Origin of the sequence: Mycolicibacterium sp. 624 (genome assembly GCF_040548615.1) — a bacterium.
Lineage (GTDB): Bacteria > Actinomycetota > Actinomycetes > Mycobacteriales > Mycobacteriaceae > Mycobacterium.
The window spans coordinates 113730-170933 of sequence record NZ_JBEPRZ010000003.1 but is presented as its reverse complement, the minus strand read 5'-3'; the positions used below and the strand labels follow the sequence as shown (position 1 = coordinate 170933).

Below are 57204 nucleotides of genomic sequence, written 5' to 3'. Positions count from 1 at the left end.
CCGGGGCCGCCCACGCCACAACTGGTGGGAGGCCTTGTGCCCCACCGCGGCCTGCCCCTCCGACCCGAACGGCGGATCCAGGGACTGCACCACCGCCTCGAATCTGGAGAAGTCGATGTAGTCGCCACGGCCGTATCGCAACCGGTGCTGATAGGCGACCAGAACCGCCCACGTGGCCTGCACCGCCGCCGTCGCCGACGCGATGCCCGACGGTGGCAGCACTGGCCGACCGAGGGTGGGTCCCGACCGCGACAGCGCTGTCGACATCGCGTACAGCACGGCGTCGGTCGCCACCCAGGACGAGTACGGGCCTGTCGCACCGAAATCCGTCACCAACAGCGTGACGAGATGATCGAAACGGTCGGCGAGGTCGGCGCAGCTCGTCCCGAACGCCTCCGCCCCGCCGGGCCGGCCGCTGTCCACGACGACGTCGGCGCCTGCCACGAGCTCGAAGAAGCGGACACAGTCCGCGGCGTCTGCGCCGTCGAGCACCGCGCATCGCTTGTTGGCGTTGTCCAGGGCGAACGGCACGCTCACCCCGTCGACGGACGGTAACGCCTGGCGAGCGACGGAACCGCCGCTCGGCTCGATCTTCAGCACGTCGGCGCCGAGGTCGGCGAGCAGCCGGCCCACCCCGTCCGATGCAGCCCCGCCAACGTCCAGAACCCGCAACGAGGCCAAAAGCTGACACGTGTCAAGCATGGGCAACAGTATCGTCCAGAGATCCACGGCCAGCGGCCGCGGGTCGTCCCGGAGTGGATCTGCCCACATTGACCTGGGTTTTCGCCGACCGCGCATACAATTATTCGGACATGTCCGAGATCAGCGCCGTGGCAGCGCCACCCCACCCCAGCATCGGGCACCTCTCCGCGCTGCACCATTACCGCATCTACGTCGACATCGGCGTGGTCGTGGTCGTGCTGGCCCTGACCAATCTCATCGCCCACTTCACCACCCCGTGGGCCAATATCGTCACCGTGCCCGTGGCGGCCGTCCTCCTCGTCGCGCTCGTGCGTTCCCGCGGCCTGGGTTGGGCCGAGCTGGGACTGGGTCGTGAGCACTGGAAGTCGGGTGCGGGCTACGCATTGGCCGCCGTCGCGCTAGTCGGGACGGTCATCGCGATCGGCGCGGCGCTGCCGTGGACCCGCCCGATGTTCATGAATGACCACTACGCCACGATCTCGGGCGCCCTGGTCGCGTCCATGATCATCATCCCGCTTCAGACGGTGATCCCCGAGGAACTCGCATTTCGCGGAGTACTGCACGGCGCCATGAACCGGGCCTGGGGGTTTCGCGGCGTCGCCGCGGTGGGGTCGCTGTTGTTCGGCATGTGGCACATCGCCACCTCGATGGGGTTGACCAGTAGCAACGTCGGTTTCACTCGCCTGTTCGGCGGCGGCATCGGCGGACTGATCGCGGGCGTTGTACTCGCCGTCGTCGCCACGGGCGCTGCGGGCTTCGTATTCACCTGGCTGCGCGGGCGCAGCGGAAGCCTGATCGCCCCGATCGCCCTGCACTGGTCACTGAACGGTCTCGGCGCACTGGCCGCAGCCACGGTCTGGCATCTGTCGACCTGATGTTCACGTGCCGCGTCGGCGGGCACGAAAGTCCCGGTTCTTGAGCTTGTTTCCACAGGTCGCCATGTCACACCACGTGCCTCCGTGGTTGCGCGAGCGGTCATAGAACGCCCACTGGCAGTCGTCGTTCGCGCAGGCCTTGAGGTACGACCACGTGCCGTCGCGTTGCGCGTCGGACACGATCAGCAACAGCGCACCGAGCCTGTCGCGGACCGTGTGGCCCACCGGAGCCAGCGTGACCAGGCCCGCGTCGTCGAGATCAGCCCGGAACGCGACATCCGCTGCGATATCGCGCAACGGCGCGATGGCCGCGGGGTCGGGATCTGGGGCGCCGGTGTTGTGCACGACCATGGCGCGCAGCGCCTCCCGGACCGTGACGACGAGTTCGACATCGGCCGCGTCGAGCGCGGCACCGTCGGCCGCCAGCAGGCCGTTGTCGAGTAACCACGGAGCGGCGTCGGCAACGGCGGCCAGTCGGTCGATCCCGGACTCCCGGTCGACGGTGTTGATCAGGGCCTGCACACGACGCAGCGGCCCGGGCGCGGGTTTCGCCTCCTGGTCACCGAGCCAGTCACCGGTCATGGTCGTCACACGTCGAGTGTAACCCCGCATGACCGGTAAAACGTCTTGACTGGTCATCAATGACCGGTATAGCCTGAACGAAGGTCACGACCATTCAGGAGGTCATCATGGCCGATCGGACAATTCGAGACGATCTCCGCGCCGGTTCGCCCGCCCGACGAGGCCCGAGTTCGCCGGACATGAGGCCCACCTGGTGGGCACGGTTACGCGCTGCGCTCCTCGCCGATCGCCTAGACCGCGAACTGGAGGCCGGCGTGACCCCAACGCCCGGCAGCCTGATCGCCGTCCATGGTGCCCGCCTGGCGTCCGCGCGCGAGCGCGAACTTCTGCGTGCCGCGCTGCACTTGGTCATGCACGATGCGCTCGTCGGCCACCCTCAGCTCTCCGCCCGCGTACCCGTGCAGACCGCTGAGGTACGCCGTGCCGCAGACGTCATCTCGGACATCCTGGACCGCCTGGACTCACCCGACCCCGCTCGCGTGCGCGGGATGGCCCGCCTGCGGATACTGCTGTCCGACGGGCGGGGCCCGCTGTATCGCGCGGGCAGCGGCAGCCTGGTCGCCGCACTCCGCGGTGTGCTCGCCGCGCTATGAGCCGCTAGGTCTTGCGCACCGCGCCGACGATCGACAGCAGGATCACGGATCCGAGAATCGCGGTGAACAGCGTGAACCACCAGCCCCCGCCCGCGGTATCCAGGAAGAAGCTCAGCAGGAAGCCGCCGACAAGGGCACCGATGATCCCGATGACGATGTTCATCAGGATGCCGGAACCGCCGCCCTTGACGATCTTGCCTGCGATCCAGCCGGCGAGCGCGCCGATGATGATGTAGCCGATCCACCCGACGCTGGTGAGCGTGCTCGAACGGGCGAGAAACTCGGTAGCCGCGATCATGTCCATGACCAAATCCTGCCTGTCGCTGGCCAGCGAACTACTGGCTCACCCTTGGGTATACCTGGTGCCGGTAACGATTGGGCGAGAAAACCGGCACGATAATGCGCACCGTCGGCTGGGTATGTCAGGCGGGCGGCAGCATCTCCGGCGGCGCGTTGGTCACCGGCACGGGCACGCCCACACCGGGCCGCGCGTTCGGATCCGCAGGAGGCGGCGGAGGCACGTTGGGGTCCGGCGGCGGGGGCGTCCACGGCCGGATCGACTGTGCAAGCGCCACGGCAGCACCCTTGTCGATCGGGCTGTTCGCGGTGCCGAGCCACACGACGAACCAGCGCTCGGGTGAGCGTTGGCCGCGCGGGGTTCCGGCGGGCGGGGTCGAGCCCACGACGCCGGCCCAGATCTGGCCGGTCGGCTTGGACTCGTCGGTGAACTTCACCTCATAGGAGGAGAAGGCGCCCGGCATACCTGCCGCGTCGAGCGTGCCGGACTCCTGGTTGAGACGCGTCCCGGCGAAGGGCATGAAGAACTCGCCCATGTCGGAGGCCAGACGCGCGGCCGCCTTCGTGTTGTCGGCCTCAGCGCCGGCGAACAGCTTGAGGTCCAGACGTCCCAGCAGAACGCTGGTGTCACTCGGCGACTGCTCCGAACCCTCAGGCGGAAGCTTGGTCAACAACGCCTGACCGTAGGAGAGCTGGGTCTGGTCGGAGACCTTCCAGCCCCCGGGCAGGACGTAGCTGAACTCGCCCGCCGCGTTGTCGATACGCCCGGGCTCGGGTGCAGGCGGCGGGGCGGGTGCGTTCGGATCCACGGGTGCGTTCGGATCCGCTGGTGCAGGCGGCGCATTCGGATCCGCTGGCGGTGGCGGCGGGGCGTTTGGATCCGCAGGCGGCGCGGGTGCTGCCGGTGCCGGTGCCGCAGGCGCGGGCGCAGCCGGGGCTGGTGCCGCAGGCGCGGGTGCCGCCGGGGCGGGCGCAGGCGCTGCCGGCGCGGGCGGGGGTGGCGGAGCCGGGGGTGCCGGTTCTGCCGAGGCAGCGCCCGGCATTACGAGGGTCACTGCGGTCATGCTCGTGACCGCTGCGGTCGCCAACAGCCTGGTGAGGCTGGGGCGTCGTCGACTACTGGCATCCGGGTGCTGCATGGGGAAGAAACTACCGTGTTACGGCCGTGACGCAAGTGTGAGTTGCTCTTAGAGTGTCGAGCTTAGAAGTTGCTGTGCGACAAAAGGGTAATGCCCGGAACCCACTCGAGGGATTGCTGACGCACGTCGGGACCCGGGACCGCGCGGCGGCGGGTTCCCGGGACTCTGTACTGCTTGATCGCGCGGCCCGTCCGGGTCGTTACGGGCGGGCGTGCAGGGTGATCGCCTGGGACTTCACCGCGAAGTACACCCGCTCCCCCGGCGCGAGCCGGAGCTCGGTGGCCGCCTCGGCGGTGATGTCGGCGGCCAACCCCGGCCCGCCGTCCGGTTGGTGGTCGGCACGCACCCTGATGGCCGGTCCGCGACTGTCGAGTTCGGACACCACGACCTCAACGGTGTTGCGGGGGCTGCCGTGCGGTTCGTCGCGGAAGACGGCGACCGCGGCTGGGGCGAAGACCGCCACCGCCCGGCCACCGGAGTTGGCGGCGTCAATGGCGGACGGCCCCGCCTCGCCGTGCCACGTACTCCCCCATTCCGTACGGAGCGTGTCAGGTCCGGTCAGCGTGCCCGCCACCAGGTTGACGCCGGCGAATCGCGCACCGAAGAAACTGCGCGGTGCGGCCAGAACCTCTGTGGCCGTGCCAGATTCGACGATACGACCCGATTCGAGGACGACGACACGGTCGGCCAGCGTGACCACGTCGAGCAGGTCATGGGTGACCAGCACCGCCGACCGGCCATCGCGTGCCAACACCTGTCGCAGCACCTTGCGCATCGCGGCGGCGACCCCGACGTCGAGACCCGCGAGCGGCTCGTCGAGAAGCAGGACGTCCGGCTCTGCCGCGAGCGCGCGAGCCAGGGCAACGCGTTGGGCCTGTCCGCCGGAGAGTTGGCGTGGCGAGCGGTCGACCAGGTCCCCGGCGTCGACCTCGCCTAGCCAACGTTGTGCGGCGGACCGCGAGTCCCGACGGCTCAGCCGTCGCCCGCTGCGCGGCCCGAAGGCCACGTTCGCGGCGACGGTGAGGTGCGGAAACAGCAGAGGATCCTGAAGCAGCAGGCCGACGCGCCGGTCATAGGTGTCGACCCGCACGCCGGAGGCGGTGTCGGTCAACGTCCGCGTGCCAAGCCGCACCAGGCCCTCGTCGGGATGCACCACGCCAGCGATGACGTGCAGCAACGTCGACTTACCCGCGCCGTTGGGTCCGAGCACCGCCAGCACCTCGCCGGGCGCGACCGCGATCTCCACGTCGAGTGCGCGGCTGCGCACAACGGCGCGCAATTGGATCCCGCTCACACCCGATCACCAGGCATGAACCCACCCGCCTTGAGCCGACGGCTACCCAAGCCGAGAACGACGACGGCGGCGACCACGACGAGCAGAACGGACAACGCCACCGCAGCGTCGGCGTCACTCTCCCGCTGCAGGTAGATCTCCAGCGGCAGTGTGCGCGTGACGCCCTCGCGGGAGCCCGCGAACGTCAATGTGGCGCCGAACTCGCCGAGCGAGCGCGCGAAGGCCAGTACCGCACCTGACACCAGGCCCGGCGCCAGGAGCGGCAGTGACACTCGCCACCACACCGTCGTCGGTCGCGCGCCCAGCGTCGCGGCCACCACCTCGTAATCGGTGCCTGCGGTGCGCGCCGCGCCCTCAAGCGCAATGACGAGAAACGGCAGCGAGACGAACGTCTGCGCGAGAACCACCGCGGATGTGGTGAACGCGATGTGGATGCCGCCCGCCTCGAGGTATCGACCGAGTAGACCGAGCCGGCCGAAGGCGTACAAAAGGGCGATTCCACCGACCACAGGCGGCAGCACCAGGGGCAGCAGAATCAGCGGCCTGGTCCATCGGACCAGTCGAGAGTCGTTGCGCGCCAGAACCAGTGCCATCGGCACACCGAGCACGATGCACAGCACAGTGCTGGCCGAGGAGGTCTTCACACTCAGCTTCAAGGCGGCCAGCGACTCACGGCTGGTCACCAGCGACACGAACTGTGACCAGTCCACTCTGGCAGCCATCGCGACCAACGGCAGTACGACGAACATCGCCCCGATTGCCGCGGGCACATAGATCCAGCGCGGCAAACCCGCCGAACCGGTCATGCGCCACACCCTAGGACACCCCGCGAGGGTTCGGCGAACCGCCGCGTGGCGGGTTTCGCCGACTAGCTACTGTCCAGTAACATGGTGGCCGACTCGCTGGGTTCAGCGCCGAACACGAGGAGGTCGTGATGGATGTGCTGCTGACCGGTGGCGACACCGAACTTGGCCGCGCGATCGCGCAGGGGTTCCGGGATGAGGGCCACAAGGTAGTCATCGCCGGGGCGCGCCGCGATGATCTCGAGGTCGCCGCCAAGGAACTCGACGTCGACTACCTCGTCTTCGACAACACCGACGCCGCCGCGCTGGAAGAGGCGCGCAACGGTTTCCCACACCACATCGACACGATCATCAACGTGCCCGCACCGACCTGGGGCGGTGCCGATCCCCGCACATACACCCTCACCGAGCGGGCGGCCGCGTGGCGTAGCGCACTCGACGCCACGATGCTGTCCGCGGTGCTGACGGTGCAGATCCTCGGCGATCACCTGAGGTCCGGCGGATCGATCGTCAACGTTGTCGCAGACAGCCCCGACGAGGGCAGCCCAGAGGCCGCGATCAAGGCCGCCGTGTCCAACTGGACGGCCGGTCAGGCCACGCACTTCGGCATCCGCGGTATCACCGTGAACGCCGTGGCACCCGGTAAGGGCGCCGACCCCGGCTACGACGGTATCGGTGGCACCTCGCCGACGGTGGCCGCCGAAATCACCCGCCTCGCACTGTTTCTGACCACGCCGTCGGCACGGCACATCACCGGCCAGACACTGCATGTGAGCCACGGAGCGCTGGCTCACTTCGGCTGAGCGCGCCTACTCAGTCTGAGCACAGCGGCGATTTATTCCCCGCTTCGCGTCGAGCGAAACGGACGACGCCACACCGGCCGTGGTGGCACTGTCGAGGACGTGACGATTCGACTCGGACTCCAGATCCCCAACTTCTCCTACGGCACCGGCGTCGAGGAGCTCTTCCCCACGGTCATCGCGCAGGCCCAGGAAGCAGAGGCCGCCGGATATGACTCGGTGTTCGTGATGGACCACCTCTACCAGCTGCCCGGCCTCGGAACACCCGACCAGCCCATGCTCGAGGCGTACACCGCCCTTGGCGCGCTGGCCGCGGCCACCGAGAAGGTCCAGCTCGGCACGCTGGTGACCGGTAACACCTACCGCAACCCCACACTGTTGGCGAAGGCCATCACCACGCTGGACGTGATCAGTCAGGGCCGCGCCATCCTCGGCATCGGCACCGGCTGGTACGAACTCGAGCACGACTCGCTGGGGTTCGAGTTCGGCACCTTCACCGACCGGTTCAACAAGCTCGGCGAGGCGCTGGAGATCATCCTGCCGATGCTCAAGGGCGAGCGGCCCACGTTTTCGGGCAAGTACTACCGCACACAGGAGGCCATGGCCGAGCCACGCTTCCGCGACCATATCCCGCTCATGATCGGCGGCAGCGGTGAGAAGAAGACAATCCCGTTGGCCGTCAAGCACTTTGACCACCTCAACGTCATCGCGGGATTCGACGAGCTGCCACGCAAGATTCAGGTGATCAAGGACCGCTGCGAGGAGATCGAACGCGATCCCGCCACCCTGGAGACCAGCATGCTGGTGATTGCGATCATCGACGAGAACGTGACCGCCGACCTGATCCCGGAGGACTTCCGTCAGCAGGCGGTGTTCGGCAGCCCGGAGGCGGTCGCCGAGCAGATCCAGACCAAGGTGCTCAACGCCGGCATCGACGGTGTGATCATCAGCCCTGTGACGAACCTGAACGGCTATCACCCGGGCGGCGCGACCGCGGTCGCAGAGCTGCTGAAACCGTTGCTCGCAGGGTGAATCCCCCGGTGGGACCCCGGATTGAGATGAATTTCCGGTGCGGTGTGCCATCTCACCGAGCTGTCGGGAAGGGCGAAGACTAACCTGTTCGTTGTATTTATTGTCAAGAACGGGTTGTCCGTCAAGGAGCTGCAATGAGCCACCCCGGAGCTACGGCGTCGGATCGGCACAAGGTCGTCATCATTGGATCGGGTTTCGGGGGTCTCAACTCCGCGCAGACCCTCAAGCGCTCCGACGTCGACATCAAGCTGATCGCCCGGACCACGCACCACCTTTTCCAGCCGCTGCTGTACCAGGTGGCGACGGGAATCATCTCCGAGGGCGAGATCGCCCCACCCACCCGGCTGATCCTGCGCAAGCAGAAGAACGCCCAGGTGCTCCTCGGTGATGTCACGCATATCGACCTCGAGCACAAGATGGTCGACTCGGTGCTGCTGGGCCACACCTACCGGACGCCCTACGACACCCTGATCATCGCTGCAGGGGCCGGTCAGTCCTACTTCGGCAACGATCACTTCGCCGAGTGGGCGCCGGGCATGAAGACGATCGACGACGCGCTGGAGCTGCGCGGCCGGATTCTCGGTGCGTTCGAGCAGGCCGAGCGGTCCAGCGACCCCGAGCGACGCAAGAAGCTGCTGACGTTCGTGGTCGTCGGCGCTGGTCCCACCGGCGTCGAGATGGCGGGCCAGATTCAGGAGCTGTCGGATCAGACCCTCAAGGGCAGCTTCCGGCTCATCGACCCGACCGAGGCGCACGTCATCCTGCTGGACGCCGCGCCCGCGGTGCTTCCGCCGATGGGCGAGAAGCTCGGCCTGAAGGCGAAGGCGCGGCTCGAGAAGATGGGCGTCGAGGTCCAACTCAACGCCATGGTCACCGACGTTGACCGCAATGGCCTGACGGTGAAGGACGGCGACGGCACCATTCGCCGTATCGAGTCAGCGTGCAAGGTGTGGTCGGCAGGCGTGGCCGCCAGCCCGCTCGGGCGCGATCTGGCCGCCCAGTCCGACACCGAGATCGACCGGGCCGGACGCGTCAAGGTCAACCCCGACCTGTCGATCCCCGGACACCCCAATGTGTTCGTCGTCGGCGACATGGCCTTCGTCGATGGTGTGCCCGGTATGGCTCAGGGCGCCATCCAGGGCGGCAAGTACGTCGCCAAGATCATCCAGAACGAGGTCAAGGCGCGCGAGCACGGTACCCGCCCCAAACCACGCGAGCCGTTCAAGTACTTCGACAAGGGCTCGATGGCCACGGTGTCGAAGTACAACGCGGTGGCTCAGGTCGGCAAGCTGGAGTTCGGCGGCTTCCTCGCCTGGCTCGCGTGGCTGGGCCTGCACCTGATCTACCTCGTCGGCTTCAAGACCAAGATCGCGACACTGCTGTCGTGGTCGGTGACGTTCTTCGGCAGGCAGCGCGGTCAGCTGACGATCACCGAGCAGCAGGCGTACGCGCGCACCCGAATCGAGGAACTCGAGGAGATCGCCGCGTCGGTGCAGGAGACGGAGAAGGCCGCCAGCTAGCGCTGGCCGGTTGCGCGCAGACGGTCGCCCTGCCAGGTGGCCAGCCCGCCGCCGGCCGCCAGCTCCAACAGGGTGCCCTGGGCGTCGAAGGACGTCTCGGGGTAGCGCAGCTCGCTGACGCACGCCATCGGTGTGCCCAGGACGTCATCGGTCACCGACCCGGTACCCATGTCGACGCGGTGTCGCAGCAGTGGCGCACCGTCGACGTCGGCGTACATGGCTCCCGACCAGAAGCCTTGCCGCTCATAGAATCTGCCGATCTGGATCCGCTCACGCACTCGTGCCTGGCCTTCGGCGCTCAGGCTCAGCCGGGTGGTGCTGATATGCCGGGCCGGGCCGGCGACGATGGTGGGCTGTGGATCCAGGTCGAGCAGTCCGGCGACCTCGAGGTCCCAACTGGATCGTGACTCCATGCTGAGGTTGCCCGGCATCGCCATCGTCGCCGCGGCACTGCGGAGCCACAGCCGCGCACCCGGTTCGACCACGACCCGGATCCTCACGGTGTCCCCACCCAGCGGGGTCGCCGCAGCCGACACCAGGTGCACCGTGTCAGCGCCGGTGCGGCGGGCGGTCACCCCGCCGGTGCACTCGATGCCAGGCGCGCGGCCGGGCCGCGCGACGATCAGGACATCGGAGAGCATGTGGGCGCGTGTCCCTACACCGGAACGCGGAGCTGCTGACGGACCCAGGACAGGACGGGTGCCGCGGTTGGATCCGCGGTCAGCGAGATCAGCTCCGTGGGGCGGCCCGCCCGGACGGCCGCCGCATCGCGACGCATCACGTCCAGATCGGCGCCCACGAGCGGCGCCAGGTCGGTCTTGTTGACGACCAACAGATCCGAGAACGTCACGCCGGGTCCGCCCTTGCGAGGCACCTTGTCACCACCGGCCACGTCGACCACGAAGATCTGCACGTCCACCAACCCGGACGAGAAGGTTGCGGTCAGGTTGTCGCCTCCGGATTCGACCAGGATGAGGTCGAGCGCCTCGTTGCCCGCGATGAGGTCGTCGATGGCATCGAGGTTGGCCGTGATGTCATCCCGAATGGCGGTGTGTGGGCAGCCGCCGGTCTGCACGGCCGCGATGCGCTCGTCGGGCAGCACCGCGTGCCTGCGCAGGAAGTCGGCATCCTCGGTCGTGTAGATGTCATTGGTCAGCACAGCCAGCGACAGTTCATCACGCAACTGTCGGCAGAGCGCGGCCACCAGGGCCGTCTTGCCCGAACCGACGGGACCTCCGATGCCGATGCGCAGCGGCTCGCCGGCCTGACGGATACGGCGCGGACGGTCGGTGTGCGCGTGGGGCTCACCGTCGAGCAGATGTGGTGGCATGATGCGCCTTTCGGTCCTGATGTGAGATGTGGTGTTTCACGACACGAACAGTGGTCGGTCGCGTTCAACGTGCTGCTGGGCCAGCATGTCGAGCAGCGGATCGGACAGGTCGGCGAGTTCCTTGGCCGCCTGCGCGGCGACCTCGTCGCACAGCGACGCCAGCTCGAACGTCACCGCGGCGACGTCACCGGGATCGAGTGCCAGCAGACGCTGCGCCGCCATGGCCGAGCCCGTCATGGTCGTGTAGACCAACGACAACGCGGTCTGCTCGGGCGCCAGGCCGCTGGCGGCGCCCACCACACCCGCGGCGACGGCGAGGTGGGGTTTGACGCCGATATCGTTCCAGTCCACCTCCTGCCACACGCGACGAGCCAACCGGGCCAGACCCCTCCCCTGTGCCCGTGATGCGCTGCGCGCCGCGGGTGACGGTGTGCGCGCATCAGTTTCGCGGTCGGCGTCGACGACGCTCAACGTCCCCGCGTGCACCGCGGCCGCCACTGACGCCGTGACCAGGCCGCTGGTGCGGATGCGGCGCCGCAGGAAGGCCCGCAGCGTCGCGAGGTCGGACACCAGGCCGCTCGTCACGGCCTCCTCGACTCCGCCGGAGTGGACATGTCCACCGGTCGGAAGTCGCGAGTCCGACAGCGTCAGCAGCGTCGAGAGTTCGAGGCCCGACATCAGAAGAGGAAATATCGCTGAGCCATCGGGAGTTCCGCGGCCGGCTGCTCGGCCCAGACCTCGCCGTCGATGCGCACGGTGAAGGAGTCGGGATCGACCTCGATCCGCGGCAGTGCGTCATTGCACGGCATGTCGGCCTTGCCGATGTGGCGAACGGTGTCGACCGCGACCAGACGGCGGTTGACCGCGAGCCGATCGGCCAGGCCGTCCTCGATCGCCTGCGGGGCAACGAAGTGCACCGACGTCGCGGCCGCAGCCGCAGGCGAGGCTCCGAACATCGGTCGGGGCAACACCGGCTGCGGGGTGGGGATGGATGCGTTGGCGTCGCCCATCGCCGCCCACGCGATCATGCCGCCCTTGATCACCGCGTGCGGGCGCACACCGAAGAAGGCGGGCTCCCACAACACGAGGTCCGCGAGCTTGCCGACCTCGACCGAACCGACCTCGCGGTCCAGGCCGTGCGCCACCGCGGGGCAGATCGTGTACTTGGCGATGTAGCGGCGGACCCGGTTGTTGTCCGAGTCCTTCCCGCTGGCGCCGTCGCCCTCGAGTGCGCCACGGCGCCGCTTCATGACGTGTGCGGTCTGCCAGGTGCGCAGCACCACCTCGCCGATGCGCCCCATGGCCTGCGCGTCGCTGCCGATCATCGATATCGCGCCGATGTCATGCAGCAGATCCTCGGCGGCGATCGTCGAGGGACGGATCCTGCTCTCCGCGAACGCCAGATCCTCGGGAAGGCTCGGGTTGAGGTGGTGGCACACCATCAGCATGTCGAGGTGTTCGTCGAGGGTGTTGACGGTGTGCGGGCGCGTCGGATTCGTCGAGCTGGGCAGCACATTGGGGTGGCTGACCACCGTGATGATGTCGGGCGCGTGCCCGCCGCCCGCGCCCTCGGTGTGGTACGCGTGGATGGAGCGGCCCTTGATCGCGGCCAGGGTGTCCTCGACGAAACCGGTCTCGTTGAGCGTGTCGGTGTGGATGTTGACCTGCACCCCGGCCGCGTCGGCGACCGAAAGGCAGGCATCGATCGCGGCTGGGGTAGTCCCCCAGTCCTCGTGCAGCTTGAATCCCGCAGCGCCGCCGCGCAACTGCTCCCACATCGACTCCGACGACACGGTGTTGCCCTTGCCCAGCAGCGCGATGTTCAGCGGCCAGGTGTCGAGGGCCTCCAGCATGCGGGCCAGATGCCAGGACCCGGGTGTGACGGTGGTGGCCTTGCTGCCCTCGGCCGGCCCGGTGCCCCCCGCGACGATCGTCGTGATGCCGCCGCCCAGCGCCTCCTCCATGATCTGCGGACAGATCAGGTGGACGTGACAGTCGATGGCGCCCGCGGTGAGGATGCGACCGTTCCCGGCGATGATCTCGGTGGACGGGCCGACGACCAGGTCAGGGTGGACCCCCGACATGACGTCGGGGTTGCCGGCCTTTCCGATCGCCACGATACGACCGTCACGAATGCCGATGTCGGCCTTGATGATCCCCCAGTAGTCGATGATGACCGCACCGGTGATGACGGTGTCGGGTGCGCCTTCGGCGCGCGTGACCCGAGACTGCCCCATCGACTCGCGCAGCACCTTGCCGCCGCCGAAGACGGCCTCGTCACCGGCCAGCCCGGGCCCACCGCTGCGGTCCTCGGTGATCTCGACGAACAGGTCGGTGTCGGCGAGGCGAATGCGGTCGCCTGTGGTCGGGCCGAAGAGTGCGGCGTAACGCGCGCGGGAGAGTTCGGTCACGCATCCAACCTTCCCGGCGGAGTCAGCGACAGTCCGTGAACCTCCCGGGCACCTCCGAGCGGGACCAGTGAGACGTACTGGGCCACACCGGGTTCGAAGCGCACCGCGGTGCCCGCGGGGATGTCGAGGCGATACCCGTGTGCGGCCACGCGGTCGAATTCGACTGCGGCGTTGGCTTGCGGCAGGTGTACGTGGCTGCCGACCTGGACCGGTCGGTCCGCGGTGTTGACGACCTCGAGTTCAAGCCTCGGCGCGCCCTCGTTGATCACGATGTCACCGTCGCCGAAGACGATCTCACCCGGAATCATTGCCACCTCAGGCGATCGGGTGGTGGACGGTGACGAGCTTGGTGCCGTCGGGGAAGGTGGCCTCGACCTGGACGTCATGCAGCATCTCGGGGATCCCGTCCATGACGTCGTCGCGGCTCAGCACGTCGCGACCACTGACCATGAGTTCGGCGACGGTGCGCCCGTCACGGGCGCCCTCGAGGAGGTGGTCGGTGATGACGGCGACGGCCTCGGGGTGATTGAGCCGAAGCCCACGCGCCTGACGGCGTCGAGCCAGCTCAGCGGCGTAGGAGATGAGCAGTCGTTCCTGCTCGTGGGGGGTCAAACGCATAGTGCGCTGATCCTGCCACGACACGCCGCAGTCGGCAGCGCACGCGGGATCGCCCCGCGGCGTTGCGGTTAGGCGTGCGGGTGCTTAGGCGTCCGGGGCGTCGGCGGGCAGGTTCTGCAGACGCACCTGGCCACGGGCGACCATCTTGCCGTTCGTGTCGGTGATCTCGATGAGCCAGATCTGTTGACGCCGGCCGCGGTGGATGGGCGTGGAGACCGCTGTGACCGCACCCGCCTTGATGGCCCGCAGGAAGTCGGTGTTGTTGTTGACGCCGACCACGTTGCGTCCGAGCCCCTTGGACTCGAGCCACATCCCGGCCGACACGCTGGCCACGCTCTCCACGATCGAGCAGTACACGCCACCGTGCACGATGCCGTGCGGCTGAAGGAGCTTCTCGTTGATCGTGAGCTGCGCCCTTGCGCCGTCTGGGGTCGCATCCAGGTACGTGAGGCCGAGTTCGTCGTCGAAGCCTCCGCCGAAGTTCGGCGCTACGGAAGTCGTCACGTGACCTGTCTACATGGCCGGAGCGGGCAAGGGGAATTCGGGTCTGGAAACGAAAAACGGATGGGCCCCGCACAACGTGTGCGGGGCCCATCCTCGAGTGGACCGGGGGTCTCTGCAGCCCTCAGGACTCCGGCTCGGTCCGGTGGTTCTTTGACGTGTTGCTCATGCATAGCGCGGTGTGTTCGTCTGCGCTAAGAATAGGCAAGGCTGCCCTAATTTAGCAAGACCTTCCCCGCGCAGACTCTCGTCGCGCCGCGAACCGGTGCGCCGAAGCCCATCAGCGCGTCGAGCACGGCCTGCCCGCGGCGCATGCTCGTCAGCTCGCTCGACCCGGCCAGCAACGGCACCTGGGTGGATGCGCTGACCACGGCACCGCCGACGATGTGCCACATCGCCGCCACGGACAGCGCACCGTCGCTCACGTCGTGCAGCTTGTCGAACAGTGGTTCCAGCGCGCGGTGACTGCGGTGGGCGACCCACGTCGTCAGCGCGGCCTCGCTCGGCAGGGCGACGATGCGATCCTGCGCGGAGTGCCTGCGCCGCATGCCCGGGCGGCCCCCGAAGTAGGAGTCGTCCGGCAGGGCACGCAATGTCGGGTCGACGACCCCGACCCAGTCGATAGCGCCCTCCGAGTCCACGTGCACCCACAGATTCTCGAGGCCGCTGTCCCAGGCTCGCCCCTCGAGGACCAGCAGTGGAACCACCCGACCGAGCACGACGTGCGCGAGTGTCGCGGCCAACTGCTGCGAGACGGCCACCTTGCTATCGGTCTCGGCGGCCGCCGTGTCGAACATCGTCTGCAGACGGTCGGTCGTCAGCACCTCCGACAACGGCCACCAACGACGACGAGAGAGGTCGCCCATCACCGCGACGCCATAGACGCGGGGGCACTCCGGATAGAGCTCGCGCAGTCGTCGGCTGGAGTCGTGCAGGGGCAGTGGCCGGGTGATGGCCATGCCGGCGATCAGGGGATCGTCGACCAGGATCGTCATGGGGTCTCCCTCAGTTAGGTAAGCCTTACTATAGTGAAGTGAGGCTTACCTACAAGCAAACCCCTTGTGATTGGACTCACAGGCCCAGGTGAGCGAGGTGCTGGCCGATGACTCGCGGAGGCGGGGAACTCATAGCGCCTGTCGCGCCGTTGGATACGACACGCGGTAGTACGCCCGTAGTACGCTGATTTGACTGCTCAGGAGAGTGAACGGAACATGGCGAAGTTGACACGACTCGGGGAACTCGAGCGCGAGGTGATGGATCACCTGTGGTCCTCGCGCGAACCCCAGACCGTGCGCCAGGTGCACGAGGCACTCGCCGCACGGCGTGACCTGGCGTACACCACAATCATGACGGTCTTGCAGCGGCTCGCGAAGAAGAACCTCGTCGTCCAGCACCGCGACGACAGGGCCCATCGCTACGCACCCACGCACGGCCGCGACGAGCTGGTTGCCGGTCTGATGGTGGACGCACTTGACCAGGTCTCGGACTCGGGAAGCCGCGAAGCCGCGCTGGTCCACTTCGTGGAGCGCGTCGGCGCGGGCGAGGCAGCGGCGCTGCGCCGCGCGCTGACCGAACTCGAGGCGAAGCATCGCAGCGATCCGGCTGGCAATCTAGGCACCGGCTGAGGGACACTGTCAGCGTGTCCGCGCTGGCCTTCTCCATCGTCGCGTTGGTCCTCGTTGGACCGGTGCCCGCTGTGCTCGCGCGGGCCGCGTGGCCGCATCGTGCTCCGCGCGCGGCAGTGGTGCTCTGGCAGTCGATAGCGCTGGCCGGCGTGCTGTCCGCGTTCAGCGCGGGTATCGCGATCGCCAGCAGATTGTTCGTACCCGGCCCTGACGGCCGCCCGACCGCCACGTTCACCAGCGAGATCGCGGTACTGGGCTGGCCGCTGTGGGTTCTCTACGTGGTCGTCTTCGCGCTCACCCTGATCGTCGGCGCGCGCCTGATTGTGGCCGTCCTGCAGGTCGCCATCGGCACCCGCAGGCGTCGCGCCCACCACCGGATGCTGGTCGACCTGCTCGGCGCATCTCACGCCGCGGCACCGGAGGTCTGTACCAAGGCCAGCGGGCTCCGGATCCTGGACGTCGATCAGCCCCTGGCCTACTGCCTGCCCGGCGTCCGTAGCCGCGTTGTCGTGAGCCAGGGCACCCTGACCAGCCTGGCGGACGCCGAGATCTCGGCGATCCTCAGCCACGAGAACGCCCATCTCCGTGCTCGACACGACCTGGTGCTGGAGATGTTCACCGCGGTACACGCCGCATTCCCGCGCCTCGTCCGAAGCGGCAGCGCGCTGGACGCCGTGCGCCTGCTCATCGAACTCCTCGCCGACGACGCCGCCGTGCGCGACTCGGGGCCGACTCCCCTGGCCCGCGCCCTGGTCGCCTGCGCCTCGGGTCGCACCCCGTCCGGCGCCATGGCCGCGGGCGGACCCACCACAGTCCTCCGGGTGCGCCGGCTCGGCGGCAAGCCCAACAGCATGCCGCTGTCAGTGGCCGCGTACGTGACCGCCGCCGCGGTCCTGATAATCCCCACCATCGCGCTCGCGGTGCCGTGGCTGACCGAACTCCAGAAGCTCTTCGCCGCATAACCGCTTCACGAAACACCTTGTTTTGTTAAAACCGCACTGCCACAACCAAACATCGAAAGGCTGCCCGTGACTTCGTCCGACACCTCCGCCACCGCACAGATTGGGGTCACCGGACTCGCGGTGATGGGCTCGAACATCGCCCGCAACTTCGCCCGACACGGTTACACCGTTGCCCTGCACAACCGCTCGGTGGCCAAGACCGACGCACTGCTTGAGGCGCACGGTTCGGAGGGCTCGTTCGTTCGCAGCGAGACCATCGGCGAGTTCCTGGCCGCGCTCGAGAAGCCGCGTCGCGTCCTGATCATGGTCAAGGCAGGCGACCCGACCGACGCCGTCATCAACGAGCTCGCCGATGCGATGGAGCCCGGCGACATCATCATCGACGGCGGCAACGCGCTCTACACCGACACCATCCGCCGCGAGAAGGCCATCCGCGAACGCGGTCTGCACTTCGTCGGCGCGGGCATCTCCGGTGGTGAGGAGGGCGCACTGAACGGCCCCTCGATCATGCCCGGCGGGCCTGCCGAGTCCTACAAGAGCCTGGGCCCACTGCTCGAGGAGATCTCCGCGCACGTCGACGGCGTGCCGTGCTGCACCCACATCGGCCCCGACGGCGCAGGGCACTTCGTCAAGATGGTGCACAACGGCATCGAGTACTCCGATATGCAGCTCATCGGCGAGGCCTACCAGCTGCTGCGCGACGGGCTGGGCAAGTCCGCGCCCGAGATCGCGGACGTTTTCGCCGAGTGGAACAAGGGCGACCTCGACAGCTACCTCATCGAGATCACCGCCGAGGTGCTCCGGCAGGTCGACGCGAAGACCGGCACACCGCTGGTGGACCTCATCCTCGATGAGGCCGAGCAGAAGGGCACCGGGCGGTGGACGGTGAAGTCCGCCCTTGACCTCGGTGTGCCCGTGACGGGTATCGCCGAGGCGGTGTTCGCGCGTGCACTGTCGGGCTCGGTGGCCCAGCGCAGAGCCACCACCGGCCTGGCCTCTGGCACTCTCGGCGAGAAGCCCGGTGACGCAGAGCGCTTCATCGAGGACGTCCGCCAGGCGCTGTACGCGTCGAAGATCGTGGCCTACGCGCAGGGGTTCAACCAGATCCAGGCCGGAAGCAACGAGTACGACTGGAACATCACGCCCGGCGACATGGCCACCATCTGGCGCGGCGGCTGCATCATTCGGGCCAAGTTCCTCAACCGCATCAAGGACGCCTTCGACACCGACGCCGACCTGCCGACGCTGATTGTCGACCCCTACTTCCGCGCGGCCATCGAGGCGGCCCTGGACAGCTGGCGCAGGGTCGTCATCACCGCGACGCAGCTGGGCATCCCGGTGCCCGGCTTCGCCTCGGCGCTGTCCTACTACGACGCGCTGCGCACCGAGCGGCTGCCCGCCGCGCTGACCCAGGGACTGCGCGACTTCTTCGGAGCCCACACCTACGGTCGCATCGACACCGACCATGCCCGGCGCTTTCACACGCTGTGGAGCGGCGACCGCACCGAGATCGAGGCCTGAGTTCCTCTCGCGAGCAGACACAAACCTGCCCTTTTCTGGGCGCAAATGGGCAGGTTTGTGTCTGCTCGGCGGAAATGCCGGGCAACTAGGCTTGAGGAATGCGTTTCCTCGATGGACACCGTCCGCCGTACGACCTGACCTACAACGATGTCTTCGTCGTGCCGGGACGGTCCGACGTCGCCTCACGGTTCGACGTCGACCTGTCCACGGTCGACGGCTCGGGCACCACGATCCCGGTCGTCGTGGCCAACATGACAGCCGTCGCGGGCCGCCGCATGGCCGAGACCGTGGCCCGCAGGGGCGGCATCGTCGTACTGCCCCAGGACCTCCCGATTCCCGCGGTAGCCGAGACCGTCGACTTCGTGAAGAGCCGCGACCTGGTGGTCGACACGCCGGTCCTGCTGTCCCCCGACAACTCCGTCTCCGACGCGACCGCCCTGATCCACAAGCGCGCGCACGGTGCCGCGGTGGTCGCATTCGAGGACCGGCCGGTGGGCCTGGTCACCGAGTCCTCCTGTGTCGGGGTGGACCGCTTCGCCCGCGTGCGGGATATCGCTCTGACCGACTTCGTCACCGCGCCCGTCGGCACACCGCCGCGTGAGGTGTTCGACCTCCTCGAACACGCGCACGTCGGGGTCGCGGTGATGACCGCCCCCGACGGCACCGTCGCAGGCGTGCTGACCAGGACCGGTGCCATCCGCGCGGGTATCTACACGCCCGCCGTCGACGCGGCCGGACGACTGCGGATCGCCGCCGCGGTGGGCATCAACGGCGACGTGGGCGCAAGGGCCCGCGCGCTCGCCGAGGCCGGTGCGGACGTGCTGGTCGTCGACACCGCGCACGGGCACCAGGTGAAGATGCTCGACGCCATCAAGGCGATCGCCTCGCTCGACCTCGGCCTGCCCCTGGTGGCCGGCAACGTGGTCTCGGCGGAGGGCACGCGCGACCTCATCGACGCGGGCGCGTCCATCGTCAAGGTCGGCGTGGGGCCCGGCGCCATGTGCACCACCCGGATGATGACGGGTGTCGGCCGCCCGCAGTTCTCGGCGGTGGTCGAATGTGCCTCCGCGGCAAGGGAACTCGGCGCACACGTGTGGGCCGACGGCGGCGTGCGGCATCCGCGCGACGTGGCGTTGGCGCTGGCCGCGGGCGCGTCGAACGTGATGATCGGATCCTGGTTCGCCGGCACCTACGAGTCCCCCGGCGACCTGATGTATGACCGCGACGGCCTGGTCTACAAGGAGAGCTACGGCATGGCCTCCAAACGTGCCGTGGCCGCCAGGACGGCCGCTGACAGCCCGTTCGATCGCGCCAGGAAGGCGCTTTTCGAGGAGGGCATCTCGTCGTCGCGGATGGGTCTGGACAGCGCCCGCGGCGGTGTCGAGGACCTGCTCGACCACATCACCTCGGGCGTGCGCAGCACCTGCACCTACGTCGGCGCCGAGACGCTGCCCGAGCTGCACGACAAGGTGGTGCTCGGCGTCCAGTCCGCGGCGGGCTTCGCCGAGGGCCACCCGCTGCCGACCGGCTGGTGAGACGGCGTCCGTCGGTGCGTTTTCATCACGGCTGCCTCCGCTAACATGAGATTCACCAATTCCGACCGAGAGGGAACACGTGCCGCAGGCACCCGCCGATGCTCCCGGTTCTGAGGCGGCCGCCGAAGCAGCGCGGCCGACCCCGGGACCGTCTGACGCCGAGCCCTCTAGTAGTGAGCCGGGCCCCGCGCCCGGCGTCCGAGGGTCAGTTATCCGATGAGTCTGACCTTCACCCTGTTGAGCCTGCTGGCGATCGTGCTGCTGACCGCGGGCACGGCGGTGTTCGTCGCCGCCGAGTTCTCGTTGACCGCACTGGAACGCAGCACCGTCGACTCCAATGCGAAGACGGGCGGCTGGCGCGACGCCATCGTCCAGAAAGCCCACCGCACCCTGTCGTTTCAGCTCTCCGGAGCGCAGTTGGGCATCTCCATCACGACACTGGCCACCGGTTACCTGGCTGAGCCGGTGGTCGCGCGGCTGCTTCGGCCGCCGCTGTCAGCGATCGGACTACCCGACCGGATGCTCGACGGCGTGGCCCTGGCGCTGGCCCTGTTGATCGCCACCTCGCTGTCGATGGTGTTCGGCGAACTGGTCCCCAAGAATCTCGCCGTCGCGAAACCCACTGCCACCGCGCGGTGGGCGGCGCCCCCGCAGTGGTGGTTCTCCTGGCTGCTCACGCCGGCGATCAACGTCACCAACGGCACCGCCAACTGGGTTCTGCGCCGCATGGGTATCGAACCCGCCGAGGAACTGCGGTCGGCGCGCTCCCCGCAGGAGTTGGTGTCGCTGGTGCGCAACTCCAAGCAGCGCGGATCGCTGGACGCCGAGACCGCCGACCTGGTCGACCGTTCGTTGAAGTTCGGTGAGCGCACGGCCGAGGAACTGATGACGCCCCGCCCCAAGATCGAGGCGCTGGACGCCGACGACACCGTCGCCGACCTGCTGATCAAGGCCATGGAGACCGGTTACTCGCGGTTCCCCATCATCGAGGGCGATCTCGACGAGACCATCGGCATCGTGCACGTCAAGCAGGTGTTCGCGGTGCCTGTCGACGACCGGCCACGAATGCGTGTCGCAACTCTGGCTCAGCCCGTGATGACCGTGCCGTCCACCCTTGACGGCGACGCCGTCATGACCCAGATCCGCGCCAACGGACTGCAGACGGCCCTGGTGGTTGACGAGTACGGCGGCACCGCGGGCATGGTCACCGTCGAGGACCTCATCGAGGAGATCGTCGGTGACGTCCGCGACGAGCACGACGACGCGACGCCCGACGTGGTCGAGGTGCGCGATGGCTGGCAGGTGTCCGGACTGCTGCGCATCGACGAGGTCGACACCGAGACGCCGTTTCGTCCGCACGACGGTGAGTACGAGACGATCGGCGGCCTGGTGCTCGAGGAGCTCGGCCACATACCCGAACCCGGTGAGACCGTCGAACTCAACGCCTTCGACCCCGACAGGCCGATCGACGACCCGGTGCGCTGGCAGGCCAAGGTGATTCGAATGGACGGACGCAGGATCGACCTGCTTGAGCTGACCCGGCTCGGTAGACGCGGCGAGGACGAGGAGCACTGATGGGTTCCGACTTCTTCGGTGTCTTCCTGACCGTCGTCCTGCTGGCGGCGAACGCGTTCTTCGTCGGTTCGGAGTTCGCGCTGATCTCGGCGCGTCGCGACCGGTTGGAGGCGCTGGCCGAACAGGGCAAGAAGAGTGCCGTCACGGTGATGCGGGCAGCCGAGCAGTTGTCGCTGATGCTCGCCGGTGCCCAGCTCGGCATCACCGTGTGCTCCATCCTGCTGGGCCGCGTCGGCGAACCCGCCATCGCCCACTTGCTGGAGAAACCGTTCGGCGCGTTGGGGATTCCCGACACGGTGCTGCACACGGTGTCGTTCGTCATCGCGCTCGCGCTGGTGGTGACACTGCACGTGCTGCTCGGCGAGATGGTGCCGAAGAACATCGCCATCGCCGGACCCGAGTCGGCGGCGATGCTGCTGATCCCGGTGTATCTGGTCTACATCAAGCTCGCCAAACCGTTCATCGCCTTCTACAACTGGTGCGCGAACACCACACTGCGCGCGTTGGGAGTCGAACCGAAGGACGAACTCGACGTCACCGTGTCGACCGTCGAACTGTCCGCGATGATCGCCGAGTCACGGTCGGAGGGTCTGCTCGATCCCGAGGAGCACACCCGGCTCACGCGTGCCCTGGCGATCCGCACGCGCAGCGTCAACGACGTGGCGATACCGCTCGAGCAGATCCGCACGGTCCCCGTGGCCTCCCCCGGTCGGGGGCCCACTGTCGAGGCCGTCGAACGCGCGCTCGCCGACACCGGATACTCACGCTTCCCGGTGACCGACGACTCCGGTGTGTACATCGGCTACCTGCACATCAAGGATGTGTTGCCGCTGATCAACGACCCGGCCGCAGTGATCGACCGGTCGATTGTGCGGCCGTTGCCGCGCCTGGCGGTGTCCTTGCCGGTGCCCGACGCATTGTCACGGCTGCGTCGTGACAACAGCCACCTGGCGCTCGTCACCACCGATGATGACGTGGTGACCGCGATGGTCGCGCTGGAGGATCTGGTCGAGGACCTGGTGGGGACGGTGCGTGACGGAACGCACCGTGTCTGATCACACGGCGGCTGAACAAACAACGGCTCATCACACGGCGACCCTGACCGAGGCCGACTGGACCCACCGTGAGAGATGTCACGCGGAGCGCGTCGACCTTTTCGTCGAACCGCACCAGCGCCGGGCCCGGCGCGGTGAGGCCCACCCGGTGTGGGACTTCCTGTTCACCTACTACAGCCTGCGTCCCAAACACCTTCGGCGCTGGCACCCGGGTTTCGGCACCCACCTGACGGGACGTTCGGCCGAGCGTTACCTGGAGCGGGCGGGGTACGGCCGAACGGGTGCCACCGTCGGCGTCACCCCTGACTACCTGGCCACCCGGATCGACACTGTCGAGTTCATCGCCGATCTGCTGCGCGCCACATCGCATCGGCCGGCCCGGCTCAACTGCTTCGGACTGCACGAGTGGGCGATGGTCTATCGCGCGCCGCAAGTCCGCCATGATCAGGTGCCGCTGCGGCTCGGGAGCGCTGGGACTGACGCCGTCGTCGAATCGATGCCATTGCGGTGCAGCCACTTCGACGCCTATCGCTTCTTCACACCTGCTGCCGTACCGCGCAACGCCGAACCGCTCACCCGAGCGGATCAGGTCGCACACGAGCAGCCGGGATGTCTGCACGTCGCCATGGATCTCTACAAGTGGTCCTTCAAACTCGGGCCGCTCGTCGACTCCGAACTCGTGCAGGACTGCCTCGAGTTGGCCGCCGACGCTCGCGAACTCGACATGCGCGCGAGCCCGTATGACCTGACTGACTACGGTTTCGAGCCGATTCCCATCGAAACACCGGCAGGCCGAGTCGAATACGTCCGCGCACAGCAGGACGTCGCCGAGCGTGCGGCGCCCCTTCGGGCCGCCCTCGCCGACCGATGTGACCTGCTACTCACCGCGGGAGCGCATCGGTTGACCGCATTTACCGGCGGCTAAGCTAGATCGACGCTCGAGGAGGAGACATGACCGATCGCGTGAACGTTGGCGCCCTGCGGGTGGCGCGCGTGCTCTATGACTTCGTCAATAACGAGGCCCTGCCCGGCACCGGGCTGGACCCCGATAGCTTCTGGGCGGGCGTGGACAAGGTCGTGACCGATCTGTCCCCGAAGAACCAGGACCTGCTGGCTCGCCGCGACGAACTGCAGGCGCAGATCGACAAGTGGCATCGCCAACGTGCCATCGGCCCGCACGATGCCGACGAGTACAAGCAGTTCCTCACCGATATCGGCTACCTCCTGCCCGAGCCCGCCGACTTCAGCATCACCACCTCGGGTGTGGACGATGAGATCACCAGCACTGCGGGTCCGCAGCTCGTGGTCCCGATCCTCAACGCCCGCTTCGCGCTCAACGCCGCCAACGCGCGGTGGGGCTCGCTGTATGACGCGCTGTACGGCACCGACGTCATCAGTGAAGAGGACGGCGCCGAGAAGGGCACCAGCTACAACCAGATCCGCGGCGACAAGGTGATCGCCTACGCGCGCAACTTCCTGGATGAGGCCGTGCCGCTGGCCGCAGGCTCCTGGAGCGACGCCACCGGCCTCAAGATCGACGACGGCCAGTTGCTGGTCACCTATGGCGATGACCTTTCGGTCGGCCTGGCAGCCCCAGAGCAGTTCGTCGGCTACACCGGCAAGCCGGACAAGCCGCAGTGGTCGGTGCTGCTGGTCAACCACGGTCTCCACGTCGAGATCCTTGTCGACCCCGACTCCCCCGTCGGCGCGACCGACAAGGCAGGTATCAAGGACGTCGTCCTGGAGTCCGCGATCACCACGATCATGGACTTCGAGGACTCCGTGGCAGCGGTCGACGCCGATGACAAGGTGCTGGGCTACCGCAACTGGCTCGGCCTGAACCGCGGCGACCTGAGCGAAGAGGTCGCCAAGGGCGGCAAGACGTTCACCCGCGTGCTCAACGCTGACCGTGTCTTCACCACCCCCGACGGGGAGGGTGAGCTCACGCTGCCGGGACGCAGCCTGCTTTTCGTCCGCAACGTCGGACACCTGATGACCAATGACGCCATCACCGATGGCGAGGGCAACGAGGTGCCCGAGGGCATCCAGGACGCGCTGTTCACCGGGCTCATCGCCATGCACGGCCTGCGAGACGGCTCCGAGAACGACGGCGCCAATGGTCCGTACGCCAACAGCCGCACCGGGTCGGTCTACATCGTCAAGCCCAAGATGCACGGACCCGACGAGGTCGCGTTCACCTGTGAGCTGTTCAGCCGCGTCGAGGATGTGCTCGGTCTGCCGCAGGCCACCCTCAAGGTCGGCATCATGGACGAGGAACGCCGCACCACGCTGAACCTCAAGGCGTGCATCAAGGCAGCCGCCGACCGTGTGGTCTTCATCAACACCGGCTTCCTGGACCGCACCGGCGACGAGATCCACACCTCGTTGGAGGCCGGCCCGATGGTCCGCAAGGGCGCGATGAAGAGCCAGCCGTGGATCAAGGCGTACGAGGACGCGAACGTCGACACCGGCTTGGCCGCGGGGCTGTCCGGCAAGGCCCAGATCGGCAAGGGCATGTGGGCCATGACCGACCTGATGGCCGATATGGTCGAGCAGAAGATCAGTCAGCCCAAGGCCGGCGCCACCACTGCCTGGGTGCCCTCCCCGACGGGCGCGACGCTCCACGCGATGCACTATCACCTGGTCGACGTGTTCGAGGTGCAGAAGGAACTCGCGGGCAAGAAGCGTGCCACCATCGACGAACTCCTCACCATTCCGCTCTCCAAGGAGTTGGCGTGGGCACCCGAGGAGATCCGCGAGGAGGTCGACAACAACTGCCAGTCGATCCTGGGCTACGTGGTGCGTTGGATCGACGCGGGTGTCGGCTGCTCGAAGGTTCCCGACATCCACAATGTCGCCCTGATGGAGGATCGCGCGACACTGCGCATCTCGAGCCAGTTGCTGGCCAACTGGCTGCGCCACGGCGTGATCACCGCGGAGGACATCAACGCCAGCCTGCGCCGGATGGCGGCCGTCGTCGACGAGCAGAACGGGAAGGATCCCGACTACCTGCCGACGGCACCCGATCCCGATGCGAGCATCGCGTTTGCGGCCGCTCAGGAGTTGATCCTGTCCGGTGCCGATCAGCCCAACGGGTACACCGAGCCGATCCTGCATCGCCGCCGCCGCGAGTTCAAGGCCCGTCACACCGGCTAGTGACTAGACTTCGGCGGGGCCACGCGATGTGTCGCTTCGAGCCGAACAATTGGTGAAGCGGCGGAGCCGAACGAATGGTGACGCGTCGGGCCTAAGACCAGCCAACAACACGAGCGCAGAGGATGGGGATGGGTAGGCACAGCGTTCCCGATCCCGAGGATTCGGCGGATGAGCCGCAGGATTTCGATGCGGACCAACCGCATGTTCACGGATCCGACGAGCCCACCACCGGACCCGGGTACGACGACGAACCGCGGCGCGAGCCGGGTTACGGCGAAAGCCCTTATCGGGAAACGGGTTTCGGCGAGGGCAACGATGTTGGCTCGACCTACGGCAAGCCCGAGCCCGACTACCGCGATGACGCGTACTGGCAATCGCAACGCACCGCGCGGTATGACGAGGACTTCGAATACCTCGGCAGCCCGACGGGCGACGATCTCACCGACGACGGATATGCCGACGATGGTTTCGCCGATGACGAATACGACGCCGACGGCTACGACAGCGACGGCCTAGAGGACGACGAGTCGCCGACGCGAGCGTTCGCGTCGAACCCGCCGCCTCCGCGTCCACCGCTCGATGGACCTCAGCATGGCAGCGACTGGGACGGGGAATGGACCGGTAGCCACCGCGCCATCACCACGAAACGGCGCGGTGTCAGCGTCAGCGTGATCGTCGCGCTCGTCACCGTCGTGGTCGTGGTCGGCGCGATCATCCTGTGGCGCTTCTTCGGTGACGTGCTGTCCAACCGCTCGCAGGTGTCGGCGGCCCGCTGTGTCGAGGGCGAGGTCGCCGTCGCGGTGGTCGTCGATCCGTCGATCGCCGACCAGGTCGGCCCGCTCGCCGAGCAGTACAGCCAGTCCGCGGCCCCGGTCGGCGACAAGTGCGTCAAGGTCGGCGTCCGCTCCGCCGACTCTGACGATGTGATCAACGGTCTCTCCGGATCCTGGCCCGCCGAGCTCGGCGAACGTCCCGCACTGTGGATTCCCGGCAGTACGGTGTCCGTGGCCAGGCTGGAGGCCGCCGCAGGCGGCGCGATCACCAGCGACAGTCGGTCGCTGGTCACATCGCCCGTGCTGTTGGCGGTCCGCCCGCAACTGAAGACGGCGCTAGCGCAACGGAGTTGGTCTGATCTGCCGCCACTGCAGACCAACCAGACCGCGCTCGACGCGCTCAACCTCCCCGGCTGGGGTGGGCTTCGACTGGCACTGCCGCTCTCCGGTGACGCCGACGCGACCTTCGTCGCGGCCGAGGCAGTCGCCACAGCCAGCGCCCCCGCTGGCGCGCCCGCCACGGCAGGCGCGTCGGCGATCAACACACTGGTGGCGGGTCAGCCGAAACTGGCCGACACCAAGGCGTCCACGGCAATGGAGGCACTGTTGGCGGGCAGCGACCCCGCCGCCTCCTCCGTGCACGCGGTGGTGAGCACCGAGCAGCAGCTGTATCAACGGGCCGCCTCGCTGCCCGACGCCTCGAACAAGCTCGCGGGGTGGCTGCCCTCGGGCCCCGCCGCGATCGCCGACTACCCGACCGTGCTGCTGGCCGGCGACTGGCTGGCCCAGGAGCAGGTCAGCGCGGCCAGCGAGTTCGCCCGTTTCCTCCGCAAGCCAGAGGCGCTGGCCGAGTTCGGCAAGGCGGGCTTCCGGACCGACGGCGGCGAAACCCCTGACAGTGATGTCACCGACTTCGGACCGCTCGCGGACCCGGTGTCGGTGGGCGACAACGCGTTGCGTGCCACGCTCGCCGAGACCGTCAGCGCACCCGCGGCGAATCCGGCCGTCACCATCATGCTGGAGCAGTCGATGGACGCCGATGAGGGTGGCCGTAGTCGGGTCGCCAACGTGACCGCGGCACTCGACGAACGAATCAAGACACTGTCACCGACCGCGGACGTCGGGCTGTGGACGTTCGACGGCGTCGCCGGACGCCCCGAGGTGCCGTTCGGTCCGCTGGGTGATCCGGTCGGTGGGCAGCCCCGCTCGGAGGTGTTGTCCAGCAACCTGAGAGATCAGGTCGCGTCCGGCGGTGGCGCGGTGTCCTTCACCACGCTGCGGTTGATCTACAACGAGGCCGTGGCGAATTATCGTGACGGCCAGGCGAACTCGGTCCTGGTCATCACCACCGGCCCCCACACCGACCAGTCGCTTGACGGTGCCGGGCTGCAGGAGTTCATCCGCCAGACCTTCCAGCCGGGCAAGCCGGTCGCCGTCAACGTCATTGACTTCGGCACCGACCCGGACCGGGCGACCTGGGAAGCGGTGTCCCAGATCAGTGGCGGCACCTACCAGAACCTGAACAGCGCCGTGGGACCGGAACTGACCGCAGCGCTGTCCAGCGTGCTGCCCTGACCCCACGTCACGTTCGCCGCTGAACGTCGGTTACCGCCCCGCCCTTCTCCATTGGGGCGTGACGGTAACCGACGTTCGCGGACTAGGTCAGGCGAACGCCTCGACCGGCGGACAAGAGCACACCAGATTCCGATCGCCGTACGCGCTGTCGATGCGGCGCACCGGCGGCCAGACCTTGGGCCGGAATCCCTTGCCCAGCGGATACGCGGCCTGCTCCCTGGTGTAGGGATGGTCCCAGTTCTCGACCAACAGGCTCTCGGCGGTGTGCGGCGCGCCGCGCAGCGGATTGTCATCGACCGGCCAGGCACCCGATCCGACCTGATCGATCTCGGCTCGGATGGCGATCATCGCGTCGCAGAAGGCGTTCACCTCGGCGAGGCTCTCGCTCTCGGTCGGTTCCACCATCAACGTGCCCGCCACCGGGAAGCTCATGGTCGGGGCGTGAAAACCGTAGTCCGCCAGCCGCTTGGCCACATCATCGACGGTGACGCCGGTGCTCTTGGTGATCTGGCGCAGGTCCAGGATGCACTCGTGGGCGACCATGCCTTTCTCGCCGGTGTAGAGCACGGGGTAGTACTCGTCGAGGCGCCGGGCGACGTAGTTCGCCGATGCAATCGCGGTCAGCGTCGCCGCACGCAGCCCCGGTGCACCCATCATCCTGATGTAGGCCCAGGTGATCGGCAGGATCGACGCCGACCCGTACGGGGCGGCCGACACCGTGTAGGTGTCGGTGAGCTCGTCGGCGAGCGGATGGCCCGGCAGGTACGGGATCAGGTGCGAGCGGACCGCGACGGGCCCGACACCGGGACCGCCGCCACCGTGCGGGATGCAGAACGTCTTGTGCAGGTTCAGGTGGCTAACATCGCCGCCGAACTTACCGGGCCGTGCCAGGCCAACCAGCGCGTTGAGGTTGGCGCCGTCGACGTACACCTGGCCGCCGACGTCGTGCACCGCGGCGCAGATCTCGGAGACGTCGTGCTCGTACACGCCGTGCGTCGACGGGTAGGTGATCATCAGCGCCGCAACCGTATCGGCGTGCTCGGCGATCTTGACCCGCAGATCGTCGAGGTCGACGTCACCATTGTCGCGGCACGCGATGACCACGACACGCATTCCGGCCAGGGCCGCCGACGCCGCATTCGTGCCATGCGCGCTGGACGGGATCAGGCAGATGTCGCGACGGTGATCGCCGCGGCTCTGGTGATAGGCGCGAATCGCCAGAAGTCCCGCGTACTCCCCCTGCGAACCGGCGTTGGGTTGCAGTGAGACCGCGTCGTACCCGGTGAGCTGGGTCAGCCAGGTCTCCAGGTTCGCGATCAGCGTGCGCAGGCCCGGTGTGTCGGACGCGGGCGCGAACGGATGCTGGCGCGCGAACTCCGGCCAGGTGATCGGCTCCATCTCGGCGGCCGCATTGAGCTTCATCGTGCACGAGCCCAGCGGGATCATGCTGCGGTCCAGCGCGATGTCCTTATCCGACAGCGCGCGCAGGTAGCGCATCATCTCGGTCTCGGTGCGGTACCGCGTGAACGCCGGGTGCGCCAGGAAGGTCGATGTGCGGGTGTGGATCTCGGGACCCTCCCAGTGGTGCCCACCGCGGGTGCCGCCGAACGCCTCCAGAACCTGCTCGACATGCTCGGCGGACGTCGCCTCGTCACACGACACCGAGATGTGGTCGGCGTCCACCAGCCACACGTTGATGCCACGGTCCTTGGCCTGCGCACGGATCTCCTCGGCCCGCCCGGGCACGTGGGCCAGCACGGTGTCGAAGAATGTGTCGTGCACCACGGTCACCCCTGCGGACAATAGGCCCGCGGCCACCGCGAGCGCATGACCGTGAACCTTGTGCGCGATCGAGGTGAGGCCGTCGGCGCCGTGGTAACTGGCGTACATCGCCGCCGTCACCGCGAGAAGTACCTGTGCGGTACAGATATTGCTGGTCGCCTTGTCGCGACGAATGTGCTGCTCGCGGGTCTGCAGCGCGAGGCGGTACGCCGGGGATCCGTCGGCGTCGACCGACACACCGACCAGGCGGCCGGGCAGCTGGCGGGCGTGCTTGGTGTGCACGGCGAGGTATCCGGCGTGGGGTCCACCGAAACCCATTGGCACACCGAAGCGTTGAGTGGTGCCGAAGGCCACGTCCGCGCCGATGTCTCCGGGCGGCGTGATGAGGGTCAGCGCGAGCAGGTCGGCGCCCACGGCCACCAGCGCGCCGCGGTCGTGAGCGGACGCGATCAGGTCGCTCCAGTCGTTGACAATGCCGCTCGCACCGGGAAGCGACACGATGACACCGAAGAAGTCGCCCTCGGGCAGTCCGTTGCGCAGGTCGGCGGTAACGATCTCAATGCCGAGTGGCTCGGCCCGAGTCGCCAGGATTGCCGCGGTCTGGCGGTAGAGGTCCGCATCGACGGCGAGACGGTTGGCGGAACCCTTCACCGCGCGGTGCATCAACGTCATCGCCTCGGCGGCGGCGGTGCCCTCGTCGAGCATCGACGCGTTGGCCACTTCGAGCCCCGTCAGATCCTCGACCATGGTCTGGAAGTTGAGCAGCGCCTCCAGTCGGCCTTGGCTGATCTCCGGCTGGTACGGGGTGTACGCGGTGTACCAGGCCGGGTTCTCGAGGATGTTGCGGCGCAGCACCGGTGGGGTGAGGGTGTCGAAGTAACCCTGTCCGATCATCGACACCGCGACGGTGTTGGCATCGGCCATGGCGCGCAGATCGGCCAGGGCGTGCTCCTCGGTGGCCGGCGGTGGCAGCTGATCGAGGCCGGGGGCCAGACCGTCCGCGGTCAGCGCGTCGAGAATCCCCGCGGGCAGGGCCTTCTCGGCGAGGCTGGCAAGCGAATCGACGCCGATGACCTGGAGCATCGTCGCCACGGCATCCGAATCCGGTCCGATATGGCGGTCGGCGAAGCGGGGCTGGTGATGATCGGCCGAGAAATGGGGATGACTACCGGACACGTGGACCTCTCGGGTTCAGAACGCACGATTCGTTGCGGTCCTCCCCCTCTGTCGTCGACCCGTACCGGGCGCCTGAGAGATTCGGCTACCCCCGGGGCGATGCGCGGAGGTGGCCTTTCCCCATGGGCGGGCAGGATCACCTGCCACTTTCCAGAGGCATCGGGGCCCGGCGCGGTCCTGGGTGCCTGAGAGGTTGACGGAGAGGTGTTGCTCCTTCGGCGTCCGTGACTGGCAGTCACGAAGCTCTCCCGCGCGAGGGCGATGCGCTGCTGATTCTACCGGCAGCGGCAGGGTTGGTGAGACGTCAGCCGATCTTGCGGTCGCGACTCTTGCGACGCGATGCCAGTTCATCCTCGGGTGCGGCGATCGACTCGCCGCCGTCAGCGCGCTCACCTGGGAAATCGGCGATCGCACCGGTCAGCTCGCGCATGGCGCCCGACACCGCGATGCCGAACACACCCTGACCGCCCTGGAGGAGGTCGACGACCTCTTCCGCGGACGTGCACTCATAGACGGTGGTGCCGTCGGAGAACAGCGTGATGTTGGCCAGATCCTGCACACCGCGCTGGCGCAGGTGATCGACCGCCACCCGGATGTTGTGCAGTGAGATGCCGGTGTCCAGCAGTCTTTTGACGATCTTGAGGACCAGGATGTCCTTGAACGAGTACAACCGCTGACTACCCGAGCCGGCCGCACTGCGGATCGACGGCACGACCAGTGATGTACGCGCCCAGTAGTCGAGCTGGCGGTACGTGATCCCCGCGATCTGGCAGGCGCTCGGACCCCTGTAACCGACGAGTTCGTCGGGTACCGAGTCATCGGGGAACAGTCGACCCTGAACTGGCTCGGCGGCTACGGTCGGCCCAGGCTGGACGGACGTACCCCCCGACGACAGATCTAACTGCTCCTGACGTGGCGTGTCGCCCACTGTCCATCCTCTCGCCGAATCGAACTCGCTTCGTGCGTCACAGTCGAGACCACGGTCAGCGCGTTTGCTCCAAGCTCGAACTTGTCGAGCATACGCTCCCGGCAAGGCCCGTGACCGCCTGAAGTTAGATCAAATTATGGCTGTCCAGATCGCGGTTACCGCAAACCTCGCGGCGTGTCGACATTCGTGAGACGGATCCGTGACCAACCGGCTACCTGCGCTCAAGTCGCCTTGAAGTCATCGGGCGACACGCTGTCGAGGAACTCCTTGAACTTCTCGACCTCGTCCTCGCGCACCGCGCCGGTGCCCTCCTCGTCGCCCTCGTCCGGGATCAACAGACCCGCCTCGGCGAGCACTGCCTCCTCGACATAGATCGGCACACCGACGCGCAAGGCGATCGCCACCGAGTCCGACGGCCTGGCCGACACCGTGATGTCCCGGTCGAAGATCAGGTCGGCGTAGAAGGTGCCCTCCTGTAACGCGACGATCCGGACTTCCTTGAGTGAATGGCCAAGGGCGGCAATCAGATCTCGGATCAAGTCGTGAGTCAGCGGGCGCGCCGGCTCAACGCCCTGCTGCTCCAGCGCGATCGCAGTGGCCTCCGTCTGCCCTATCCAGATGGGCAGATAACGATCGCCATTGGACTCGCGCAGCAGCAAGACCGGCTGGTTCTGCGGCTGCTCGATGCGTATGCCGACCACACGAACCTCACCCATCTGTGTACGCCCTCCGCACCGTCAAATCCGTCGAGCCGAGTCTAGTCCTCAGCGATCCAGAACGTCGCGCACCGCGGACTTGATCAACGACGTGTGCAATGTGATCGCCAGCGCCGCCACCTCACGGGCCAGGTCGTCCGCCCGATCGCGGGCGCCGGCTTTTCGGGTCTTGTCCACGGGTCCCGCGATCTGAGCGATCAGGTCGGACTGGCGGTCCGCGGCAGACCTGAACGCGCGCAGGTGGCGCGGTTCGATGCCGTAGTCGGCCAACGCCCGTGCGCACTGCAGGGTGATGACCGTGTACTCGTCGAAGAACCCGGCCGTCCCCGGCTTTACGACGCCCGCCCTGACCAGGGTTGAGAGCAGCTCTTCGTCGACTCCCGACTTGGCCAGAACATCCTCGCGGCTCAACCGGACCTGCTGCCGCGCTACCGATCTACCTGCGGCAGCGTCGGACGCGTCGGGATCAGTGGGATCGTCGGATACCGGCACCAGGCGCGGCGCCGCGTAGGCCGAACCGATCGCCGGGATCTCGCCATCGGGCTGATCGTCGAGCGCAGCCTTGATGACCTTCAACGGCAGATAGTGGTCGCGCTGCGCGGTCAGGATGAACCGCAGCCTCGCACAGTCATAAGCGGTGAAGCGCCGATACCCCGAAGGTGTGCGTTCCGGCGTGACCAGCCCTTCGGCCTCCAAGAACCGGATCTTGGAGATGGTCACATCCGGGAAGTCGGGTCGCAGCAGGTCGAGGACCGCCCCGATCGACATCCCGGCGAGCGCAGGGGTGTCGGGGGCGGTCACTAGCTGCCCGGGCTGCCGTCGTCGGTCTTGGGGCCCGTCAGGAACACCAGACGGAACTTCCCGATCTGAACCTCGTCGCCGTTGGCGAGCACCGCGGAGTCCACCGGCTCACGGTTGACGTAGGTGCCGTTGAGGCTGCCGACGTCGACGACCTGGAACTCGCCGGACTCCAGGCGGAACTCAGCGTGCCGCCGGCTAACCGTGACGTCGTCGAGGAAGATGTCGCTGTCGGGATGCCGTCCGGCCGATGTGGTGGCCTGATCGAGCAGGAACCGGGAGCCGGCGTTGGGGCCACGCTTGACGACCAGCAATGCCGAACCCGTCGGAAGTCCCTCGACCCCCGAAACGGAACTCTCGGAGCCCGCCGAGGCCGGCGCGTCCAACTCGTTGAGGAAGTCGGCACGAAAGACCGATGTGGTCTCGACCGTGACTTCATCCGAGGACTGGTCGGCTCCCGAACTGGTGTCGTTTTCCGTCACCCGCTGCTCCTAACTGGCTGCTGTGGCGATGTCTGGCACAAAGCTCGGCGCTGCGCGGCCGACCGTTGTGGGGTCACCACGACCGTACCGCGCGGGGTTGTCCGATGTGTCCACCACCGCCGGAATCGTTCATTCGTCGAGAGTGGCACGATACCCGTCCGCGTCGAGAAGCCCGGCCAGACCCTCCGCAAGCGCGGCGGCGTCGACCTGCAGGTCGATCAGCCAACCGGCGCCATATGGGTCGGAGTTGACCAGTTCGGGCGAGTCGGCCAGATCTTCGTTCACCGCAATCACTTTCGCGGTCAGCGGCGAGTACAGCTCGGATTGGGACTTCGTGGACTCCACGTTGCCGAACTCGGCGCCCGCCGTGACGTCGGCGTCCGCCGACGGCAGATCGACGAACACCACATCGCCCAGCGCCGCTTGTGCGTAGTCGGTGATACCGACCCGCACGGTGTCGTCGCCGGTGCGCCGCACCCACTCGTGCTCGGGGGTGTAGAACAGGTCGGACGGGGTCTCGCTCACGGCGCTCCTAGGTTCTGCGTGGTGGCTACGGCTGTCACTTGCCCGGCTGAGCGTATTGGCGAGGTTTCGGTTGCCGCAAGGCGGTCACGTTCACCGTGTCGGCCTGTTGCACGGTCATTGTGCCGCCGACACGTTCGACACTGTCCATCGCCCCGCCGGGAATGTTCATCGCGGCAGCAAGAGTCGCCGGATCACCAATCGCCAGAATCGAATACGGCGGGCTCATGGTGACGCCGTCGATGATCAGGCTGCCCGCGGTGCCCACCACCCAAGTATCCACTCCCACCCGGATCGTGGGGCCCCCGGATTCACTGCTCGCATCGCGGATCTCCATCGCCTCAGCCCCTGCGGCACGCAGTTCGTTGATCACGTCGAGCATCGTCTCGGGCGACACGCCGGGGGCGGTGTCGCCGATGGTCAGAGTCACACCGGGCCCCGTCGCGGCCACCGTGCCGATCAGGATGGACAGCGCGGCCAGGCGGGCCCGGGCATTCTCGATGGCGGCCTGATCGTTGCTGCCGGAGGCCTGCAGCGCGGCGAGCGTGCGCTGAAGGTCGGTGACCTCTGTGTTGAGCGCGGCCTCGCGTTGCTGCAGCGAGTCGAGCAGCACCAGGAGGTCGGCCGGTCGGGCGGTGTCCAGGGAGTCCCCCGACTCGGTCTGGCGGACCTGCGTGACGATCGCGATACCCAGTACCAGACACAGCAGGATGGCCAACGTGCCGAATCCGAGCTGTGCCCGGCCGCGGCGCAGGATTCCGGCCACACCGCTGGGCTGCAGTTCACCGATGGACCGGATGGGCTCGTCGGGCGGAAGCTCGTGTCTGCCGTGATGCTTTTCCGGGTCATGCTCGTTCATCGTCACGCTCCGAACAGCCTGCGCCGCAACGCGGCGGCGTTACCGAAGATGCGGATGCCCAGGACGACGATGATCGCGGTGGACAGTTGTGTGCCCACCCCGAGCTGATCACCGACGTAGACGATGATCGAGGCGACCAGGACGTTGAACACGAAGGACACGACGAAAACCTTCGAGTCGAAGATCCGCTCGAGGTACGCCCGCAGGCCGCCGAACACCGCGTCGAGCGCGGCGACGACCGCGATCGGCAGATAGGGCTGGATGAAATCGGGAACATCGGGGTGAAACACCAACCCGAGCACGATTCCGGCGATGAGCGCGACGATTCCGATCATGTACTTCCGATCATCAGGGGCCAAGCGGCTTAGCGAATGTCAGGTCGCGCACCGATCCGGCGGCGACGGCGAGGTCGTCGGCGGCGCTGACCTCGACCCCCACGCCGTAGGAGGCCTCCAGCAACCGCAACCGGTGCAGTCCGGGGCTGCGGTCGAACACATCTGCCATGGCGCGCGGCGGCCCTATGGCCACGACGGCGTACGGGCTGCCGATCGGCTGGTTGTCCACCAGGATCCCCCCTCCCGCCTGCCGGATCGTCACGTTGGGACCGATCCGCACACCCCCCACGGCGATGGCCTCGGCGCCGCTGACCCACAACGAGTTCACCACCAACTGCAGGTCGCGGTCGAGCACCACCTGCGGACTGCCCTGGATCCGTTGTTTGGACACGTCGGACAGGTCGCGGGCGGCGCCGGGCTCGGTGGCTGTCACGCGCAACCCCGGCCCGTGTACCTCGGTGGCCGCGGCGGCGAAATCCGCGGTGTCGAGCCGCTCGAGTAGGCCGCGGCCCTCCTCGTCACCCTCGAGACGGCTGCGCCGCTCCATCTCGACCTCTGCCGAGAGTTTGTCGCGGCGCTCGGTGGCCGCGCCCGTCGTGGTCTCCGCGGCCCGGACACTGTCGACGAGGACGTGCTGTGTCTCGCGGGTCGCAGGAGCCACGGACTGCGCCTGCGCGGCCGCCGTGGCGAACACGATGGTCACGGCAAGGCCCGCCGCCAGCTGCCAACCCCAGTCGAACCGCCCGCGGCCGGTCTCGCCGCGGGCCGCACGCCGCTCGGCGGCGGCCGCGTACCCCGGATCGAGGTGATCGGTCAGCAGCGACCTCAACAGCGACGGAACCGGGATCAGCTTGGGCGCGTCGGCGTCATGAGCATTGCGGCCCGCCTCGCGGCTGTAGCCGCCGAGTGCGCGGTCGTCTGCGGACACCGGTCAGGCTTTCCCTGCGGGCACCCGCGGCAGGGTGCGCAGCACCATCCCGACCTGGAGCAGATACAGCACGGCCGACCACAGGTACATCACCGCGCCCCAGATCACGAACGCCCACCCGCAGGCCAGGATGACCCGGCTCCACAACGCGTCCCACTGACCAAGCAGGATCAGCGGGAATCCCGACATCAGCGCGAACGTCGCGGCCTTGCCGATATAGGTCACCGGCAGCGCGGTCAGACCGCGGCTGCGCAGTACCGGCAGGGTGGCGGCCAGCACGACGTCACGCCCGAGCAGCACCAGCACGAACCACCACGGCACGATGTTGTCGATGGCGAAAGCCACCGGGACGGCCACCATGTAGGTCCGGTCGACGGCCGGGTCGAGCAGCGCGCCGAGGCGGGAGGACTGGTTGGGCACCAGCCGCGCGATCTTGCCGTCGGCCCAGTCGGAGAAGCCGCTGAACATCAGCACCGCGACCGCCAGCGCGTTGGCATCGGCGACCAGCAGCAGGTAGAGGAAGACGGGGACCAGGATCAGCCGCAGCACGCTGAGCGCGTTGGGGATGGTCAGCACGCGGTCGGTGGCGGCGTCTGGCCGGACCGCGTCACCGCCGGCCCCGGTCGCCTCGCTACTGCCGTGGGGCGCCTCCATGAGGGCCTAACCTAGCGGAACACCCCAGGCAGGCTCAGCGCCGACATGGTGTCGTCGGCGAGCGGGTTGTCGTGAATCATGTACGTCCACGTCGATGTCGGTCGGGCGAGCTTCGACAGATCGAGGCCCAGCTCGTCCTCGGTGACGTTTGCCGTCTCGAAGGTCTGCTGCGCGGCCTCGATGGCGTCCGCGGCCAGCGAGCCGAACGCGTCAACGGCCATCCGGTGGAACTCGTCGAGCGGGTTCTGTCTGCCAAGGGCACGCAGGTGGATGCTCTCGCGGATGTCGGACAGGTAGGCCTGATGGTCGGCCCAGCCGCGGTCGAGGTGGTACAGCATGATCTGGCGGCACGTCGTCTCCAGACGCTCCTCTCCGATCTCCTCGAGAAGTTGCTCGTAGCGCTTCGGTGAGCGCTCCGCGAGTTCCTCGCGAGCCGTCGGCGTGCGCAGCAGGTTCTCCCGGCGCTCGGAGATGATGGCGCGCTGCTGGGCGACCAATTGGTTGTAGCGCCACGTGTTGGCGTGCACATCGAGCAGCTTGCCCTCCGCGACGCGCTGCGCGTGCTCGAGAAGTTGGGCAGCCTTGTCGTTCAGGATGCGGCCGTCTTCATCGGTCTGCATCGGCAGCTTCTGTGGTTCCAGATGAGCGACGACGACGTCGTCCTCCCAGCTGGAGAAGAACACCGACGAGCCCGGGTCGCCCTGGCGTCCCGCGCGGCCCCGGAGCTGGTTGTCCAGGCGCTCGGTGTGGTGGCGGCCCGTACCGATGACGTGCAACCCGCCGAGATCGGCGACGGCATCGTGATCGGACTCGTCGGAGCCGCCGAGTCGGATATCGGTTCCGCGGCCGGCCATCTGGGTGGACACCGTGACCACTCCGAGCTTGCCCGCCTCGGCGATCACCGCTGCTTCCTCGGCGTCGTTCTTGGCGTTGAGCACGACCGCCGGAATGCCCGCCTTGACCAGACGCTCGTGCAGTTCCTCGGACTCGGCGACGTCGCGGGTACCGACCAGCACCGGCTGACCCGTCGCATGCACCTCGGTGATGTGCTCGACGACGGCGTCGTTCTTGGCGGCCGCGGTGATGTACACCCGGTCGAGTTCGTCGACGCGGATGTTCGGGGTGTTTGGCGGGATCGGCGAGACGCCGAGCTTGTAGAACTGGCGCAGCTGCTCGCCCGCTGCCAGTGCGGTACCGGTCATACCGCACACCGTCGGGTAGCGGTTGATCAGCGCCTGCACGGTGATGGTGTCGAGGACCTCGCCGGTCTCGGTGGTCTCGATGCCCTCCTTGGCCTCGACCGCCGCCTGCAGGCCGTCCGGCCAGCGCTGCAGCGACGCGATCCGGCCGCGCGAGGCATTGATCAGCTGCACCGCGCCGTCGCGGACGATGTAGTGCACGTCGCGCTGCAGCAGAACGTTCGCGTGCAGCGCCACGTTCGCCTCGGTCAACGTCGTGCTGACGTGCTCCTCGGAGTAGATGTCGATACCACCGAGCGCGGCCTCGAGCCTGCGGGCGCCGGCGTCGGTCAGGTGCACATTGCGCCGGTCGGCGTCGGTGTCGTAGTACTTCTCCGAGTCGTTGGACTCCACCAGGTCACGGACCAGCCGGATGATCTCCAGTCGCGGTGTCTCGCGGTGGGTGGTGCCGGCCAGGACGAGCGGCACCAGGGCCTCGTCGACGAGCACCGAGTCGGCCTCATCGATCAGCGCGACGTCGGGATCCGGGGACACCAGGTCGGCGACGTCGGTCACCAGCTGATCGCGCAGCACGTCGAACCCGATCTCGTTGACCGAGGCGTAGGTGACGTTGCAGGCGTAGGCGGCGCGGCGTTCATCGGCCGTCGAGTCGGCGGTGATCCAGCCGACCGTCAGACCCATGGCCTCCAGCAGTGGGCCCATCCACTCCGCGTCGCGACGGGCGAGGTAGTCGTTGACCGAGATGACGTGCACGCTGCGGCCGGCGATGGCGTAGCCAGCAGCGGCGACGGCGCCGGCCAGGGTCTTGCCCTCACCGGTGGCCATCTCGACGACGTCGCCGGCCATCATGCGCAGCGCGCCGAGCAGCTGGACGTCGAACGGCTTGAGGGTCGTGGCACGCTCGGACGCCTCGCGGGCGATGGCCAGGAACTGCGGGATGTCCGCCGCCTCGGCGAGATCGCCCAGTTCGAGGAGCTTCGCGGCCTTGCGCAGCTGTTCGTCGTCGAGGCCCGCGGCCTTCTCGTCGAACGCCGATGAGGCCGTCACCTGCCCCATCGAGCTGGCCTGGTCCTTGTCGGTGCTTGCACCCAGCAGCTTCCAGAACCTATTGCTCAGCCGTTTGGACGACCGAGCCTTGGTCTTGGGTGTCGGGTCGGAAGAGGTATTGGGGGCAGTCTTGGCCACGTGTCACAAGGTACGCGGCCCCGGCGCGGGCCGATCACACCGTGGCCGCGAACCCGATCACTAGCCAATCGGAGACGGGCCGGAACCCGATTCGCCGATATATCGCGTTGGGCACCGGGTTGGCGATATCGGTGAAAAGCACCACCTCATCGGCACCCATCGCCGTGGCGGTTCGCGATGCCGCCGCCGTCACGGCCGACCCGTAGCCGTGGCCGCGTTCGTCCTCGGGTGTGTACACCGGTCCGATCCGGCTCACCCCCGCCACGGGCGGCCGGATCATCGCCATGCTGACCGGGCGCCGGCGCTGGGTCCAGAGCACGAATCGGACGCCCGCCCACAGGAGTCCGTCGAGGAAGGCTCGATGCACTGGTGGCGCTGCGACCGACCCGAACGCCTCCACAAAGAACCGGGCCGTCCAGTCGGCCAGCAGCTCGACGTCGTCGGGGCCGTGTGGGCGGGCCTCCCCCGGCACCGCGGTCGGCGGCATGAGATCGCCGAGCCGGTGCAGCCTCTCCCCGGTCCGCACCTCCGGCTCGGCGCCGGTGTGCCGCTGCCAGGCTGAGGCGAATGCCTCGGCCGTGGCGTTGGGACCTCGCACCGCGCTCAGCTCTGAATGTGTTCGCGCCAGCAGGGTCACGGCCGGCTCGACGGTCGGCGCGCTGAGCCCTCCGCACATCAGTGGATGCGGCGGGGTCTGCACCGCGGCACCGGCGAGACGGCCGTCCACCCACGCCGTCAACAGCACCGCGTCGGCGGGTAGCGCCGGTGCGGCGAGGCCGCTGAGCTCGACGGTGTGACCGATCGGGTCGCGCCGGTAGAGATTCCCGGCGATCGCGGCGAACTCGGCGGCGGAGTCGTGCAGGCGTACGTCCACCGGTCCAGCTTGAGTGCAACCGGCACCGGCCTGCGGTAACTTCGCCGCGGGGGGTGCCGTCGAAATGTCCCTCGGAGGAGTTTCGTCGAATGGACTCGGAGGGTTTCAGGTCGTCCGTCGACTGGAGTCACGAGGTCGTCAACTCGGCGCTGTGGGTGGCCAAGGCCTTCGGGATGTCCGCGCTCGGCGTGTTGATCGTGCTGCTGCTGGTGGCCAGGTTCACCGAGTGGGGCCGCCAGTTCTGGCGCATCACCGGCGGCTACTTCGTCGGGCGCGCGAGCGTTCCCGTGTGGCTGGTGTCGGGGGCACTGCTGCTGTCGGTCGTCATCGCCGTCCGCGTCAACGTGCTGCTCAGCTATTACGCCAACGACCTGTTCTCGGCGCTGCAGGTCGCATTCCAGGGCAGCGGCTCGGCGGATGAGGCGCTCAAGGACAGCGGCATCGACGCCTTCTGGTTCTCGATGGGCATATTCGCCGTGCTGGCAACGGTTTCGGTCTGCCGCTTCCTGATTGACCTGTACCTGACCCAGCGTTTCGTGCTGCGCTGGCGGGTCTGGTTGACGAGGCGCGTGCTCGACGAGTGGATGGACGGGCACGCCTACTTCCGCGGTCAATTCGCGGCGCGGCCGATCGACAATCCCGACCAGCGCATCCAGCAGGACATCGACATCGTCACCGCAGGAACCGGTGAACCGAACGTGCCTGCGCACGGTTCCGGAGGCCTACTGCTCTTCGGCGCGGTCGAGTCGCTGCTCAGCGTCGCCTCGTTCGGCGTGATCCTGTGGCATCTGTCCGGGCCGCTGACGGTGCTGAGTCTGACGATTCCCAAGGCGCTGTTCTGGATCGTCATCGGCTATGTGCTGGCGGCCACGGTCATCGCCTTCTGGATCGGCCGGCCATTGATCCGGCTGAGTTTCCTCAACGAGATGCGCAACGCCACGTTCCGCTACGCGATGATCCGGCTCAAGGAGTCCGCGAGCGCGGTCGGCCTGTACCGCGGCGAGACGGTCGAACGAGATCGGTTACGCGACAACCTGTCCGATATCGCCGCGAACTATCGGCAGTGGCTGAGTCGGATGGTGCTGTTTTTGGGGTGGAACGGCTCGATGAGCCAGGTGATCAACCCGCTGCCCTACATCGTTCAGGCGCAGCGGCTCTTCGACGGTCGGATCTCCTTCGGCGACGTCATGCAGTCCGCGACCGCCTTCCAGGCGATCCACGACTCGCTGTCGTTCTTCCGCAACGCCTACGACTCGTTCGCGAGCTACCGGGCCGCCCTCATCCGCCTCGACGGGCTGACCGACGCGATCGAGCGCTCCGGCAGACTCCCGCGGCTGAGCGTGCAGAACAGCCATGAGGACGGGGTTCTGCAGCTGCGCAATGTCGACGTCCGCACGCCCGAGGGGCATTCGCTGATCAGGTCACTGGACCTGCGGCTGCATCCGGGAGAGAGCCTGGTGATCAAGGGGCCGTCGGGTAGCGGCAAGACGGTCCTGCTGGAGAGCCTGGCGGGCCTGTGGCCGTATGCCACCGGCGATGTGCACTTCCCCGTCGCCGCGGACGAGACGATGTTCCTGTCCCAGCTGCCCTACATCCCGCTGGGTGACCTGCGAGCCTCGGCGTCGTACCCGAGTGCGACGGGTGCGGTGTCCGATGCCGAGATCCAGCGGGCCCTCGTCACCGTGGCGCTTCCGCATCTGGTGATCCGGGTCAAGGAGGTCAAGGACTGGGCCAAGGTGTTGTCGGTGGGTGAGCAGCAGCGCATGGCCTTCGCCCGCATCCTGCTCAACGAGCCGAAGGTCGTGTTCCTCGACGAGTCCACCTCGGCGATGGACGAGGGCCTGGAGCTGATGCTCTACGAACTCATCCGATCGGCGCTTCCCGACGCAATTCTGGTCAGCGTGAGTCATCGGGACACCGTCGAGCAGCATCACGAGCAACAGCTGCAACTGCTGGGTGACGGCCAGTGGCGCCTCGACCGACTCACCAGGTCCATCTGAGCCTCGGAACGGCCGGTCGCGTCCCACAGGGGTACCTTGCCGGGATGGAGATGTTCACCCCGACGTTGGATTGGGGCACCGAGGTATGGACGTCGCTGGCGTGGATCGCCAAGGCTTGGTTGATCGCGGTGGTGGCCACCTTGACGATCCTGGTCCTGATCATCCGTTACACCGAGTGGGGCAGGCAGTTCTGGCGCATCACCGGCGACTACTTCAAGGGCCCGGCGAGCGTCAAGGTGTGGGCGTGGCTGGCGGCACTGATGCTGTCGGTGATCATCGGCGTCCGGCTCACCGTGCTCCTGAGCTACTACGGCAACGACATGATGACCAGCTTCCAGGTCATCGCCGCGGGCCTCGGGACCGGCAACGAAGCCGTCAAGAACTCCGGTAAGGACGGTTTCTGGCTGTCCATGACCGTCTTCGCGGTCCTCGCCACGATCTACGTGTCCAGGGTCATGCTCGACCTGTTCATGATGCAGCGCTTCATGCTGGCGTGGCGCGTCTGGCTGACCGACCGGCTCACCGGGGACTGGCTCGACGGCAAGGCCTACTACCGGTCACGCTTCATCGACGACACGATCGACAACCCCGATCAGCGCATCCAGGCCGACGTCGACATCTTCACCGCGGGCGTCGGGCCGCTGCCCAACACGCCGAACAACACGTCGGCCAGCACGCTGCTGTTCGGTGCGGTGAACGCGATCGCCTCGATGATCTCGTTCACGGCGATCCTCTGGAACCTTTCGGGCACGTTGACGCTGTTCGGCTTCCAGCTCCCCAGGGCGATGTTCTGGATCGGGCTGGGCTACGTGGTCTTCGCCACCGTCATCGCGTTCTGGATCGGCAAGCCGATCATCTGGCTGTCGTTCAACAACGAGAAGTTCAACGCCGCCTTCCGGTACGCGTTGGTGCGGTTGCGCGACGCAGCGGAGGCGGTGGCGTTCTACCGCGGGGAGATCGCCGAGCGCACCGGATTGCGGCGGCTCTTCACACCGGTCGTCTCGAACTACAAGCGCTACGTGAACCGAATGATCGGCTTCTACGGCTGGAACCTGTCGCTCAGTCAGATCATCGTGCCGCTGCCCTACCTGCTGCAGTTCCCGCGGTTCTTCAGCGGTGAGATCACGCTCGGCGCGATGAGTCAGTCGGCGTCGGCGTTCGGCAGCATCCAGGACGGGCTGTCGTTCTTCCGTAACGCCTACGACTCCTTCGCCGGGTACCGCGCGTCGATCATCCGTCTGCACGGCCTGGTCGTCGCGAACGAGGAGGCGCGCGCCCTGCCGCAGGTGACAACCGCGGCGTGTGTCGACGGCACGGTCGCGCTCGACGACATCGAGGTGCGCACACCCGACGGGCGACAGCTCGTGAAACCGCTGAGCATGCGCCTGGAAGTCGGCGACACGCTGGTGATCAAGGGCGAGTCCGGTGCAGGCAAGACCACCCTGCTGCGCAGCCTCGCCGAACTCTGGCCGTTCACGACCGGCACACTGACCCGCCCGTGCGGACCCAACGAGACGATGTTCCTGTCCCAGCTCCCCTACGTACCGCTCGGCGATCTGCGGGCCGTCGTGTCGTATCCGTGCGAGGAGGGGACCGTCACCGACGTGGACCTCCGCGGCGTGCTGGAGCGTGTCGCACTGCCGCACCTCGTGGGTCGGCTCGACGAGGTTCAGGACTGGGCCAAGGTGCTCTCCCCCGGCGAGCAGCAGCGAATCGCGTTCGCGCGCATCCTGCTGGCCAAGCCCAACGCAGTCTTCCTCGACGAGTCCACATCCGCGCTGGACGAGGGCCTCGAGTTCATCCTCTACCAACTGGTCCGGACCGAACTGCCGAACACCATCATGGTGAGCGTCAGCCATCGCAGCACCGTCGAGCAGCACCACACGCATGAACTCGAGCTGGTCGGCGAGGGCGAGTGGCGATTCCGCCGGACCAAGGGTGACACCGCGGATCTGACCAAGGTCTAGCCGCAGCACCCGCCCATGCCGGTAGCGTCCCGGCATGGAGATGTTCACCCCGTCGCTGGACTGGGGAAACGAGATCGTGGCGTCACTGTTCTGGGTGGCGAAGGCATGGGCGATCAGTGCGGTGTCGATGGTGGCGGTGCTGACCGTGCTCGCCCGGTTCACCACGTGGGGACGGCAGTTCTGGCGTATCACCGGCAGCTACTTCACCGGGCGGCAGAGCATCGTGGTGTGGGCGCTGCTGGGGGTGCTGCTGCTGTCGGTGATGATCGACGTCCGTCTCAGCGTGTTGTTCAGTTACCAGAGCAATGATCAGTTCTCGGCGCTGCAGGCCGCGTTCTCCGATGACGGAGCCGCGAAAGACGCTGCGATTAACGGTTTCTGGTTCGCAATTCTGATTCTGGTCGGTCTGGCCGTCACCGATATCGTCCGCAACCTCCTCGACGTGTATCTGATGCAGCGCTTCATCATCCGGTGGCGGGTCTGGCTAACCAGTCGGCTCACCGGGGACTGGCTCGACGGTGACGCGTACTACCGCGGCCGGTTTCTCACCGGCGATACCGGTCATGCGATCGACAATCCAGATCAACGCATCCAGCAGGACATCGACATCTTCACCACCGGCACCGGCCCGGAGACCAACACCCCGACGGTCGGCACGTCACAGACCCTGGTGTTCGGTTCGGTGCTCTCGCTGGTCTCCGTGGTGTCGTTCACTCCCATTCTGTGGAACCTGGCCGGGCCGTTGACGATTCTGGGTGTCACCGTGCCAAGGGCGTTGTTCTGGATGGCACTCGTGTACGTGTTCCTCACCACGGTCGTCGCGTTCTGGATCGGTCATCCGCTGATCAGGTTGAGCTTCCGCAACGAGGCGACCAACGCCGCGTTCCGCTACGCCCTCGTGCGCCTGCGCGACGCCGGCGAGGCCGTCGGACTCTACCGCGGTGCAGACACCGAGCGATCTGCGTTGGCGACGAGGTTCGCGGCGATCATCAGCAACTACCGGGCCTTCGTCCGGCGCAGCATCGCCTTCCTCGGCTGGAACCGGTCGATGAACCAACTCGTCAGCCCGTTGCCCACAATCGTGCAGGCGCCTCGGCTGTTTCAGGGTGAGATACAGCTGGGCGACGTCACGCAATCCTCGAGTGCGTTCCTGTCCGTGCATGACTCGTTGGCGTTCTTCCGCGCCGTCTACGACGCGTTCGCCGGCTACCGTGCGGCGATCATCCGCCTCGACGGGCTTGTCACCTCCAACGCCGAGGCAAGGGCGCTACCGCGAATGACCGTGGAGGACAGCACTGACGGCGGCGTCGAGTTCGACGGTGTGGCAGTGCGTTTGCCGGCGGGCGAGGCCATCGTTGACGATCTCGATGTCCACTTGGCGCCCGGCGATTCGCTGGTGATCACCGGACCGTCGGGCACCGGCAAGACGACGCTGCTGCGCAGCCTGGCGCAACTGTGGCCGTACGCTGACGGCACCGTGCGCTACCCGACGGGTGACGCCGGCCAGGGCACCATGTTCCTGTCGCAGCTGCCGTATGCCCCGCTGGGCACCCTACGCGCGGTGATCGCCTATCCGTCGACCGCGGATACGTTCGACAACAACGCGATTCGTGACGCGCTGGACGCCGTGACACTGGGCCACCTCACGACGCGCCTGGACGAGGAGGCCGACTGGTCGAAGGTGCTCTCCCCCGGCGAGCAACAGCGCGTGGCGTTCGCGCGGGTGCTGCTGAACAAGCCGACGGCGGTGTTCCTCGACGAGTCGACCTCGGCGCTCGACGAGGGTCAGGAGTTCGCGCTCTACACCACGCTTCGGCAGCGACTGCCCGACTGCGTGGTGGTCAGTGTCACCCACCGCGAGAGCGTCGAGCAGCACCACTCACATCACCTGGAGCTGCTCGGTGGAGGCCAGTGGCGGCTGGAGCCGCTGGCCGCGACGCCGGGCTAGGCGCCCGCCGCGTGCCGCCCCGCGCGGCGGCCGAAGAACGAGCCCTCCCCGAGTTGCGTGCCGCTGGCGTAACCCTTGCCGTCCGCGGCGATATTGGCCGCGCAGGCGCCCGCCGCGTACAGACCCGACACCGCGCTGCCGTCGGGGCGCAGCACCTCACCGTCGATCGACACCCGCAGGCCGCCCATGGTGAACCCGGAGTACATCGCGACACCGAGCGACAGGTCGAACGCGGCCCACGGCCCCTTGTCCTGTGCGGCAAGGTGTTCCGGCTGCTTGTGGAAGTCGGGATCCTCGCCCCGGGCGGCGTTCTCGTTGTAGCGCTGCAGTGTCTCGACCAGGTTGCCCTCGGGGATCCCCAGCGCCGCCGCCATCTCGGCGACGGTTTCCCAGCCGTCGATGAACTTGATCAACGGCATCTCGGGCATCTGCATGTGCGCCTCGTCCACGATGAGGTAGGCGCTCTGATCGGGCTGCTCCAACACGAATGCCGATGTGCGCGAGTGGTAGGAGTCCTCGGCGACGAATCGCCTGCCCTCCTTGTTCACGATGAGCCCGGTCAGCAGAATCTCGGGCGGGTAGGCCGCGGCGGTGATGAACAACTGGTCCAGGTTCTTGGCCACACCGCCTGCCGAGACGCCCAGTCGGATGCCCAGACCGTCGTCGTTGGGGTTGCCCAGAATGTAGGGGGCGACCAGCCCGTGGTGCTTGGTGCGGCGCTCCTGGCCCAGCGCCGGCGTGTACTTCGCGACCATGTCGGCGTTCATCGCGAAACCACCGGCGGCGATGACGACCGACTTCGCCCGGATCGACCCGGTCTCGGTGAAGTGCTTCCAGCGGACACCGCACACCGCGGAGTCGTCGACGATCAGGTTGGTCGCGCCGGTTTCGTAGCGGATCGTGACGCCGAGATCGTCGGCGCGCTTGAGCAGGAGGTCGATGACCATCGACGCGCCGCCGAGTTCACCGGGGACGGGTACGGAGTGCCCACGCGGAGCGGGCACCGCCTGCTCGCAGAACGGCCACACCTTCTCGTTGCCGGTGTAGGACAGTCCCTCGGTGCCCGGCGGGACGACGACCTTGCCCTTCCAGTAGCTCCGCTCGAACTGGAAGCCGAGATCCTCGAGCCAGTTGAAGTGCTCGACGCTCTGGTCGCAGTAGACGCGGATCTTGTCGAGCTCGGGATCCTCCGACACGGCAACGAGGTAGGCGTACATCTCATCCGCGCTGTCCGGGTGGCCGGTCGCCTCCTGGACGGCGGTGCCGCCGCCGAGATAGAAGTGGCCACCGGCCATCGACGTGGTTCCACCCGCCGCTGCCGCCTTCTCGAGGACCAGCACGCGCGCACCCGCGGCGGCGGCACTGACCGCCGCGCATCCTCCGGCGATACCGAATCCGACGACGATGACGTCGAATTCGTCGCCGCCCCAGTCCGTCACATCGGCCGCGGCGACGGTGTCCGGGACGTCCTGAATCTGCTCGTGGGCGGCACTCACTGTTGCTCCTGTTTGACGTAGTCGAAGAACTTCTGGATGTCGGGCGGAATGTAGGCGAACTCGAGGTAGGGCACGCCGGCCTCAGGTGCGGCCACGTAGGCGAAGTGCATGCCGCCTGCCATGGTGCCGCGTGTGATGACCGGAGTGCCGCGACCGTCCGCGTCGCGGCACATGGCGTCGAACGCCGCCTCATCCGGTGCGCTCACACACACGTGGTGCAGGCCTGGGCCGAACGCGTCGAGGAACTCGGAGTAGGGGCCGGTGCCCGACACCGGCTGGATGAGCTCCACCTGGGTGTCGCCGGCGTACGACAGCGAGATGTGCGCGACGAAGTCCGCGGGCTCACCGCGGTGGGTGCAGGCGTCCGGCGCGAACCTCACGTCCGGCATGCGCACCCACTTCCGGGCGCCCAGCAGTCCGGTCAACGCCATCTCGGTGGCGTCCAGATCATGCGTCACCCACGCGATCTGGACAGGTGTCTGGTCAGGCATCGCCTAGAGGATAACTCCGGTCCGCTTCGGTGGCTAGAACGTGTTCTAGTTCCGGACCGCCGAACGTGAAGAAGATGGCGAGAAGCCGCTCGCAACTCGCAATCTTCTTCACGTTCGGCGCGGTCAGAAGGTGTCGATCAGGATTGCGACCTGTCCGTCGAACACTGCACCCGGGTCCGACAGCGTGTCGGCGCCGTACTGGCCGAACACCTCGAGGCTGACCGCCCCGACGAGTGCCGCCCACGTCAGCAGGCACTTCATCACCACGGTGTCATCGCCGGCGAATCCGAACTCGGATCTGATGCCGTCGAAGTCCGCGGCGGTCGGCGGTGCCGCCACCGAGGCGTCCGAACCGATGTCGCCCGCGGTGATGCCCGCGTCGACGACCGCGAACAGTGTGCCCGCCACGCGGGTGCCCGGGCCGACCGTGAGCTGGGCAGGCGCGTGATAGCCGGGGACGGGGCTGCCGTAGAGCAGCGCCCACCGTGCGGGCTCGGCGACGGCCCAGCGCCGCACCGCGTGCGCCACCGCCCGCAGCTGCGCCCGCCAGTCCGACCCCGCGTCAACCCGTGCGGCGTCAACCGTGTCGGCCAGCTCCGAATAGGCGTCGACCAGAAGCAGGGTCAGAAGATCGTCGCGGCTGGCGACGTAGCGGTACACCGCCGAGGACGCCATGCCGAGGTCACGGGCGATCGCCCGCAGGGACAGGCCGGCGGCGCCGTGGGTGATCAGATGGCCGCGACCAAGCTCGACGATCCGTCGCTCGATGTGTTCGCGACTGTCCTGCCTCTTGCCCATGCTCGCAGTGTGACATAAACAAGAGCACTGCTCTTGAATTCTCGGGCCGGGCGTGTCAGTCTGAATAAGAGAGCAATGCTCTCGTTTCTAGCCGGTGTCAGCCCAGAACGGAGTGATGATGACCAAACCCCACGACACGACCAACCGTTACGAGGAGCCGAACCTCGCCGCACGTGCCCTCAACGAGCTCTTCCGCGGTCTCGCGGAGGCCGGGGTCAGCATCGCCGGGACACGCGCCGTGCGGATCCGCGGTCGCAAGACCGGCAAGCTCCGCGGCGTCGTCGTGAACCTGCTCGACGTCGACGGCCGCCAGTTCCTGGTGTCACCTCGCGGGAACACCCAGTGGGCGCGAAATGCCAGGGCGGCAGGTCAAGTCGAGATCGGACCGCGCTGGCGCAGGCGGATCGTGGACATCAAGGAGTTGGCCGACGACGCCAAGCCGGACATCCTCAGGCACTACCTGAAGCGGTGGTACTGGGAGGTGAGGGGCCACGTCGGCGGTCTCACGCCGGAGTCCACCGACCACGACCTGCGCGCTGTCGCGCCGTCCATCCCGGTGTTCGAGCTGGCGACGTAGGCCCGAACCGGTCAGGACCCGTCGCGCAGCATTCGCGCGATGGTCTCCGCGGTGGCCTTCGTCAGTTCTCCCGACAATTGGATCGACTGCCCGTCGATCGGTTGCGTTATCGCGGGAGCGGCCAATACCAGCCCATCACGGACGAAGGCGACCTGCTTGCCGATGTTGGCGGTGGTGTACTGCGCGAACGCGGCACTGGAGCGCGGCGCCATCACGATCTGCACGGTGTAGAACTCATTCATCGGCAACTTGATCGACTTGGCACCGGTGAGGTCGAGCTGCAGCGCCACCGGTTCCAGTTCATAGTGCGCCTTGAGCTCGACATCGCACGCCGGCTGCGGTTGAGCCGGCGGTGCCGGCGGCGGCGGGGGGCTGCACTGCCCCGGCTGCGCCTGGAACGCCTCTACCACGGGGCGAACCGCAAGCGGTTTGATGACAATTGGCGGCGCCGTCGAGGTGGGTGTTGCCACAGACGATTTCGCTGCGCGATCATTCGCGTCGCCTTGCAGGAAGGGCATCACAATGGCGGCCAGCGTGGTGCCCACCATCGCCAGGATTCCGATCGAGGCGAGAGCCGCGATGGCGATCTTGCGCCGCGACCATCCACGCGTTGAATCCCCCATGGGGGCATCCTATGCGGGGGCGACCGCCACCCCGGGGAGCGCCGCGCGCGCATCCATCACGCCCGCCGACGACTTGACGACTTCCTCCCGGATCTGCTGATCCGCCACCTGCCACGTCACCGCGGCGGGGAACTGACCCCACACGCTGTTGAACATGCCGATGATGGCCGCGCGTCCGTCGCCGGTGAGGGTGTAGACGGGTCCCCCCGAATCACCCTTCTGGCTGACCACACCGTTGGCCATGGTGAACCAGCCGTTGTTGACGGCCTCCACCGTGCCGCAACTCTCGCCGGTCACGACGCCGAAGTGGCACACCGGCTGACCCTGCTGCGGAGCCATCGCCGGATCAATGACCAGGGCACGGCCGACGGGAAGGATGTCGTTGAGTGCCACGTCGGGTGCCAGCGCGATGGTCTGCCAGTCCGAGATCTGATGATCGGTCGTGACAGTCGCCCCGTCGGGAGTGTTGTCCCGGAACAAGATCTGGTGCCCAATCACGCGACCGTCCCTGTCAGTGACGACCCCGTTGCTGCGGCAGTGCCCCGCCGTGTACGCCGTGCGCGTCGCGAGGTCGACGAAGCCCAGCGTGCACACGTTGGTGCCCTGCCGAACCTCCATGCCGGGAAAGACCACCACGCCGGGGTCTGCGCCGGCAGCTGGAATCGGCGCGAACATCACTGAGACGAGCGACGCGGCGGCGAGCGCCAGGACGCGCAAACATCCCTTGTGCATCGGATCCTCCGATCGGTCGTGGTAGCTGGCCGCTTAGCCTAACTCTAGGCAAAGGCGGCCCGGGCTGAAAAGCCCGGGCCGCCTCAGACCTAAGAGGGTTCCTCAGCCCTAAGAGTGTTTAGGGAAACCCTAAGGGTCCTTTAGGGAATCGTCAGAACCTGACCGGGATGGATGAGATCCGGGTTGGCGACGCCGCTGGCTTGAGCGATCTCCGGGTACCGGTTGCCGTCGCCGTAGAAGCGTTCGGCGATGGCCCACAAGGTGTCTCCCGACACCACGGTGTAGGTCCTCGGGGCGGGTGGCGGCGGCGGTGGCGGCGGAGCGGGCTCTGCCGGCGCGACTTCCTCCACGGCTGCCGGGACGACCTCGACCTCGGTGACCGCCGGCGGTGTGTCGGCGACCGGCGGCGCGGGCACCTCGTCGGTCTGCGTGTTCGACGACCAGGCCGGCCCGTCGAATCCATACAGCACGAGGTTGCGATCGTCCTGCAGGATCAGGCGAACGTCCTTGGCGCCCTTGGTATCGGTGTGCCACACCGGTTTGTCCGCCGTGTAGAGGACGAAGTTGCCGTCCTTCTGCACCTCGGCGCGAACGACGCTCTGGCCGTTCGTCTCGGTCGACCACACCGCCTTGTCCCCCGAGTACAGGACCAGGTTGCCGTCGTCCTGAAGCGTGACCTTGTAGGCCCCGTTCTTGGACGTCAACGACTGTCCGACCTCTAGCTTCTCGCCGTTTTGGAGTCTGTCTCCCACGATGAACACCTCATTTCTGGGTTAGCAGAAAGAAGCTTACTGACGGTGGTCGGCCTCGTGGCCGGTTCCGCTCCGGCTCGGCAGAACTGTTGGCAAACACTTGGTAGCGCGACGTTGAGCACGCAGGCGGGCTCGATCAGGAATCGAAGCCCAGCCCCACCGCATCGAGTGTCCGGAGCAGTAGGTTGCGCCGGCCAGCCGAGTGGTCGGCACGATCCAGTGACCATCTCGTCGCTTGAATTCCGATGCTGGCCAACGGTTCCGGAGGAAATGGCGGGGGTTTGCGGCGAACCATCTCGAGTTCGGTACGTGGCGTCGAGCTGCCGCTGAGGAGGTCGAGGCAGACGTCGGCGGCGAACCGCGCGGCCCCCACGCCCAGACCGGTGAAACCGTTGACATAGGCCACCCGACCGTCACGGGCCAGACCCCAGTGTGCGCAGAACCGGGTGTTGGTGTCTATGGCGCCGGCCCAGCGGTGACTGAAGCGGACATCGTCGAGCTGCGGAAAGGTGATGAAGAAGTGCGCGGCCAGGCGACGGTACGTCTCGGGCCGTTCCTCGTAGGCGGGGTTCACCTTGCGGCCGAAGTGGTAGACGGCGTCGTACCCACCCCACACGATGCGGTTGTCCTCGGTGAGGCGATAGTAGTGAAACTGGTTGGCGCAGTCGCCAATTCCCTGCCGGTTGCGCCAACCGATGCGGTCCAGCTGCGCGTCGGAGAGGGGCTCGGTCGACAGCACGTAGTCATACACCGGCACGGTGTGGAGCCGGTTTCGGCGGAGCAGGTGGGGGAAGACATTCGTCGCGAGCACGGCCTGGCGCGCGGTGATGACGGCACCGCCGGTGTCGATGCGCAGCGCCGCGCCACCGGAGTCGAGCGCACGTGCGTTGGTGTGCTCGTAGATCGCCACACCGGCCTCCTGGCAGGCGCGAGCGAGTTCGAACGCGAGCCTGGCGGGGTGGACGATCGCACAGGTATCGGCCTCGAACAGGCCCGCCAGATAGGTGGGCGAATGGACCTCAGCCTGAATCTCCGACCGATCGAGCAGGCGGCCCTCCCCCGCCTCTGCGGACTCCTGCAGCCATGTCACCTGGTGCGGTTCGGTGGCGACGGCGAGCATGCCGGTGCGCTGCCACTGCACGTCGAGGCCGAGTTCGGCGATCTCGTCCTGCATACCGTTCAGGTTCTCCAGCCCCATCGCCTGCAGGGTGTCGAACTCGCCTGCCCAGCGGGTCTTTCCGTTCTCCGCACCGTGGGTGATGCTGGCCTCGACGAAGCCGCCGTTGCGGCCCGATGCCGCCCAGCCCATCCGGTTGGCCTCGATCAGGACGACGCGTTGGTCGGGGTTGCGCCGGGCCGCGTGCAGCGCCGACCACAGACCGGCGTAGCCACCCCCGACCACGACGAGGTCGCACGTGATCGCGCCGGGTAGGCGTGGATAGCTGGGCCGCTCCATATCGAGCCACATCGGCTCGTGGGCGCTACCTGCCAGCGACCGCTCGACCAGAGCCGGGTCCACCTCACCATCGAAGACCGTGTCCACACCGCGACACTACGTGTCGGGCTGGCGCAGCGGCCGGATCTAGCCAGATGCGGTGATCGGCGCGGAGATGTCGGGTTGCGTCGTGGCGCGGGGCGCCCAGCCGGGCGGACCGAAGACATAGCCGAAACGATCGCGCCAGCGGTCCGCGCGGCGGACGTCGCGGGCGATCGCGACGTACTCGTGGGTTTGAAGCGTCCAGATGTTGTAGGTGTCGACCTGCTTGGTGAGTCCGTAGTGCGGCCGGAACAGTTCGTCGGCGTAGGTGCCGAACATGCGGTCCCAGATGATCAGAATGCCGCCGTAGTTCTTGTCCAGGTACTCGGCGTCCATACCGTGGTGCACGCGGTGGTGCGACGGGGTGTTGAAGATGAGTTCGATGGGGCGCCAGAGTCTTCCGATGCGCTCGGTGTGGACCCAGAACTGGTAGATGAGGTTGACCGAGAAACTGGCGAACACCATCCACGGCGGAACGCCCAGCAGTGGCAGTGGAATCCACAGCAGGATCTCACCGCTGTTGTTCCACTTCTGCCGCAGCGCCGTGGCGAAGTTGAAGTACTGGCTGGAGTGGTGGGCCTGGTGGGTCGCCCAGATCAACCGGACCCGGTGCGCGATGCGGTGATAGGTGTAGAACAGCAGGTCCACGCCCACCAGCGCGATGACCCACGTGTACCAGGCGCTCGACGGGAGGTGCCACGGCGCGACATAGGCGTAGATGGCGGCGTATCCGAGCAAGGCCAGGAACTTCCACGCCCCCGTCGTGGCGACCGACACCAGCCCCATCCACATGCTGGCCCACGCGTCCTTGCGCACGTATGCGCCGGAGGGCGCCCGGTCGTCCTCGAGCCTCTCGAGTTTGCGCGCCGCCGTCCACTCCACGACGAGAAGGAGCACGAAGAACGGGATCGCGAACAGCACGGGGTCGCGCATCTGCGGGGGCAGCACGTCCAAGAAATCTCGGATGCTGGTTAGCGCGTCCACGTCATCACCTCCGACAGACCAGCCTAGCTAGCGGGTGGTCACCGGAAGCTCAGGACGTCGTCACCCCAGGCGTCCCGCAACGCGCGGTCCGGATCGTCGAGCACGGCATCAGTCTTGTCGATCACCAGCGTCGCGCGATCGTCGGGCCGGTACGGCCGCCACTGCGGCTCGTCGGCGGACCCCGCCGGCTCGCCAGACCTCGCGAAGTTCACCCACCGCCTGCGCATCCGCTCCGAGACCGCGGTACCGGCCTTGAGCCCGCCGAGCTTGAACGTCGGGTCCTTGGGACCGGCGACGAGATTGCCCCAGACATACGGTAGTTCGGTGGCGTGTGCGGCCCCGAGGCGCAGCAGCCGCAGCATCGGCGTGGCCCAGTCGAACCGGTAGACATACACCGGAGCGACTGCGGCGTGACGCTGGGCGAACCAGATCGAGGGCATCCGGAAACCGATGTCGCGCGCCACCCCCATGCCGGGCGTCTTGCCGCGTCCGCGGTAGGTGGTGCCGAGTCGGTCCTGGCTCGGCACCGCCGCGTCGGGCTGCTCGAGTTCGATCTGAGCGAACATCGCCTTGATCGCCTCGGGCGTGATCGGCATCAACGGCGACTTCATGAACCGGAACAACGCCGCCTCGTGCTTGTTCGTGCCGATGATCAGCGGAACGGCGTGGGTGCGTCCGGCGCGGGCCACCTCCACCGGGTAGTCGGGCACCACGTCGCCGTCGACGATCGGCGCGAAGCCCAGGGTGCCCGGCGTGGTCACCGGAACCTCGTCGAAGACGCGTTTGGACGCCGCGAGGATCTCGGCGATGGGCATGTCCGGCAGTCGGTCGACATTGTCGGCGTCGACGGTGGCGGCATCGAGGAACCGTTGGGCGACGGCGCGTCCCCGGTCGGCGTCGTAGATCGAGGTCACGGGCGAGCTCTGCGCGATGGCGGCCGAGAACAGGCCCGCTGCCGCCGGGCTGGCGAGCAGGGTGGTCACGATCCCTGCGCCCGCCGACTCGCCGAACAGCGTGACCCGCTGCGGGTCGCCGCCGAAGCCTGCGATGTTGTCGCGCACCCACTGCAGGGCGAACAGCACGTCGCGTAGCCCCAGGTTGGTCTCGAACGTGGTGCGTGACGTTCTGAACGAGGACAGGTCGAGGAAGCCCAGCGCGCCGAGGCGATAGTTCACCGTGACGATCACGACGTCGCCACCGGCCGCGAACTCGCGCCCCCGGTAGAGCGATTGAGCCGAGGATCCCAGGATGTAGGCGCCGCCGTGCACCCACACCATCACGGGCTTGCCGTCACCCGGCTCGGTGCCTGACGGCGCCCACACGTTCAGGGTGAGGCAGTCATCACCCTGCGGGGCTCCCAGGTCGATGGGGATTCGTGGGTCGGTGGGTTGCGGGCAGACCGGTCCCACTCTGGTGGCCGCGGCCGGCTCGGTCCACCGCTGCGGTGCACGGGGCGCGCGCCACCGCAGCTCACCGACGGGGGGCGCCGCGTAGCGAACACCCCGCCACACCTTGACTATTCCGTCATCGACACCCCGCACCGGCCCGTTGCTGGTGTCGACGATCGACTCGTTGACTCTCGTGGCACCTGATGTCTGCGGATCAGCCATGTGCGATCCCAGGCGAATCGTTGAGACACATGACCTACACGGTACTCCCGCATACCGCCGCCCCCTGTGACTCGGAGCACTCTTCGGCAAACGCGGGCCGGTAAACAATCTCGGTGGTCGCAACCGTGGGGGACGCCGCGGCGAGTCCGTAGCGTTCGGCGCCATGAGCATCGACCTCGAAACCACCACGCCACTGCTGGCGTCCTCGCACGAGGCGCTTTCCACCGCGGACGCCGTCGCCGCCGAGATCGCCGTCGGTAGCGCCGAACGCGAGCGGGCAGGCGTTTCGCTGCTCCCCCAACTGCGCCTGGTGGCCGAATCGGGGCTGCTCGGCATCTCGGTGCCGACCGAGCACGGCGGACCCGGTCTGCCCGCATCGACCACGGTCGAGGTGCTGCGCAGGCTGTCGCGCGGCGACGGCGCCGTCGGCCAACTGTTGTTGTCGCACTTCGTGATCGCCAGGGCGATCGCCGGACTCGGGCAGGCCAATCCCGCCCCGCGCGTGTACGCCGACATCCTCGCCGGTGCGCAGATCGGCAACGCGACGGCCGAGCGTGGTACCAAGACCTCCCTGCAGCGCCGCACGACCGTGACGCCACGCGGTGACGGGACGTGGCTGCTCGAGGGAACCAAGTACTACGCCACCGGCACACTCGGCGCGACCTGGATCGCGGTGGCCGCTGTGGTCGGCGGGGGCGCGGGCGAGACGGCGACGGTCTTCATTCGACCCGAACAGCCCGGTGTCACACTGAATCTCGACAAGTGGTCGGCCTTCGGCCAGCGCGGGACGGCGAGCGGCGAGGTCCGCCTGGATGGCGTGATCATCGAGGCGGACCTGGTCATCGAGGAAGGTCTGCCGCCTCATCCCGTGACGGGACCGCCCAGCGCGCTTGGCCCGTTCGACCAGGCGCTGCACGCCGCGATCGACATCGGAATCGCCAGGGCCGCACTGGAGGACGGTGCGGAGTTCGTCCGCA

At 67.5% G+C, this 57204-nt stretch carries 54 protein-coding genes and 2 riboswitches (2 of these 56 running past the window's edge); of the genes, 19 read left to right on the top strand and 35 right to left on the bottom strand.

Annotated features, from left to right (window positions below):
• Window positions 1-702: the 5' portion of a CaiB/BaiF CoA transferase family protein gene (locus tag ABIA65_RS13735; RefSeq protein WP_354523883.1), read on the bottom strand. It extends 1707 nt beyond the left edge of the window; only the first 702 of its 2409 coding nucleotides appear in the window; its start codon is at window positions 700-702; its stop codon lies beyond the left edge, outside the window.
• Window positions 703-812: 110 nt separating this feature from the next.
• On the opposite strand from ABIA65_RS13735, the gene ABIA65_RS13730 reads away from it, so the two are divergent.
• Window positions 813-1577 (top strand): CPBP family intramembrane glutamic endopeptidase, encoded by a 765-nt coding sequence (locus tag ABIA65_RS13730; RefSeq protein WP_354523882.1) that lies wholly within the window; start codon window positions 813-815, stop codon window positions 1575-1577.
• 3 nt (window positions 1578-1580) lie between these two features.
• Here ABIA65_RS13730 and ABIA65_RS13725 read toward each other — a convergent pair whose 3' ends face one another.
• Complete coding sequence (locus ABIA65_RS13725) at window positions 1581-2159, bottom strand: CGNR zinc finger domain-containing protein (RefSeq protein WP_241405648.1); 579 nt, start codon at window positions 2157-2159, stop codon at window positions 1581-1583.
• Between the two features lie 107 nt (window positions 2160-2266).
• Here ABIA65_RS13725 and ABIA65_RS13720 point away from each other — a divergent pair, with 107 nt between their 5' ends.
• Window positions 2267-2752 (top strand): hypothetical protein, encoded by a 486-nt coding sequence (locus ABIA65_RS13720; RefSeq protein ID WP_354523881.1) that lies wholly within the window; start codon window positions 2267-2269, stop codon window positions 2750-2752.
• 4 nt (window positions 2753-2756) lie between these two features.
• Here the strand turns inward: ABIA65_RS13720 and ABIA65_RS13715 are convergent, their stop codons facing one another.
• The 4 genes from ABIA65_RS13715 to ABIA65_RS13700 form a co-directional block, all read right to left on the bottom strand.
• Window positions 2757-3056 (bottom strand): GlsB/YeaQ/YmgE family stress response membrane protein, encoded by a 300-nt coding sequence (locus tag ABIA65_RS13715; protein WP_241405141.1) that lies wholly within the window; start codon window positions 3054-3056, stop codon window positions 2757-2759.
• 118 nt (window positions 3057-3174) lie between these two features.
• Window positions 3175-4188, bottom strand: coding sequence for an APA family fibronectin-binding glycoprotein (locus tag ABIA65_RS13710; protein WP_354523880.1), 1014 nt, complete (start codon window positions 4186-4188; stop codon window positions 3175-3177).
• A 199-nt stretch (window positions 4189-4387) separates the two neighbouring features.
• Window positions 4388-5482: a sulfate/molybdate ABC transporter ATP-binding protein gene (locus tag ABIA65_RS13705; protein ID WP_354523879.1), complete on the bottom strand. Its 1095-nt coding sequence runs from the start codon at window positions 5480-5482 to the stop codon at window positions 4388-4390.
• On the bottom strand, window positions 5479-6288 hold the full coding sequence (locus ABIA65_RS13700) for an ABC transporter permease (RefSeq protein WP_241405138.1): 810 nt from the start codon (window positions 6286-6288) through the stop codon (window positions 5479-5481). The genes ABIA65_RS13705 and ABIA65_RS13700 overlap by 4 nt, the downstream gene beginning before the upstream one ends.
• 128 nt (window positions 6289-6416) lie before the next feature.
• Between ABIA65_RS13700 and ABIA65_RS13695 the strand changes: the two genes are divergently transcribed.
• The 3 genes from ABIA65_RS13695 (at window position 6417) to ABIA65_RS13685 (ending at window position 9637) form a co-directional block, all read left to right on the top strand.
• Entirely contained in the window at window positions 6417-7088 is a 672-nt protein-coding gene (locus ABIA65_RS13695) for an SDR family oxidoreductase (RefSeq protein WP_241405137.1), read from the top strand.
• 99 nt (window positions 7089-7187) lie between these two features.
• Window positions 7188-8117, top strand: coding sequence for an LLM class F420-dependent oxidoreductase (locus ABIA65_RS13690; RefSeq protein ID WP_241405136.1), 930 nt, complete (start codon window positions 7188-7190; stop codon window positions 8115-8117).
• A 134-nt stretch (window positions 8118-8251) separates the two neighbouring features.
• Complete coding sequence (locus ABIA65_RS13685; RefSeq protein WP_241405135.1) at window positions 8252-9637, top strand: type II NADH:quinone oxidoreductase Ndh; 1386 nt, start codon at window positions 8252-8254, stop codon at window positions 9635-9637.
• Here the strand turns inward: ABIA65_RS13685 and ABIA65_RS13680 are convergent.
• From ABIA65_RS13680 to ABIA65_RS13645, 8 genes are all read right to left on the bottom strand, one after another.
• Window positions 9634-10278, bottom strand: a complete 645-nt coding sequence (locus tag ABIA65_RS13680; protein WP_354523878.1) for an urease accessory protein UreD — start codon at window positions 10276-10278, stop codon at window positions 9634-9636. The two genes, ABIA65_RS13685 and ABIA65_RS13680, sit on opposite strands and share 4 nt — an antisense overlap.
• 14 nt (window positions 10279-10292) lie before the next feature.
• Window positions 10293-10967 (bottom strand): urease accessory protein UreG, encoded by a 675-nt coding sequence (ureG, locus tag ABIA65_RS13675; RefSeq protein WP_241405133.1) that lies wholly within the window; start codon window positions 10965-10967, stop codon window positions 10293-10295.
• Window positions 10968-11003: 36 nt separating this feature from the next.
• Window positions 11004-11645, bottom strand: coding sequence for an urease accessory protein UreF (locus ABIA65_RS13670; protein WP_241405132.1), 642 nt, complete (start codon window positions 11643-11645; stop codon window positions 11004-11006).
• Window positions 11645-13378: an urease subunit alpha gene (locus tag ABIA65_RS13665; protein ID WP_241405131.1), complete on the bottom strand. Its 1734-nt coding sequence runs from the start codon at window positions 13376-13378 to the stop codon at window positions 11645-11647. The genes ABIA65_RS13670 and ABIA65_RS13665 overlap by 1 nt, the downstream gene beginning before the upstream one ends.
• The gene (locus ABIA65_RS13660; RefSeq protein ID WP_354523877.1) at window positions 13375-13686 is read right to left on the bottom strand and encodes an urease subunit beta; all 312 of its coding nucleotides are present in this window, start codon (window positions 13684-13686) and stop codon (window positions 13375-13377) included. The genes ABIA65_RS13665 and ABIA65_RS13660 overlap by 4 nt, the downstream gene beginning before the upstream one ends.
• Window positions 13687-13693: 7 nt before the next feature.
• A complete protein-coding gene (locus ABIA65_RS13655) occupies window positions 13694-13996 on the bottom strand; it encodes an urease subunit gamma (RefSeq protein ID WP_354523876.1) in 303 nt (100 codons plus the stop codon).
• A gap of 84 nt (window positions 13997-14080) precedes the next feature.
• Complete coding sequence (locus ABIA65_RS13650; protein ID WP_241405128.1) at window positions 14081-14500, bottom strand: PaaI family thioesterase; 420 nt, start codon at window positions 14498-14500, stop codon at window positions 14081-14083.
• A 212-nt stretch (window positions 14501-14712) separates the two neighbouring features.
• A complete protein-coding gene (locus ABIA65_RS13645; protein WP_354523875.1) occupies window positions 14713-15492 on the bottom strand; it encodes an iron reductase in 780 nt (259 codons plus the stop codon).
• A gap of 216 nt (window positions 15493-15708) precedes the next feature.
• On the opposite strand from ABIA65_RS13645, the gene ABIA65_RS13640 reads away from it, so the two are divergent.
• From ABIA65_RS13640 to ABIA65_RS13600, 9 genes are all read left to right on the top strand, one after another.
• Window positions 15709-16122: a BlaI/MecI/CopY family transcriptional regulator gene (locus ABIA65_RS13640; protein WP_241405126.1), complete on the top strand. Its 414-nt coding sequence runs from the start codon at window positions 15709-15711 to the stop codon at window positions 16120-16122.
• 14 nt (window positions 16123-16136) lie between these two features.
• Window positions 16137-17084: a M56 family metallopeptidase gene (locus tag ABIA65_RS13635; protein WP_241405125.1), complete on the top strand. Its 948-nt coding sequence runs from the start codon at window positions 16137-16139 to the stop codon at window positions 17082-17084.
• A gap of 66 nt (window positions 17085-17150) precedes the next feature.
• On the top strand, window positions 17151-18605 hold the full coding sequence (gene gnd, locus ABIA65_RS13630; protein WP_354523874.1) for an NADP-dependent phosphogluconate dehydrogenase: 1455 nt from the start codon (window positions 17151-17153) through the stop codon (window positions 18603-18605).
• A 98-nt stretch (window positions 18606-18703) separates the two neighbouring features.
• Entirely contained in the window at window positions 18704-20140 is a 1437-nt protein-coding gene (locus ABIA65_RS13625; RefSeq protein WP_354523873.1) for a GuaB1 family IMP dehydrogenase-related protein, read from the top strand.
• Between the two features lie 216 nt (window positions 20141-20356).
• The gene (locus tag ABIA65_RS13620; protein ID WP_241405122.1) at window positions 20357-21715 is read left to right on the top strand and encodes a hemolysin family protein; all 1359 of its coding nucleotides are present in this window, start codon (window positions 20357-20359) and stop codon (window positions 21713-21715) included.
• On the top strand, window positions 21715-22770 hold the full coding sequence (locus tag ABIA65_RS13615; protein ID WP_354523872.1) for a hemolysin family protein: 1056 nt from the start codon (window positions 21715-21717) through the stop codon (window positions 22768-22770). Before ABIA65_RS13620 ends, ABIA65_RS13615 begins: the two co-directional genes overlap by 1 nt.
• The gene (locus ABIA65_RS13610) at window positions 22763-23695 is read left to right on the top strand and encodes a 3-methyladenine DNA glycosylase (RefSeq protein WP_502919559.1); all 933 of its coding nucleotides are present in this window, start codon (window positions 22763-22765) and stop codon (window positions 23693-23695) included. The genes ABIA65_RS13615 and ABIA65_RS13610 overlap by 8 nt, the downstream gene beginning before the upstream one ends.
• A 26-nt stretch (window positions 23696-23721) precedes the next feature.
• The gene (locus tag ABIA65_RS13605; RefSeq protein WP_354523871.1) at window positions 23722-25926 is read left to right on the top strand and encodes a malate synthase G; all 2205 of its coding nucleotides are present in this window, start codon (window positions 23722-23724) and stop codon (window positions 25924-25926) included.
• A gap of 128 nt (window positions 25927-26054) precedes the next feature.
• Window positions 26055-28274 (top strand): substrate-binding domain-containing protein, encoded by a 2220-nt coding sequence (locus tag ABIA65_RS13600; RefSeq protein WP_354523870.1) that lies wholly within the window; start codon window positions 26055-26057, stop codon window positions 28272-28274.
• 87 nt (window positions 28275-28361) lie between these two features.
• On the opposite strand, the gene gcvP is transcribed toward ABIA65_RS13600, so the two are convergent.
• The 12 genes from gcvP to ABIA65_RS13540 all read right to left on the bottom strand — a co-directional run bounded on the left by gcvP (window position 28362) and on the right by ABIA65_RS13540 (window position 40712).
• Window positions 28362-31232: an aminomethyl-transferring glycine dehydrogenase gene (gene gcvP / locus ABIA65_RS13595; RefSeq protein WP_354523869.1), complete on the bottom strand. Its 2871-nt coding sequence runs from the start codon at window positions 31230-31232 to the stop codon at window positions 28362-28364.
• Window positions 31233-31270: 38 nt separating this feature from the next.
• Window positions 31271-31394, bottom strand: a riboswitch (glycine riboswitch).
• A riboswitch (glycine riboswitch) is annotated at window positions 31395-31493 on the bottom strand.
• Window positions 31494-31536: 43 nt separating this feature from the next.
• Window positions 31537-32160, bottom strand: a complete 624-nt coding sequence (locus ABIA65_RS13590) for a MerR family transcriptional regulator (protein WP_241405117.1) — start codon at window positions 32158-32160, stop codon at window positions 31537-31539.
• Window positions 32161-32381: 221 nt separating this feature from the next.
• On the bottom strand, window positions 32382-32876 hold the full coding sequence (locus ABIA65_RS13585) for a bifunctional nuclease family protein (RefSeq protein WP_241405116.1): 495 nt from the start codon (window positions 32874-32876) through the stop codon (window positions 32382-32384).
• A 48-nt stretch (window positions 32877-32924) separates the two neighbouring features.
• A complete protein-coding gene (ftsR, locus tag ABIA65_RS13580; protein ID WP_241405115.1) occupies window positions 32925-33677 on the bottom strand; it encodes a transcriptional regulator FtsR in 753 nt (250 codons plus the stop codon).
• Window positions 33677-34156 carry a glycogen accumulation regulator GarA gene (garA, locus tag ABIA65_RS13575; protein WP_241405114.1) on the bottom strand — a complete coding sequence of 160 codons (480 nt, stop codon included), beginning with the start codon at window positions 34154-34156 and terminating at the stop codon, window positions 33677-33679. The genes ftsR and garA overlap by 1 nt, the downstream gene beginning before the upstream one ends.
• Window positions 34157-34285: 129 nt before the next feature.
• Window positions 34286-34681 carry a glycine cleavage system protein GcvH gene (gene gcvH / locus ABIA65_RS13570; RefSeq protein ID WP_241405113.1) on the bottom strand — a complete coding sequence of 132 codons (396 nt, stop codon included), beginning with the start codon at window positions 34679-34681 and terminating at the stop codon, window positions 34286-34288.
• A 34-nt stretch (window positions 34682-34715) separates the two neighbouring features.
• Window positions 34716-35537, bottom strand: coding sequence for a DUF881 domain-containing protein (locus tag ABIA65_RS13565; RefSeq protein WP_241405112.1), 822 nt, complete (start codon window positions 35535-35537; stop codon window positions 34716-34718).
• 2 nt (window positions 35538-35539) lie between these two features.
• Entirely contained in the window at window positions 35540-35872 is a 333-nt protein-coding gene (locus tag ABIA65_RS13560) for a small basic family protein (protein WP_241405111.1), read from the bottom strand.
• A gap of 13 nt (window positions 35873-35885) precedes the next feature.
• Window positions 35886-36800, bottom strand: coding sequence for a DUF881 domain-containing protein (locus ABIA65_RS13555; protein ID WP_241405110.1), 915 nt, complete (start codon window positions 36798-36800; stop codon window positions 35886-35888).
• Window positions 36801-36803: 3 nt separating this feature from the next.
• The gene (locus ABIA65_RS13550) at window positions 36804-37454 is read right to left on the bottom strand and encodes a CDP-alcohol phosphatidyltransferase family protein (RefSeq protein WP_241405109.1); all 651 of its coding nucleotides are present in this window, start codon (window positions 37452-37454) and stop codon (window positions 36804-36806) included.
• Window positions 37455-37465: 11 nt separating this feature from the next.
• Window positions 37466-39769, bottom strand: a complete 2304-nt coding sequence (secA2, locus tag ABIA65_RS13545) for an accessory Sec system translocase SecA2 (RefSeq protein ID WP_354524215.1) — start codon at window positions 39767-39769, stop codon at window positions 37466-37468.
• Between the two features lie 103 nt (window positions 39770-39872).
• Window positions 39873-40712 carry a GNAT family N-acetyltransferase gene (locus ABIA65_RS13540; protein WP_354523868.1) on the bottom strand — a complete coding sequence of 280 codons (840 nt, stop codon included), beginning with the start codon at window positions 40710-40712 and terminating at the stop codon, window positions 39873-39875.
• Between the two features lie 89 nt (window positions 40713-40801).
• On the opposite strand from ABIA65_RS13540, the gene ABIA65_RS13535 reads away from it, so the two are divergent.
• Genes ABIA65_RS13535 through ABIA65_RS13525 form a run of 3 tightly spaced genes read left to right on the top strand, consistent with a single transcriptional unit; the run spans window position 40802 to window position 46627 of the window.
• Window positions 40802-42712: an ABC transporter ATP-binding protein/permease gene (locus ABIA65_RS13535; protein WP_241405107.1), complete on the top strand. Its 1911-nt coding sequence runs from the start codon at window positions 40802-40804 to the stop codon at window positions 42710-42712.
• Between the two features lie 44 nt (window positions 42713-42756).
• Window positions 42757-44679 carry an ABC transporter ATP-binding protein/permease gene (locus ABIA65_RS13530; RefSeq protein WP_241405106.1) on the top strand — a complete coding sequence of 641 codons (1923 nt, stop codon included), beginning with the start codon at window positions 42757-42759 and terminating at the stop codon, window positions 44677-44679.
• A 34-nt stretch (window positions 44680-44713) separates the two neighbouring features.
• Window positions 44714-46627 carry an ABC transporter ATP-binding protein/permease gene (locus ABIA65_RS13525; RefSeq protein ID WP_354523867.1) on the top strand — a complete coding sequence of 638 codons (1914 nt, stop codon included), beginning with the start codon at window positions 44714-44716 and terminating at the stop codon, window positions 46625-46627.
• On the opposite strand, the gene ABIA65_RS13520 is transcribed toward ABIA65_RS13525, so the two are convergent.
• The 3 genes from ABIA65_RS13520 to ABIA65_RS13510 all read right to left on the bottom strand — a co-directional run bounded on the left by ABIA65_RS13520 (window position 46624) and on the right by ABIA65_RS13510 (window position 49412).
• Window positions 46624-48102, bottom strand: a complete 1479-nt coding sequence (locus ABIA65_RS13520) for an FAD-binding protein (protein ID WP_502919571.1) — start codon at window positions 48100-48102, stop codon at window positions 46624-46626. The two genes, ABIA65_RS13525 and ABIA65_RS13520, sit on opposite strands and share 4 nt — an antisense overlap.
• Window positions 48103-48119: 17 nt before the next feature.
• Entirely contained in the window at window positions 48120-48614 is a 495-nt protein-coding gene (locus ABIA65_RS13515) for a VOC family protein (protein WP_354523865.1), read from the bottom strand.
• Between the two features lie 123 nt (window positions 48615-48737).
• Window positions 48738-49412, bottom strand: coding sequence for a TetR/AcrR family transcriptional regulator (locus tag ABIA65_RS13510; RefSeq protein ID WP_354523864.1), 675 nt, complete (start codon window positions 49410-49412; stop codon window positions 48738-48740).
• A gap of 118 nt (window positions 49413-49530) precedes the next feature.
• Here ABIA65_RS13510 and ABIA65_RS13505 point away from each other — a divergent pair, with 118 nt between their 5' ends.
• The gene (locus ABIA65_RS13505; protein ID WP_354523863.1) at window positions 49531-49989 is read left to right on the top strand and encodes a nitroreductase/quinone reductase family protein; all 459 of its coding nucleotides are present in this window, start codon (window positions 49531-49533) and stop codon (window positions 49987-49989) included.
• Between the two features lie 11 nt (window positions 49990-50000).
• On the opposite strand, the gene ABIA65_RS13500 is transcribed toward ABIA65_RS13505, so the two are convergent.
• The 6 genes from ABIA65_RS13500 to ABIA65_RS13475 form a co-directional block, all read right to left on the bottom strand.
• Window positions 50001-50612 carry a SecDF P1 head subdomain-containing protein gene (locus ABIA65_RS13500; protein WP_241405100.1) on the bottom strand — a complete coding sequence of 204 codons (612 nt, stop codon included), beginning with the start codon at window positions 50610-50612 and terminating at the stop codon, window positions 50001-50003.
• 9 nt (window positions 50613-50621) lie between these two features.
• Window positions 50622-51344, bottom strand: coding sequence for an Rv1815 family serine proteinase (locus ABIA65_RS13495; RefSeq protein WP_241405099.1), 723 nt, complete (start codon window positions 51342-51344; stop codon window positions 50622-50624).
• Window positions 51345-51484: 140 nt separating this feature from the next.
• Window positions 51485-52096 carry a LysM peptidoglycan-binding domain-containing protein gene (locus ABIA65_RS13490; RefSeq protein ID WP_354523862.1) on the bottom strand — a complete coding sequence of 204 codons (612 nt, stop codon included), beginning with the start codon at window positions 52094-52096 and terminating at the stop codon, window positions 51485-51487.
• Window positions 52097-52232: 136 nt separating this feature from the next.
• On the bottom strand, window positions 52233-53639 hold the full coding sequence (locus ABIA65_RS13485; protein WP_354523861.1) for an NAD(P)/FAD-dependent oxidoreductase: 1407 nt from the start codon (window positions 53637-53639) through the stop codon (window positions 52233-52235).
• Window positions 53640-53678: 39 nt separating this feature from the next.
• Complete coding sequence (locus tag ABIA65_RS13480; RefSeq protein ID WP_354524214.1) at window positions 53679-54566, bottom strand: sterol desaturase family protein; 888 nt, start codon at window positions 54564-54566, stop codon at window positions 53679-53681.
• An 89-nt stretch (window positions 54567-54655) separates the two neighbouring features.
• Window positions 54656-56227: a carboxylesterase/lipase family protein gene (locus tag ABIA65_RS13475; protein WP_354523860.1), complete on the bottom strand. Its 1572-nt coding sequence runs from the start codon at window positions 56225-56227 to the stop codon at window positions 54656-54658.
• A gap of 163 nt (window positions 56228-56390) precedes the next feature.
• Between ABIA65_RS13475 and ABIA65_RS13470 the strand changes: the two genes are divergently transcribed.
• A protein-coding gene (locus tag ABIA65_RS13470; protein ID WP_354523859.1) for an acyl-CoA dehydrogenase family protein crosses the window boundary here: on the top strand, window positions 56391-57204 show its 5' portion. 428 nt of this gene lie beyond the right edge of the window; only the first 814 of its 1242 coding nucleotides appear in the window; it begins with the start codon at window positions 56391-56393; its stop codon lies off the right edge, out of view.

What these genes read in the sequence shown, in the direction of transcription:
- ABIA65_RS13730 (WP_354523882.1), top strand. Translation starts at nt 813, where the DNA reads ATGTCCGAGATCAGCGCCGTGGCAGCGCCACCCCACCCCAGCATCGGG.
- ABIA65_RS13725 (WP_241405648.1), bottom strand. Translation starts at nt 2,159, where the DNA reads ATGACCGGTGACTGGCTCGGTGACCAGGAGGCGAAACCCGCGCCCGGG.
- ABIA65_RS13720 (WP_354523881.1), top strand. Translation starts at nt 2,267, where the DNA reads ATGGCCGATCGGACAATTCGAGACGATCTCCGCGCCGGTTCGCCCGCC.
- ABIA65_RS13715 (WP_241405141.1), bottom strand. Translation starts at nt 3,056, where the DNA reads ATGGACATGATCGCGGCTACCGAGTTTCTCGCCCGTTCGAGCACGCTC.
- ABIA65_RS13710 (WP_354523880.1), bottom strand. Translation starts at nt 4,188, where the DNA reads ATGCAGCACCCGGATGCCAGTAGTCGACGACGCCCCAGCCTCACCAGG.
- ABIA65_RS13700 (WP_241405138.1), bottom strand. Translation starts at nt 6,288, where the DNA reads ATGACCGGTTCGGCGGGTTTGCCGCGCTGGATCTATGTGCCCGCGGCA.
- ABIA65_RS13695 (WP_241405137.1), top strand. Translation starts at nt 6,417, where the DNA reads ATGGATGTGCTGCTGACCGGTGGCGACACCGAACTTGGCCGCGCGATC.
- ABIA65_RS13685 (WP_241405135.1), top strand. Translation starts at nt 8,252, where the DNA reads ATGAGCCACCCCGGAGCTACGGCGTCGGATCGGCACAAGGTCGTCATC.
- ABIA65_RS13680 (WP_354523878.1), bottom strand. Translation starts at nt 10,278, where the DNA reads ATGCTCTCCGATGTCCTGATCGTCGCGCGGCCCGGCCGCGCGCCTGGC.
- ureG (WP_241405133.1), bottom strand. Translation starts at nt 10,967, where the DNA reads ATGCCACCACATCTGCTCGACGGTGAGCCCCACGCGCACACCGACCGT.
- ABIA65_RS13670 (WP_241405132.1), bottom strand. Translation starts at nt 11,645, where the DNA reads ATGTCGGGCCTCGAACTCTCGACGCTGCTGACGCTGTCGGACTCGCGA.
- ABIA65_RS13660 (WP_354523877.1), bottom strand. Translation starts at nt 13,686, where the DNA reads ATGATTCCGGGTGAGATCGTCTTCGGCGACGGTGACATCGTGATCAAC.
- ABIA65_RS13655 (WP_354523876.1), bottom strand. Translation starts at nt 13,996, where the DNA reads ATGCGTTTGACCCCCCACGAGCAGGAACGACTGCTCATCTCCTACGCC.
- ABIA65_RS13645 (WP_354523875.1), bottom strand. Translation starts at nt 15,492, where the DNA reads ATGACGATCCTGGTCGACGATCCCCTGATCGCCGGCATGGCCATCACC.
- ABIA65_RS13640 (WP_241405126.1), top strand. Translation starts at nt 15,709, where the DNA reads ATGGCGAAGTTGACACGACTCGGGGAACTCGAGCGCGAGGTGATGGAT.
- ABIA65_RS13625 (WP_354523873.1), top strand. Translation starts at nt 18,704, where the DNA reads ATGCGTTTCCTCGATGGACACCGTCCGCCGTACGACCTGACCTACAAC.
- ABIA65_RS13620 (WP_241405122.1), top strand. Translation starts at nt 20,357, where the DNA reads ATGAGTCTGACCTTCACCCTGTTGAGCCTGCTGGCGATCGTGCTGCTG.
- ABIA65_RS13615 (WP_354523872.1), top strand. Translation starts at nt 21,715, where the DNA reads ATGGGTTCCGACTTCTTCGGTGTCTTCCTGACCGTCGTCCTGCTGGCG.
- ABIA65_RS13605 (WP_354523871.1), top strand. Translation starts at nt 23,722, where the DNA reads ATGACCGATCGCGTGAACGTTGGCGCCCTGCGGGTGGCGCGCGTGCTC.
- ABIA65_RS13600 (WP_354523870.1), top strand. Translation starts at nt 26,055, where the DNA reads ATGGGTAGGCACAGCGTTCCCGATCCCGAGGATTCGGCGGATGAGCCG.
- ABIA65_RS13585 (WP_241405116.1), bottom strand. Translation starts at nt 32,876, where the DNA reads ATGGGTGAGGTTCGTGTGGTCGGCATACGCATCGAGCAGCCGCAGAAC.
- ABIA65_RS13565 (WP_241405112.1), bottom strand. Translation starts at nt 35,537, where the DNA reads ATGAACGAGCATGACCCGGAAAAGCATCACGGCAGACACGAGCTTCCG.
- ABIA65_RS13560 (WP_241405111.1), bottom strand. Translation starts at nt 35,872, where the DNA reads ATGATCGGAATCGTCGCGCTCATCGCCGGAATCGTGCTCGGGTTGGTG.
- ABIA65_RS13550 (WP_241405109.1), bottom strand. Translation starts at nt 37,454, where the DNA reads ATGGAGGCGCCCCACGGCAGTAGCGAGGCGACCGGGGCCGGCGGTGAC.
- ABIA65_RS13535 (WP_241405107.1), top strand. Translation starts at nt 40,802, where the DNA reads ATGGACTCGGAGGGTTTCAGGTCGTCCGTCGACTGGAGTCACGAGGTC.
- ABIA65_RS13530 (WP_241405106.1), top strand. Translation starts at nt 42,757, where the DNA reads ATGGAGATGTTCACCCCGACGTTGGATTGGGGCACCGAGGTATGGACG.
- ABIA65_RS13525 (WP_354523867.1), top strand. Translation starts at nt 44,714, where the DNA reads ATGGAGATGTTCACCCCGTCGCTGGACTGGGGAAACGAGATCGTGGCG.
- ABIA65_RS13515 (WP_354523865.1), bottom strand. Translation starts at nt 48,614, where the DNA reads ATGCCTGACCAGACACCTGTCCAGATCGCGTGGGTGACGCATGATCTG.
- ABIA65_RS13510 (WP_354523864.1), bottom strand. Translation starts at nt 49,412, where the DNA reads ATGGGCAAGAGGCAGGACAGTCGCGAACACATCGAGCGACGGATCGTC.
- ABIA65_RS13505 (WP_354523863.1), top strand. Translation starts at nt 49,531, where the DNA reads ATGACCAAACCCCACGACACGACCAACCGTTACGAGGAGCCGAACCTC.
- ABIA65_RS13500 (WP_241405100.1), bottom strand. Translation starts at nt 50,612, where the DNA reads ATGGGGGATTCAACGCGTGGATGGTCGCGGCGCAAGATCGCCATCGCG.
- ABIA65_RS13495 (WP_241405099.1), bottom strand. Translation starts at nt 51,344, where the DNA reads ATGCACAAGGGATGTTTGCGCGTCCTGGCGCTCGCCGCCGCGTCGCTC.
- ABIA65_RS13480 (WP_354524214.1), bottom strand. Translation starts at nt 54,566, where the DNA reads ATGCGCGACCCCGTGCTGTTCGCGATCCCGTTCTTCGTGCTCCTTCTC.
- ABIA65_RS13475 (WP_354523860.1), bottom strand. Translation starts at nt 56,227, where the DNA reads ATGGCTGATCCGCAGACATCAGGTGCCACGAGAGTCAACGAGTCGATC.